The 51,769-nt window shown below is 58.7% G+C and carries 42 protein-coding genes; 26 read left to right on the top strand and 16 right to left on the bottom strand.

What is annotated here, in order from left to right:
- Positions 1-152 precede the first annotated feature (152 nt).
- Together ACURWW_RS16515 and ACURWW_RS16510 are read right to left on the bottom strand one after the other, a co-directional pair.
- Positions 153-662, bottom strand: a complete 510-nt coding sequence (locus tag ACURWW_RS16515; protein WP_445618150.1) for a hypothetical protein — start codon at positions 660-662, stop codon at positions 153-155.
- A 91-nt stretch (positions 663-753) separates the two neighbouring features.
- Entirely contained in the window at positions 754-3,771 is a 3,018-nt protein-coding gene (locus tag ACURWW_RS16510) for a YncE family protein (protein ID WP_445618149.1), read from the bottom strand.
- Positions 3,772-4,383: 612 nt separating this feature from the next.
- Between ACURWW_RS16510 and ACURWW_RS16505 the strand changes: the two genes are divergently transcribed.
- A complete protein-coding gene (locus tag ACURWW_RS16505) occupies positions 4,384-5,433 on the top strand; it encodes an AraC family transcriptional regulator ligand-binding domain-containing protein (RefSeq protein WP_445618148.1) in 1,050 nt (349 codons plus the stop codon).
- A 209-nt stretch (positions 5,434-5,642) separates the two neighbouring features.
- Positions 5,643-6,524 (top strand): class I SAM-dependent methyltransferase, encoded by an 882-nt coding sequence (locus ACURWW_RS16500; protein ID WP_445618147.1) that lies wholly within the window; start codon positions 5,643-5,645, stop codon positions 6,522-6,524.
- 81 nt (positions 6,525-6,605) lie between these two features.
- On the opposite strand, the gene ACURWW_RS16495 is transcribed toward ACURWW_RS16500, so the two are convergent.
- Positions 6,606-7,424 carry a class I SAM-dependent methyltransferase gene (locus ACURWW_RS16495; RefSeq protein ID WP_445618146.1) on the bottom strand — a complete coding sequence of 273 codons (819 nt, stop codon included), beginning with the start codon at positions 7,422-7,424 and terminating at the stop codon, positions 6,606-6,608.
- A gap of 306 nt (positions 7,425-7,730) precedes the next feature.
- Between ACURWW_RS16495 and ACURWW_RS16490 the strand changes: the two genes are divergently transcribed.
- The 6 genes from ACURWW_RS16490 (at position 7,731) to ACURWW_RS16465 (ending at position 15,271) form a co-directional block, all read left to right on the top strand.
- The gene (locus ACURWW_RS16490; RefSeq protein ID WP_445618145.1) at positions 7,731-8,522 is read left to right on the top strand and encodes an ABC transporter permease; all 792 of its coding nucleotides are present in this window, start codon (positions 7,731-7,733) and stop codon (positions 8,520-8,522) included.
- The gene (locus ACURWW_RS16485; protein ID WP_445618144.1) at positions 8,519-9,790 is read left to right on the top strand and encodes an ABC transporter ATP-binding protein; all 1,272 of its coding nucleotides are present in this window, start codon (positions 8,519-8,521) and stop codon (positions 9,788-9,790) included. Before ACURWW_RS16490 ends, ACURWW_RS16485 begins: the two co-directional genes overlap by 4 nt.
- The gene (locus ACURWW_RS16480; protein WP_445618143.1) at positions 9,783-12,002 is read left to right on the top strand and encodes a glycosyltransferase; all 2,220 of its coding nucleotides are present in this window, start codon (positions 9,783-9,785) and stop codon (positions 12,000-12,002) included. The genes ACURWW_RS16485 and ACURWW_RS16480 overlap by 8 nt, the downstream gene beginning before the upstream one ends.
- Positions 11,999-13,564, top strand: a complete 1,566-nt coding sequence (locus ACURWW_RS16475; protein ID WP_445618142.1) for a glycosyltransferase — start codon at positions 11,999-12,001, stop codon at positions 13,562-13,564. Before ACURWW_RS16480 ends, ACURWW_RS16475 begins: the two co-directional genes overlap by 4 nt.
- 117 nt (positions 13,565-13,681) lie before the next feature.
- Entirely contained in the window at positions 13,682-14,560 is an 879-nt protein-coding gene (locus ACURWW_RS16470) for a glycosyltransferase family 2 protein (RefSeq protein WP_445618141.1), read from the top strand.
- A gap of 57 nt (positions 14,561-14,617) precedes the next feature.
- Complete coding sequence (locus ACURWW_RS16465; protein ID WP_445618140.1) at positions 14,618-15,271, top strand: phosphoribosyltransferase; 654 nt, start codon at positions 14,618-14,620, stop codon at positions 15,269-15,271.
- A gap of 34 nt (positions 15,272-15,305) precedes the next feature.
- On the opposite strand, the gene ACURWW_RS16460 is transcribed toward ACURWW_RS16465, so the two are convergent.
- Positions 15,306-15,815, bottom strand: a complete 510-nt coding sequence (locus tag ACURWW_RS16460; protein WP_445618139.1) for a CC0125/CC1285 family lipoprotein — start codon at positions 15,813-15,815, stop codon at positions 15,306-15,308.
- A 57-nt stretch (positions 15,816-15,872) separates the two neighbouring features.
- Positions 15,873-16,439, bottom strand: a complete 567-nt coding sequence (gene thpR, locus ACURWW_RS16455; protein WP_445618138.1) for an RNA 2',3'-cyclic phosphodiesterase — start codon at positions 16,437-16,439, stop codon at positions 15,873-15,875.
- 93 nt (positions 16,440-16,532) lie between these two features.
- Here thpR and ACURWW_RS16450 point away from each other — a divergent pair, with 93 nt between their 5' ends.
- Positions 16,533-17,138 (top strand): Tll0287-like domain-containing protein, encoded by a 606-nt coding sequence (locus tag ACURWW_RS16450; protein WP_445618137.1) that lies wholly within the window; start codon positions 16,533-16,535, stop codon positions 17,136-17,138.
- Between the two features lie 72 nt (positions 17,139-17,210).
- Positions 17,211-18,356 carry a CapA family protein gene (locus ACURWW_RS16445; protein ID WP_445618136.1) on the top strand — a complete coding sequence of 382 codons (1,146 nt, stop codon included), beginning with the start codon at positions 17,211-17,213 and terminating at the stop codon, positions 18,354-18,356.
- 37 nt (positions 18,357-18,393) lie between these two features.
- Here the strand turns inward: ACURWW_RS16445 and ppsA are convergent, their stop codons facing one another.
- A complete protein-coding gene (ppsA, locus tag ACURWW_RS16440; RefSeq protein WP_445618135.1) occupies positions 18,394-20,811 on the bottom strand; it encodes a phosphoenolpyruvate synthase in 2,418 nt (805 codons plus the stop codon).
- Positions 20,812-20,975: 164 nt separating this feature from the next.
- On the opposite strand from ppsA, the gene ACURWW_RS16435 reads away from it, so the two are divergent.
- The gene (locus ACURWW_RS16435; RefSeq protein ID WP_445618134.1) at positions 20,976-21,650 is read left to right on the top strand and encodes a dienelactone hydrolase family protein; all 675 of its coding nucleotides are present in this window, start codon (positions 20,976-20,978) and stop codon (positions 21,648-21,650) included.
- Between the two features lie 9 nt (positions 21,651-21,659).
- Positions 21,660-22,637: a ribose-phosphate diphosphokinase gene (locus ACURWW_RS16430; RefSeq protein WP_445618133.1), complete on the top strand. Its 978-nt coding sequence runs from the start codon at positions 21,660-21,662 to the stop codon at positions 22,635-22,637.
- 20 nt (positions 22,638-22,657) lie between these two features.
- Here ACURWW_RS16430 and ACURWW_RS16425 read toward each other — a convergent pair whose 3' ends face one another.
- From ACURWW_RS16425 to ACURWW_RS16415, 3 genes are all read right to left on the bottom strand, one after another.
- Positions 22,658-23,767, bottom strand: a complete 1,110-nt coding sequence (locus ACURWW_RS16425) for a hypothetical protein (RefSeq protein WP_445618132.1) — start codon at positions 23,765-23,767, stop codon at positions 22,658-22,660.
- Between the two features lie 46 nt (positions 23,768-23,813).
- Positions 23,814-24,263 (bottom strand): CBS domain-containing protein, encoded by a 450-nt coding sequence (locus ACURWW_RS16420; RefSeq protein WP_445618131.1) that lies wholly within the window; start codon positions 24,261-24,263, stop codon positions 23,814-23,816.
- Between the two features lie 133 nt (positions 24,264-24,396).
- Complete coding sequence (locus ACURWW_RS16415; RefSeq protein WP_445618130.1) at positions 24,397-24,801, bottom strand: MerR family DNA-binding protein; 405 nt, start codon at positions 24,799-24,801, stop codon at positions 24,397-24,399.
- A gap of 518 nt (positions 24,802-25,319) precedes the next feature.
- Here ACURWW_RS16415 and ACURWW_RS16410 point away from each other — a divergent pair.
- The 6 genes from ACURWW_RS16410 to ACURWW_RS16385 all read left to right on the top strand — a co-directional run bounded on the left by ACURWW_RS16410 (position 25,320) and on the right by ACURWW_RS16385 (position 30,112).
- Positions 25,320-25,922 (top strand): Yip1 family protein, encoded by a 603-nt coding sequence (locus ACURWW_RS16410; protein WP_445618129.1) that lies wholly within the window; start codon positions 25,320-25,322, stop codon positions 25,920-25,922.
- Between the two features lie 19 nt (positions 25,923-25,941).
- Entirely contained in the window at positions 25,942-27,384 is a 1,443-nt protein-coding gene (gene ccoN / locus ACURWW_RS16405; protein WP_445618128.1) for a cytochrome-c oxidase, cbb3-type subunit I, read from the top strand.
- Positions 27,385-27,387: 3 nt separating this feature from the next.
- A complete protein-coding gene (gene ccoO / locus ACURWW_RS16400) occupies positions 27,388-28,041 on the top strand; it encodes a cytochrome-c oxidase, cbb3-type subunit II (RefSeq protein WP_445618127.1) in 654 nt (217 codons plus the stop codon).
- Positions 28,041-28,193, top strand: a complete 153-nt coding sequence (locus ACURWW_RS16395; protein WP_445618126.1) for a hypothetical protein — start codon at positions 28,041-28,043, stop codon at positions 28,191-28,193. The genes ccoO and ACURWW_RS16395 overlap by 1 nt, the downstream gene beginning before the upstream one ends.
- The gene (gene ccoP / locus ACURWW_RS16390; protein ID WP_445618125.1) at positions 28,186-29,109 is read left to right on the top strand and encodes a cytochrome-c oxidase, cbb3-type subunit III; all 924 of its coding nucleotides are present in this window, start codon (positions 28,186-28,188) and stop codon (positions 29,107-29,109) included. The genes ACURWW_RS16395 and ccoP overlap by 8 nt, the downstream gene beginning before the upstream one ends.
- 202 nt (positions 29,110-29,311) lie before the next feature.
- Positions 29,312-30,112 carry an IclR family transcriptional regulator gene (locus tag ACURWW_RS16385; protein ID WP_445618124.1) on the top strand — a complete coding sequence of 267 codons (801 nt, stop codon included), beginning with the start codon at positions 29,312-29,314 and terminating at the stop codon, positions 30,110-30,112.
- A gap of 101 nt (positions 30,113-30,213) precedes the next feature.
- On the opposite strand, the gene ACURWW_RS16380 is transcribed toward ACURWW_RS16385, so the two are convergent.
- The 3 genes from ACURWW_RS16380 to ACURWW_RS16370 are packed head-to-tail and all read right to left on the bottom strand — an operon-like array spanning position 30,214 to position 33,752.
- Entirely contained in the window at positions 30,214-31,341 is a 1,128-nt protein-coding gene (locus ACURWW_RS16380; RefSeq protein WP_445618123.1) for an acyl-CoA dehydrogenase family protein, read from the bottom strand.
- 41 nt (positions 31,342-31,382) lie between these two features.
- Positions 31,383-32,582 (bottom strand): acyl-CoA dehydrogenase family protein, encoded by a 1,200-nt coding sequence (locus tag ACURWW_RS16375; RefSeq protein WP_445618122.1) that lies wholly within the window; start codon positions 32,580-32,582, stop codon positions 31,383-31,385.
- An 18-nt stretch (positions 32,583-32,600) separates the two neighbouring features.
- On the bottom strand, positions 32,601-33,752 hold the full coding sequence (locus tag ACURWW_RS16370) for an acyl-CoA dehydrogenase family protein (protein ID WP_445618121.1): 1,152 nt from the start codon (positions 33,750-33,752) through the stop codon (positions 32,601-32,603).
- A 366-nt stretch (positions 33,753-34,118) separates the two neighbouring features.
- Between ACURWW_RS16370 and ACURWW_RS16365 the strand changes: the two genes are divergently transcribed.
- The 3 genes from ACURWW_RS16365 (at position 34,119) to ACURWW_RS16355 (ending at position 41,574) form a co-directional block, all read left to right on the top strand.
- Entirely contained in the window at positions 34,119-36,014 is a 1,896-nt protein-coding gene (locus ACURWW_RS16365) for an acyl-CoA synthetase (protein WP_445618120.1), read from the top strand.
- Between the two features lie 329 nt (positions 36,015-36,343).
- Positions 36,344-38,452, top strand: a complete 2,109-nt coding sequence (locus tag ACURWW_RS16360) for a 3-hydroxyacyl-CoA dehydrogenase NAD-binding domain-containing protein (RefSeq protein ID WP_445618119.1) — start codon at positions 36,344-36,346, stop codon at positions 38,450-38,452.
- Positions 38,453-38,658: 206 nt separating this feature from the next.
- Positions 38,659-41,574: a GAF domain-containing protein gene (locus ACURWW_RS16355; RefSeq protein ID WP_445618118.1), complete on the top strand. Its 2,916-nt coding sequence runs from the start codon at positions 38,659-38,661 to the stop codon at positions 41,572-41,574.
- Positions 41,575-41,676: 102 nt separating this feature from the next.
- Here ACURWW_RS16355 and thpD read toward each other — a convergent pair whose 3' ends face one another.
- On the bottom strand, positions 41,677-42,618 hold the full coding sequence (gene thpD, locus ACURWW_RS16350) for an ectoine hydroxylase (protein WP_445618117.1): 942 nt from the start codon (positions 42,616-42,618) through the stop codon (positions 41,677-41,679).
- Positions 42,619-43,029: 411 nt separating this feature from the next.
- Between thpD and ACURWW_RS16345 the strand changes: the two genes are divergently transcribed.
- On the top strand, positions 43,030-44,280 hold the full coding sequence (locus tag ACURWW_RS16345) for a valine--pyruvate transaminase (protein ID WP_445618116.1): 1,251 nt from the start codon (positions 43,030-43,032) through the stop codon (positions 44,278-44,280).
- Positions 44,281-44,294: 14 nt separating this feature from the next.
- Here ACURWW_RS16345 and ACURWW_RS16340 read toward each other — a convergent pair whose 3' ends face one another.
- Both ACURWW_RS16340 and ACURWW_RS16335 read right to left on the bottom strand, forming a co-directional pair.
- Positions 44,295-44,888, bottom strand: coding sequence for a lytic transglycosylase domain-containing protein (locus ACURWW_RS16340; RefSeq protein ID WP_445618115.1), 594 nt, complete (start codon positions 44,886-44,888; stop codon positions 44,295-44,297).
- 7 nt (positions 44,889-44,895) lie between these two features.
- Positions 44,896-46,617: a proline--tRNA ligase gene (locus tag ACURWW_RS16335; protein ID WP_445618114.1), complete on the bottom strand. Its 1,722-nt coding sequence runs from the start codon at positions 46,615-46,617 to the stop codon at positions 44,896-44,898.
- A 129-nt stretch (positions 46,618-46,746) separates the two neighbouring features.
- On the opposite strand from ACURWW_RS16335, the gene ACURWW_RS16330 reads away from it, so the two are divergent.
- The gene (locus ACURWW_RS16330) at positions 46,747-47,208 is read left to right on the top strand and encodes an HIT domain-containing protein (protein ID WP_445618113.1); all 462 of its coding nucleotides are present in this window, start codon (positions 46,747-46,749) and stop codon (positions 47,206-47,208) included.
- Positions 47,209-47,304: 96 nt separating this feature from the next.
- Here ACURWW_RS16330 and ACURWW_RS16325 read toward each other — a convergent pair whose 3' ends face one another.
- Positions 47,305-47,727, bottom strand: a complete 423-nt coding sequence (locus ACURWW_RS16325; protein WP_445618112.1) for an HU family DNA-binding protein — start codon at positions 47,725-47,727, stop codon at positions 47,305-47,307.
- A 650-nt stretch (positions 47,728-48,377) separates the two neighbouring features.
- Here ACURWW_RS16325 and ACURWW_RS16320 point away from each other — a divergent pair.
- The 3 genes from ACURWW_RS16320 to ACURWW_RS16310 all read left to right on the top strand — a co-directional run bounded on the left by ACURWW_RS16320 (position 48,378) and on the right by ACURWW_RS16310 (position 51,467).
- Positions 48,378-48,695 (top strand): FmdB family zinc ribbon protein, encoded by a 318-nt coding sequence (locus ACURWW_RS16320; protein ID WP_445618111.1) that lies wholly within the window; start codon positions 48,378-48,380, stop codon positions 48,693-48,695.
- A 199-nt stretch (positions 48,696-48,894) separates the two neighbouring features.
- Complete coding sequence (gene aspS / locus ACURWW_RS16315) at positions 48,895-50,679, top strand: aspartate--tRNA ligase (protein ID WP_445618110.1); 1,785 nt, start codon at positions 48,895-48,897, stop codon at positions 50,677-50,679.
- 47 nt (positions 50,680-50,726) lie between these two features.
- Positions 50,727-51,467, top strand: a complete 741-nt coding sequence (locus tag ACURWW_RS16310) for a YebC/PmpR family DNA-binding transcriptional regulator (RefSeq protein ID WP_445618109.1) — start codon at positions 50,727-50,729, stop codon at positions 51,465-51,467.
- The last annotated feature ends 302 nt before the right edge of the window (positions 51,468-51,769 follow it).

Below are 51,769 nucleotides of genomic sequence, written 5' to 3'. Positions count from 1 at the left end.
TCACATCCCTGTGATCCGGGCTGCGCCCGCCGGCGGAGCCGGCGCTCCAATCTGTTCCAGACAGATTGGTCAGGCTTCAATTGAAAAGGCCGTACAGCCATGCTGTACGGCCTTTCTCGTTCTACGCTCTGTTGAAGCTTGTGCCGCAGCGGTCAAAGGTTTTCTTCCTTCCACCATTGCGCAAGAGTGTCCTGATATTCCCGTCCCATGCAATCCTTGAGTGAATCCTCGGGATTATCTCGTTCGGCTGCTTCGTTCTGGCATTCCAGTGCTTGCTCATAAAGAGTTTTGTGATAGTTGGAATCCTTGAAGCCGTAGTAAGCCGCAATGCACGTTTGCACCCCAAGGTTCTTGACGGTCTCGGGCTCCAGTTGGTCGAAACCAAAAGCCAGCATTACGGCGAATCGTGGTGAATCAAATATGGGCTGACTGCGGGTGAGATATTCGCGGTAGTACTGATAGCGGGCCTTGTCCACGGGAACGTCGTTCTCGCGATCCAGCGCAACCTGCTTCGCCACCGCGCCCATGTGAGCACAACTGCGCATTACCCCCAGGCTGACCTCTGGCATTTCCGGCGCCGGTTCCATGCGGCCGACCGCATAGGCCGTGATAAGTGTTAGCGGGATGATGGCGATTCCGTACCAAAAGGCTTTCTTGTTCATGATCGTCCTCCTGTGAAAAAGCGGAAGTGCGCCCCGAAGGGACGCACTTCCGCGTACTTACTTTCACAAGTATGTGGTTACAGACGTTTGCTTACAGCTCGAGTCCGTCCGGAGTTCCGTCCAGGTCGCGGTCCACACCAATTCGTGTGCCGGAGCCGGGGGGTACAGCGGTGAACGTGGCCGGGCCATCGATTCTGCCCAGCAGGGTGCTGAGTCCCCAGATCACCTCGTTCTTGTCAGATACGAAGGTGCGAATACCGAGGAAACCGCGACCGGTATACACAAACCCTCGCTCTGCGCCGTTGATCAAGCCTTTAACGACGACGTCCGCTTCAGTGACCCGGCCGCCGAGCACCGCCGATTCAAAGCGCGAGCCAGCGCGGTCGAGCAGCAGTCGCGCCCGGCTGTAGCCCGGAGAGCTGGTGCTTTCCACCGTTACTTGCTGACCGACAATGGGCGCGAGGTCGCTATCGAACGCCAGCATGAACTCCTGCATATCTGCACGCTGCTGAGAATTGCGGAAACCCGCGCCAAGGCCATTGTCGTCAAACACCAAGGCACTGAGGAAGTTCTCGACCGTATCGATCGCTCCATCGTGCAACACACCAAAGGCTTTGATCTGGTCGCCCTGGAAGTCGAAACGGTCAGCGTTGTCCGGGTTATTGAAGGCGCTGTTCGCTTCGTTCGGGGCCACACCGAATGCACCGACCTTGGTGTACACGTTGCGCAGGTGGGGGATCTTGATGATCTGAGTCTCACCTTCGAAGCTCTGGAATCCATCCGTGCCAAAGAAGCCTTGGGACGGATCCGTCCGGTGGCATCCCTCGCAGGTAAAGCCGGCTTCGAACTGGCTGCCGCCCAACAGGTTCAACAGTGCTTCCAGCACCGGTCCTGTACCGTCGCTGCGGCGTTCCGCGTAGAATCTCAGCCCACCAATGTTCAGTATTTCCTCTCGTCCAAAGAAGAAGTCCTGCCCGCGTCTTTGCGCCGGGGTAAGGCTGTTGTCCAGGGCCCGAATCGGGTTGGGCGGCGGCAGTACCGAGAGCATGAAGTCGGAGAATGCCTGCATCTCTTCAGGAGTGATGTGGCCGTCCATACCGTTCAAGCCTTCGAAGGCAACAATGAAGTTCTTGAAAGAGAGCTCCTCATTGAAGGCGTCGTCCAGGGTTGGATTCTCCGGGTCGTCATTGAAGAAGCCGTTCGCCCGGTCCCCTCGCCAGTGCATTGCGCCGTGGGTGCTCAGGCCGCGCAAGGTCTGTGTCGTCATCGGCCCTTTCATGGGGTGGAACTGATTGAGGCCGGCGTCGCCGTTGATCTCTTCCAGCTCGACCAGGTTGAAGACATTCGGCTCGCCTTCCTCGCCGTTGTTGATCAGGTCAGCGAGGTTGATATCTTCCAGGCCCAGTTCGTCCAGAAAGGCCAGTTCCGCCAGTTCGCCGAGTCGGTCCGTACCCAGAATGCTTGCAAGGTCCAGCGACGCAGTGGTCTCAATGAGCTCCTGCAGCCGAACCGGGATCGGGCTTTCCGTGACCTCCACATCGGGGTCGCCAAGGTCCCAGGCCAGGCCGTCGTTATCGCCGAATATGTGACAGCTGGAACAGGATGCCTCACCGTTGCTTGAGGAGATGCGAGCGTCGTAGAGGAAGGGCCGGCCGTTGACGATGTGGGCCGGTTCCGGATTGAACAGCTGAATGTGCTGGACTTCCTGCTTGTTGGTCGTGTCGATGACCGAGAGCCCATTATCAAACCGGGTGTAGACGTACAGCTTGCTTCCGTCGTCGCTCATCACCAGACCGGCAGGACCGCCGCCCGAGACCGGGATCTGCGAGGCCGTGCTGGGTACGAAGGTATCGTTCTCCAGTTCCGCCGTGTCGTAGAACCCCACAGCCTGTGACCCGAAGGCTGCAACGTAAAGCGTTGAACCAGAGCTGTCGACGACCATTTCCAGCGGTGTTGCCAGGCTACGCTCGCGGACGCTCGCTGAAGCCTTCAGCTGGTTGTAGTCGATGTGCTTGTTCAGGTGACGGGGCTGAACATTGTCGCCGCTAACCACATGCGCATTAGGATTGGTGATCACCGTAATGCGCGATTCCGCGAGGTGCCCCTGAACGGTTTGTCCACCGAACATCCCCGGGCCTTCAAAGCGCTGATGGTTCTGGGAATCGGTGTTACTCACGTAAAGGGTGCCGGTTTGGGGGTTCGCCACCATGTTGAACAAGGTGGTGCCCACAGTGGCGTGGAAGGCGATTTCTTCCAGCGAGGCTGCATCCACTGCGAAAACGTCCTTGTCCGGCAGCCGCAGGCGGACCCCGTTGTTCCAGTTGCGGCCCAACTCGTCCACGAATGCCCCGGTGCTGGGATCATTGTCGGCTGCACCATAATCCGGGTCCCACTTAACGATCAACCCCACCTCGGGAGCAAGAACGCCTTCGAAGTTGGTACTGGGACCGGGATTACCGCCGGGCAGAAACCCGCCCGGAAGACCATCGGGCATCGAGGCGCCGTCAAATGTTTCGCACGGACCGGCGGTCTCGAAGCCCAGGCAGACCACGCCTTGGCCCACGGTGGCTGTCTGGTTCTGTGACATATGTCCGGCCACGTAAACCTTGGTGCCGTCGGGGCTGACCGCGAGGGCTCGCGGGGTGTCGGTGAAGAAGCTCATGATCTTCATGGGAACACCACCCACGGCACCGCCGAGGTTATCAGTGTCGAACACCCACACATCCGCGCGATTCACACCGGGAGTGCTCAACTGCGGGTCACCCGCCCCGGGTACGCCGTCCAGCGACGGATGGGTGCGGTGCTGGCCGCGATGAGCGGTTGTGACAAACAAGCGAGGCGAAAGCGGGCCGCTGCCATCCGGATCGGTGACTACAAGGTCCCGCGGCTCGTCGCCCACCAGGAGGGTCTTGATCACGCGGGGCGTGCCGGAGACGTCCACTACGCTCACGCTGTCCGACAGGTGGTTGGCCACGAATACGATATCGTCATTCAAAGCGGCTACGGAGACGGGTTCCAGACCGACCGTGACCGAAGCAGCGGGGACGGGGTTTCCGTTCTGAAGGTCGAGTATCTCCAGGCGGTTATCGGAAATGTTGGTAACAAACAACCGGCTTCCGTCCGGTGACTTGGCAACCGGGCGTACTGGCCCGCTTTCGAAAGCCACAAACGACGGTGCACTTGCCAGCGAGGGCGAAGCTTGAACACTCAAGCCAAGGGCAAGGATACCCAGTGCAGACCGGCCGGTGAGCCGCCGTACGTGTGTCAGTCGTTCTTTGACCGACCGTTTTCGAGAGTTCGTTCCTATCCAGTGAAATAAATTTCTTCTTTTCATAATAGCGTCCCTCTTACAGGTGACTCTGCTTTGATGGTGCCGGAAACAACATGTGCAGCGCGGTAGAAAAGGGTGCCAACATGGAGAGCTGCTTGGCACTTTCCCGTTCTGACGGTGCAAAACTTTATACTGTCGGGATAAAACTGAAGAGGTTAGAATCAGACAATGTGCATGGAATTGTCCGAGTGACAGGCACTATTGCGAATGACTGTGCATTCACTTTCTGCGCGCATTTTTATGGGTGCCACCAGTTATAACAAATGCATGTAGTGGCAGTAAGAAAGGGATTGAATCATTCAGGGAGAGAGAACAGCGCGTTCGCAAAACAAGCCGCAAGTAAGATCGGGTAGAACAATCGATAATAACCAATCTTCCGTGAGCGCAAATATGAACTGGACTGACAAAGTTATCCCGTTCCACTTTCACCCCCTTGGTTTCATCGACTCATTCAATCAGTACGGAGCCAGCACCCGGGATCTGTTGGCAGGCGCTGGGATTCATGGGGCGATCCTGGATGTTCCCGAAGGCAAAATCTCGTACCGCCAGTTTGTGGAACTTCTTCGCAGTGGCATTCGACTGTGTAACCAGCCCGGCCTCGGATTGCTGATCGGCCGACATTTCGACTGGTACTACTATGGGCTGCCCGGGATTGCCATGCAGGCGAGCGGCAGTTTCAAAGAAGCTACCAGCATCCTCCACCGATATACCTGCCTCGTCCAACCCTATTACGGGTATTTCAAAAGCCGCCCCGCGTTCTTTGTGGATAATCAACAGTCCGTGACCATTCCGATTCAGTACTTACTCAGCGAAGGTCTGGGGGATGAAAAGCTGCAGCAGTTCGAATTGGAATATAGAGTCGGCCTCCTTATGAGGCTTCTGGAATATTTCAAATGCAGCACCGAGCATTCCAACGTGGACGTCCATTTGGCCACTCCTCAACCTGTCCATGGCCACTTGTACAAGGAGCTGAACGGCTACCAGTTCCACTTCAACAGCAAAGCCTCCCGATTCATCCTTCCCGGCCAGGTGCTGGCGTCCTCAAGGAAGCATCCTCGTCGCGGGGTGTTCGATCACGTCCTGCGTTACTGCCGCATGGAGCTGAACCAAATGGACAAGTGGGCTCGCTACGGCGAGCGGGTGCGGGGCATCCTTTACGAGAACATACCGTTTTATCTCAACCAAAAGGAAGTGGCCGAACGTCTGGGCGTAACCACCCGGACACTTGCGCGCAAATTGCAGCAGGAAGGCACCAGCTTTACGGAAGTCCTCAATGATGTACGCAGGGAGATCGCCACGTACTTCCTGGATTCCACCCAACTCAGCGTGGCGGACATAGCCGAGAGTATGGGCTTTTCGGATACCACCAACTTCCGGCAGGCCTTCAAACGCTGGACCGGGCAATCGGCGTCGCGGACGAGGGAAACCTCACTAGCGTGAGCATGGAATCTGGCGGCGTCCAGGGCTATTGTGCGGTCCTGGAAGCTCACGACCCCACGCCGCCGCAACCGTGGGATCGGGGCGGCCCCACCTCTATGCTGAGCATTGGAAGCAGTTTCTAAGTTTGATCACTTGCTGCATAATTGCCTTAGGTCAGTGTTGCGGCTCGGGATTTGCCGCGAAAGAGGGAAGAGAGTACACATCCGATTATGTTAACGAGAGTAAAACAGAAAGTAGGGCGCGCGGCGGTCCGGGTTGCGCGGCAATGGGCTCCAGAAACCCTGGCTGCAGAAAACGCTCCTGCATCCGGAAACGGCTGCAACCATCAGATGCTGGGATTAACCGATGCGGTAAGAAGCGGGTGGTACCTCAGTGACTCCGCAGAAGTTTTCGAAGGGTTTAAAATCGTACCCGAAGACGTAGTGGTCGATGTGGGCTGCGGGGACGGACTGGCGACTCATTTCTGTGCCCGACATGGGGCCCATGTGGCCTTTTCGGATATCGATCCAGAAAAGGTTGAGGGGGTCAGAAAGCTCATCAAAAATCTGGGTGCCCGAAAGATTGAAGGGGTTGTTAGTGACTCCTCACCATTACCGTTCCCGGATGGCTATGCTACCAAAGTGTTGGCGATGGAAATGCTCGAGCACACGGAGGACCCTGCCAGTATTCTTTCGGAACTGGTTCGAGTTGGAAAACCCGGAGCCCTTTACTTGATTACGGTCCCCGATGAAAGATCCGAGCGTGTGCAAAAGCCGTTTGCGGCCGACAGCTACTTCGAAAAGCCGAACCATATACAAATCTTCTCGAAAGCCGATTTTGTTCGGCTCGTCGAAGGGGCGGGTTTGAAAGTCGAGAATTATCGAACGTGGGGATTCTATTGGACGCTTTGGTGGTGCCTCAGTTGGCTAGAAGGAAGGCCGCTGGCCGAGGGGCCTGTGCTCGATACAGTCACGCATTCCCGTGGAGAAATATTGAACTGCTGGTCCCACGTATGGAATGAATTGCTAAAACACGATGGAACCAAAGACTTGGTGGAAACGCTCAACGGCACACTCCCGAAGAGTCAACTGATCATCGCGCGAAAACGCTAGACTCACGCGTGGAGACACGCCTGGCATAGCAATGTCTGCGATGCTCATATTGGCTAGCACAGTAAGGGGGTTCCGGTCGCTCTAGGGTTTTCGGGCTACAATTATCTGACTTTTCGGCATCGCGTTGTCGAGTGCTCGCTTGATTCTGATCCCGTCACGAGAGTTAAGAATCATTCCCCACAGGGTGGTCCAGGATTGGAGCAAGGGGTGCCACGGTGGTGCAAGATCCTGATCACAGGTCCAGAACAGTGCCCACCATACGACGTCGTAGAACCCACAGGATCGTTTGCTCTCGATCACGAGCCCGGAGTCCTCTACAAGGCGTGTAAAGGAATCATCATTGAAGATTCGAACGTGATTGGGCTTTTCGAAATAAGGCGGCGGGGCCAGCTCTCTCTGAATATTTTCGCCGAGTTCCGCCGGCACGGTAATGAGATACAGCGCCCCGGGTTTTCCTACACGCGTGAGTTCCCGCATGAACACGGCCGGATCATCAACGTGCTCCAGGACCTCCATTGCAACCACTTTGTCCTGGCTCGAATCGTCAAGTTCAAGTGGATTCGCGTCTGTCTCAAGCGTTCTGTACCGGTCAATCCCTGCGCTTTCGAATCGCTCACGGATACCTTCGAGAGCGGTCGCCTCAATGTCTGCGCAGGTCACAAAAGCGCCCTGTTGAGCACAGAAAAGGCTGTACGCTCCCCCGCCGCAGCCAATGTCTAACACGTTATCGGTACGTCGTATTGGGAAGCCTTCGAGAAGTTCGCCGGTCTCGGGTCGACACCAGCCGGTCAAGTCGGCGTCTTTGAGCGCGGGGTCAAATGGCAGTTGCGCGACTATGGGGGTCTCCGAGTCGCTTACTTGAACGTCGTTCGGTGCGATCCTTCGAAACAGCTTGAACATTATTGCGTTGAGCTCCGTTATCTGCTTATAGTTCGCCGCTTGAGCAGCCGCGTCCGCGTGGCGTGTCTCCAAAGGATGCCATGGACGGATGCTGGTGCCAAGTCTTGCGCGGTCCGACCCTCGCGGAAACTCCGCGACACCCGGAGCTAACGAGACCGAATGGGTGATTGGTGCACCGGACGGAAACGAACCTTGGCCCACACGGTGGTGCAAGTGGTAAGCTGGTCACAAGTGGGAGCAGAACCCTCGTTTGCCCGCCGTGGAAGTATCGAATGGGTAATATGCATTACAGGATGGACACGTGGAATGAGTACTCTGGCCAATTTGTGGCAATATCGGTATTTCGTTGTCGGATCGATAGTTCGAGAGTTTCAATCCCGCTATCGCAATTCTCTTCTGGGGCTGGCTTTGGTGGTTTTACCGCCCGCAGCTCAGATCGCGGTTTATACCATCGTGTTCTCCCGGCTGATGGGTGCCCGTCTTCCCGGAATCGGAGATGGCCTGGCCTATAGCATTTATCTCTGCGCCGGCTTTGTGGCATGGGGTCTCTTCACCGACATAGTGACCCGAAATTTGTCCGTGTTCCTGGACAATGCAAACATGGTCAAGAAACTCGTCTTCCCCCGGATTTGTCTACCCGCGACCGTCCTCGGCAGTGCGGTAATAAACTTTCTGATCATTTCTGTTATTTTTTGGATCTTTCTGGCCGCTATCGGACGTTTGCCTAGAGCGAATATCATTGCCGTGCTTCCTCTGGTCGCCATTCAACTGCTTCTCTCTCTCGGTTTGGGACTAAGTCTGGGCATATTGAACGTGTTCGTAAGGGACGTGGGGCAGCTAACACATATCGTGCTCCAATTCTGGTTTTGGTTAACCCCGATTGTCTATCCCATCGCGATACTTCCCGACAGTGTCCGGGCTCTCGTGTCACTGAATCCGATGACTCCCGTCGTAACAGCGTACCAACAGATCTTCGTCTACCAAGCCTGGCCGGAATGGAATACTCTCGGTTTCCCGTTGGCTTTGGGGCTGGGCCTCACACTACTGGCATTCTGGGTTTATCGGCGCACTGCGAGCTACCTGGTGGATGAACTGTGAAAAGCCTTACCGTCGCCAATCTTGGGAAAGCGTTCAGAAACTACCACTCAGTGGCGCACAAGCTGCGTCACTGGCTTGTTCCTGGCCAATGGGGTGCCCCACCAGAGTTGACTTGGGTGCTCAAGGGCGTCAACTTTAGTGTCGATCCCGGCGAGGCCGTGGGTGTTGTCGGGATGAATGGAGCCGGCAAGAGCACCCTGCTTAAAATTATTGCAGGGACTATGGCGCAAACCGAGGGAGCGGTGCGTGTAAACGGAAAAGTAGCTGCCCTTCTAGAACTTGGAATGGGCTTCCATCCGGAATTCACGGGCCGGCAAAACGCCATTCTTGGCGCTCAGTTGCAGGGACATAGCGCGAGCGATATCGACGAGCTTCTCCCCTCCATCAAAGAGTTCGCTGAGATTGGTGAGTATTTCGACCGCCCCCTGCGTACCTACTCCAGCGGTATGCAGATGCGACTTGCGTTCAGCGTCGCGACGGCTCGCCGACCGGATATCTTGATTGTTGACGAAGCTCTATCGGTCGGGGACGCCTACTTTCAACACAAAAGTTTCGATCGCATACGGGAGCTTCGGCAACAGGGTACAACGCTCCTGATCGTCAGCCATAGTCCGTTCGCGATCCAAGCCATTTGCGATCGGGCCATTATGCTTGCCGACGGTCGCGTGGTCAGGGAGGGGCGCCCGGATGAGGTCATGGATTACTACAATGCGGCCTTGGCCGACCAGACGCGTAGCCTGATACAAATCGATAAGCAGCTCCATGGAGGTAGTCGAACCACATCTGGTACGAGAGAAGTCGTAGTGACGTCGGTCCGGTTGATCGACGAGAATGGAACTCCGGTGGAAATGCTGCATACCGGACAACGGGTTAAACTGGAAATCAGCGTTATTGCCAAAGCCGATGTGCCAAGTCTTGTTCTGGGATTCTTGATCAGAGACAGTCTGGGACAGCACATCTACGGCGTGAATACTTATCGTCTGGGTGAACAATTGGAGGGAGTGAAGCAGGGCAGCCGCTTTGTATTCGCTTTTGAGTTCCCTGCCAATCTCGGGAAAGGGCATTACTCCATTTCTCTTTCACTTTCAGGCGCCGACTCCCACCTGGGCGGAAATTATGAGTGGACCGACCGGGCTCTTCTGTTTCATGTGGTGAACACCTCTCACGAGGACTTCGTTGGTTGCAGTTGGCTGGGGGCGACGGTTGCAATTACCTCTAACGATGGAGCCGAGTCCGAAGAGGCGGTCGGAGAACATACCGATGCCTGATCAGTACTGGGATCCCGCAGTGATCGTTCCCGTGTATTCGGGGCTGGACCAGATTCGTGCCTGTTTAGAAAGCCTCCTCGGCTCCGATAGCACCGTTAGATTTCGACTCGTTGTAGTCTATGATTGTGGACCTGAACCTCAGGTGGAAGAATACTTGCGCGCCGGTGCGGCCGAACACAAATTCGAGTTGCTCGAGAACTCGGAGAACCTTGGCTTCGTAAAATCCGTCAATCGCGGTCTCCGACATACGGCTCCCCGGGACGCGGTTATTCTCAACAGTGACACCATCGTACCGAGCGGCTGGTTGCGCAAGATTCTGACGATTGCGCATTCCGCGCCCGATATCGGCACGGTGACCCCCATGTCCAACAACGCGGAGATATTCTCGTTCCCGCAAACCTGCCACAACAACACCCTGCCTGATGACTGGCCCGTTGAGTTGGTCGACAACGTGCTCGGTGCCGTCAATCCAGCCATAGCCATTGATGCGCCGACGGGAGTCGGATTCTGCATGTACATGAGCCGCGCGGCCATTGAGAGTGCAGGTGGCGGATTCGACGAAGATGCCTTCGGGAAAGGCTATGGTGAGGAGAATGATTTCTGTCAGCGCATCATTGCGCACGGTTTTCGTAACGTCGTGTGTCCGAATACCTTTGTTTTCCATGAGGGAGGGGTCAGTTTCGGTGAGGAAAAGAAGCGCCTGATCGAGCGCCACAGCCGGATTCTGGGGCGCCGACATCCGAAGTATTTCGCATCGGTGCGGCAGTTCATTCGCAATGACCCTCTGGGCGAGTTCCGGCTCGCGGGTCTTCTTGGTCTTCTGGCCCGATCAGAGCGGCCGACCATTCTGATGGTTGGTCACGGGCTGGGCGGCGGCACGGGTCGTCACATGCAGGAATTGACCGCCGCCTGCGCCGAGAAGGCGTTTGTATTGTGTCTGGAGCCCCTGGGTGATAAACGCTTGTCCTTGAGCTTCCCGCCGACCCTGAGGGAGCAGCCACTTCTCTTTGATCGTGCCGACGACATGACCGCATTGGAAGAAGTACTGAAAGCGGCTGGACTCAACCTGGTCCACGTGCATCATGTGATGGGGTTGGAACAAATCCTGGAGCGGATCCTGGGAGTAATGGACTGCAGACACATCGTTACCTTACATGACTATTATCTGATCGCGGCCAACCCCACCTTGTCGAATGCGGAGGGGAGATTTGACCCCGCTTTCTTCGGTGATCCAAAGCTCATGGCCGAAACGGTCCGTCGGAAGGTCGGCCTTAGTTGGGAGCAATGGCGAACTTTCACCGAGCGGCTTCTGTGTGATGCGCAGCGCGTTATTGCCCCCGACTGTTCGGTGGTTCCTGCCTATCGGTCACACTATCCAGAATTGACCATTGAGGTGGCCGAGCACCCGGATGCAGAGCGAATCAGCGCCTATCCGCCGGTCCGTTCCGGTAATCCGGAAAACACCCGAGTGCTCGTTCTCGGTGCATTGGGACGTGAGAAGGGAGCGGACCTGCTGGAGGGCGTGGCGCGTCTCGCAAGAGCGGGGGAATCACCGTTGGAGCTCCACTTGGTGGGTTATGCATATCGCCCGCTTCATCGAGCCGTGCATGTCCATGGTCCCTACCAGGATGCAGATCTCCAGGATTTGATACGCCGGGTGGATCCCCAGTTCGTCTGGTTTCCCTGTTTATGGCCGGAGACCTACAGCTATACACTGAGTGCAGTGCTGGAGGCCGGGCTGCCTGTTGTGGTCCCGCATCTGGGAGCGCTGGCCAATCGGACGCGAAATCGCCCCCTGAGCCTGTGCCTGGACCCAATGCCCGCTGATCAATGGCTCGCTGCACTCGTGCAGTTTTCACGAGAACTCCAGGCCCATCGGGGAGCGAGCTTTGAATGGGGCGGGCAAAAGCCACGGAGCGGCTTTTACACGCGTGAATACCTGAGCCTCCCCCGTGCCCGGTCCGACGCGGCGCTAGGTGTCGATCATTCGATTCTGCAAGCCTTGCTGGCTCGTCAACCCGGTGGCAGTATGGCCGTTGCGGAATGGATCGTTCATGTCCTCGTTCGACTGCGCGACCTGCCCGGGCTGCGAAGGGTCACTGGTCTGATACCACTGGATATGCAGCGCAGCGTCAAGCGTTTGCTCATCCGGCGACCGCTCCACGAAATTGAAGGTACCAGAAAAGCAATAATCCAGGAACGTCCGCAATGAATTTTGTCGTTTGCTCTCGATTCAATCGCGATACAATCGCTGGAGCTATCGGAGAGCCTGAGTACAGCTACTACTTTGTCCTCAAGGAATTCTTGCCTCTGCTTCGATCAATTGGCACCGTACATGTAGTCGATACACCAGAGGACGCCGACGTCCTGTGCGTTCGCCTGGGTGAGGAAGGCAAGGTCAATGTTTTTCTTCAATTTACTGCTCCCCACAATGTTGCCCGGGATGTGCGCTGCCCGGTGATTCCCGTATTTGCCTGGGAGTTTGACACGATTCCGACGGATACCTGGAACGGTGATGGCTACAACAATTGGCGACTGGCACTGGCCAAGAGCCGCGGGGCGATCACTCACTCTCACGGAACGGTGACTGCCGTCAAACAGGTGCTCGGGGAAGATTATCCCGTTGTCGCAATTCCCGCTCCCGTATGGGACCGCTGTGCTGATACCCGAAGGTTGGTTCTCGGGCTAACCACCGAACAGAGGTTGCAAGGAGGAGTGCTGGATTTTTTCGGCGTGGTTTGTGACAGCCGGGATGTGGACTTCGGCACCGTGCTAAAGGCTACCTTTGGAGATCCGACGCAGTCCCAGTTTGGCGAGCAGGTGGAGGAGGAGCCGGAGAATCAAACAATGCCCCGCCGTTCACTGCGCTTCCGCCTGGGGACGGCCAAAATGCTGCTGATTCAGATATACCATGAGTGTTTCGCCGACTTGGTTCCCGGTTTTATTGAACGGGCATTAGCGGTTCTCGTCAATGGCTTGCGCCCCCTGTACCGAAAGGTTCTACCGAAGGCGCCGATCCATGCAGAGACTGCCTCGGAGCCCAGCGACACCGACAGGAAGAACATGGTGGAGCTAACCGGCGTGGTGTATACCTCCCTTTTCAATCCCTATGACGGGCGCAAGAACTGGGAAACCATGCTGACGGCGTTCTGCTGGGCATTTCGTGATACCGAGGACGCGACGCTACTGATCAAGGTATCGACCAATAATGTCGTCTTTTTCACAGACCAGGTCGTTGATTACTTGCGACGCTTGCCACCCTTCAAGTGCCGGGTAGTAGTTATCAAGGCCTTCCTTGAGAACGAACATTATCAGCGAATGCTCGAGGCGAGTTCGTACTACGTGAACACCTCGTATGGTGAGGGGCAATGTCTCCCGCTGATGGAATTTTTGGCCTCCGGAGTCCCAGCCCTCGCTCCGGTCAACAGTGCAATGAAGGATTACATGTCCAAGGACGTCGGCTTCGTTATCGACAGCAGGCCTGAACTGGCTTCCTGGCAGCATGACGAGCGCCGCCTGCTGCGCACATTTCACCATCGGGTAGACTGGCAATCAACGGTAGATGCCTTCACACATAGCTACGAACTGATGAAGAATGACCCGCAGCGATACCGCGCGATGAGCCTCGCTGCGGCCGAGCGGATGCGCCAGCACTGTTCTATCGAGGTATTGTCTGAGCGCCTGAAGTCCTTCCTGGCGGGCGACACTGAGGAATGCCTCACCGAGAATATGCATCCCCTCGATATGAAAAGCACAGCTGGGCTCGCGGAGTAGCGCAGGGCAAGCCAAGTCTCTGCCTGGTGTAAACTTCTTACTTACCAATCGGTGCTCGGAGTCCAATAGTACAACCCCATAATAACAACGTCACTGGAATGACAGATGCGGCTAACAGTGTCCATCGTAACCTACAAGTCAGATGCTGAGCAGTTCGAGCAGACACTGAGTTCTCTGTGCAGAGCGATTATCCACGCTCGAACTGAAATGCCGGAACTCGTTTGCACGCTGTTTATCGTCGACAACGAAAGGCGCGCTCATCTGAATGTCAGTCAGGCCGAGGATTTTTTGCTTTCCCAGCCGGACACCTTTGATGAGGTTCAGTTAAGGGTGAGCACCTCAAACGTAGGGTACGGGACAGGGCACAACCTCGTTATTTTCGAGCGTCCTGCGGATTTCTACCTAGTGCTCAACCCTGACGTCGTTCTCGCCCAGTCTGCCCTTCTGGTGGCACTAGAGGAAATGCATCGGGATGGAGAGGCGGTCGTCGCCAGTCCTTGTGGGTTCAGTCCCGCGGGAGAACCGCTTTACCTGTGCAAGCGTTTTCCCCTGGTCTTTGATCTGTTTCTGCGCGGATTTGCGCCTATATGGCTGCGCCGGCGGTTTGTGGTGCGGATCGCAAACTATGAGATGCACGATTTGCTGAACTCGCGGCGTCCGGTGGCGGGAATCCCCATCGTGAGCGGATGTTGCATGTTGGTGAGGGGCCGTGCGCTTAGGCGCCTTGGTGGTTTCGACGAACGATACTTTCTCTATTTCGAGGATTTCGATCTGTCGTTGCGATTAGGTGGCCAAGGGAAGAATGTCTATCTCCCGGCTATGCAGATCGTTCACTTCGGAGGCCGCGCATCGAGGAAAGGACTTCGTCATATCTACCACTTTCTCCGCTCGGCTTTTCGCTTTTATCAGAGCTACGGCTGGCGGTGGTATCGGCGTCGTCCCCAGGATGGCGTCATTCAGGGCAAAAACGCCACCAAGGACCACGGTTACGGTTGATCCCGGGCTTAACGCGTGCAGTCTGCGTCGGTCACATGTAGCAGAGGAGCACCGGTTATGGATGATGTGTATGCAAACCGTGTCGACGCCGGCCGGCAACTGGCGAATCACTTGGTTGATTACACCGGTCGGAAAGAGGTTTTGGTCTTAGCCTTGCCGCGTGGTGGTGTGCCAGTAGCCGCTGAGGTCGCGCGAAAGCTGAAAGTGCCTCTTGACGTTCTCATTGTTCGCAAGGTCGGACTCCCGGAAAACCCTGAGCTTGCCATGGGCGCGGTTGCGTCAGGTGGCGTCGAGGTGGTGAATGAGAGTGTCACCAAAGGCTGGGGTATCGCACCGGAGGAATTTCGGCGCGTTGCCGCTCGTGAGTTGAGGGAAGTGGAGCGACGGGAGGCGATGTATCGCCGGGGGTTGCCGCCATTGCAAGTGGCTGGCCGAACGATTGTGCTTGTGGATGATGGAATTGCCACCGGGTCAACTGTGAAGGCGGGGATCCGTGCGTTGCGAAAACTGAACGCCGCGTCCGTCGTTGTTGCCGTTCCCGTCGCGGCAGACGACAGCGCCCAGGCGCCGGACGCCCTTGCAGATGAGGTGGTCTGTCTCCAACGGCCCCGTCACTTTATGGCGGTAGGTGCTTACTATCGCGATTTCTCCCAGACCTCGGATGAGGAAGTGACGGAGCTGCTATGGCGGGCGCAAAAGTCTGAGGACTGAAACCGAGCATTTCGTCTGCGTGAGCTGTTGCGCTTCAGTCCAGTTCCGGGGATCGTTGTAAGTGTCGGGCCAGTTCGCGAGCATCGTAGACGCGATTCGGATCACCCGGTTCACCCTTGCCCATCAGAATTTCCATGCTGCTGCGGTAGCGGTCCGCGTAGTGCCAGCTGTCCAGATGAACGCCGGTATACCAGCGCGAACCTACCACTCGGCAGCCGTAGGGATAGCACCCGGAACCGACGCCGATGCTCACGCGCGGATCATCCCGCCTAGTCTGCGCGCTGCTTTCTCTGTCCACAATCCTGAACCAGTCGTAGCCGGCGGCGATGGTCAGCTCGGCTGCCCGGAGCAGCGCAAGATTTTTCACCTCCTCGCTTGAGGTGGAACTGCGCCCTACGAAGGTGACCCGGTATCGCGTGTCGGTGAGGCGTGTTTCCCAATAACCCGGTTGGTCCGGGCGCGTGGCCGGCGAGTACAAGGGTTGGGTCGCGCAACCGGCGAACAGAACCAGAAGCAAAAAAGCAGCAGGTCGTGTGTAGTTCATGAGGTCCTTCGAATGCAGTGCGGTTACCTATAGCGACACCGAAGTGGGTGCCGTGGTTCACACCTGCCAGTTCCCGTTTCCATGGTCATCCGGCCGATCGAGCCAGAAAACCTCTTCTGCGGTGTAAACCGCACCATCCGGAGTCTGGTCGCTTGAGTACAGAACAAAGCGGTCAACATCCAGTGGCGCAAGATCCGGCAGGATCTGGGCGCGGAATGCTTCATAAACCGAATGGCTCGCCCGTGGACGACAGCGAGCGAGAGTAATGTGGGGGACATACGCACGTTCATCCACTTCCAGACCCAGTGCTTCGAGTTTGCGTCCCATCGCGCCGTGCAATGCGGTCAGGACGGGATGGCCAGAACTGCCGACCCAGAAAACGCCTCCACGACGCGGGCTCCCGAACGTGCCAACCACTTCGAAGTTGATCTGGAAGGCAGGGGAATTTATCTCCCGCAGAGCTGCCGCCAACGGAACGAGGTCTGCGTCGCCAATAAAGTGCAGGGTCATATGCATCTGGTCGGGTTTCACTGGTCGAACGTGGGAAGTGGGCCTGGGCAGCAAGGGAGTCAATTGATGACGCAGTGAAGCCGCCAGCGGAACAGCCACGAAAAGACGTTTCATGCATGCAAAGCCTGTGGATCATAGGAAAACGAACTGTTAGATTGCCCCGTGGACGCAAATTCTTGCAACACCGTTGAGGAGCAGGTCCCTACCATGATGCCATTGTTCTCCTTCCATTCGAGCGGTACATCCGCCAGTCTTCTCGCCACCTGTGCGGCTTTGACCCTGGCTCTGCCTGGCTGTGTGCAGACTCAGGAGCCCACCGATACCCAGGCGCTGGGAGCCGAAGCCCGGGAAATCGTCCAGCAATTTGCCGGGCAGCTCAAACCGCGACTGCAGCAGGCCATGCAGGAGGGCGGACCCACCAATGCGGTTTCCGTCTGCGCGGTGGAAGCGCCTGCCATCGCCCGGGAGCTCAGTACCGGGACCGGCTGGAGTGTGAAACGGGTCAGCCTCAGGCCCCGCAACAGAACGACGGCCCAGCCGGACGAATGGGAGCGGAACCAATTGGAACGCTTCGACGAACGGCAGGCTGCAGGAGAAACTCCTGCGCAGATCAATACCGCTGAGATGGTGAACGGCACCTTCCGCTACATGCAGGCACAGGGCGTGGAACCCTTATGCCTGACTTGCCATGGCCAGAATCTGTCTCCAGCGGTCAGCGAAGCCTTGCAGGAGCATTATCCCGGTGATCGGGCGACAGGTTATACACTGGGGCAGGTCCGCGGTGCGTTCAGCCTCGCGAAGAAGCTGGAGTAACAACTTTCTTGTTATGGCCTGCCAGGCCGAACATTCGGCGTTCGGCTCACGAACAGGCGCCTGGGGTCCGCTATGGATGGCGAGGGAAGGATAAAATTGTTCTTCGCGGGCGACCTGATGGCCGGTCGGGGGATCGATCAGTTATTGCCGCACCCCAACAACCCGCACCTCTTCGAATCCTGGGTTCGCGACGCCCGCCAGTACGTCGCCTTGGCCGAACGGCGCTCGGGGATTATTCCCCGGCCGGTTGGCCTTGATTACATCTGGGGGGATGCACTGCGGGTCCTGGATGAGGAAGATCCAGATATCCGCCTCGCTAACCTGGAGACCGCCATCACTGAGGCGGATGACCCCTGGCCCGGGAAGGGCATCCACTACCGCATGAGCCCCCGCAACGCGGCGAGCCTTTCTTTGCTGGCACTGGATTGCTGCGTGCTGGCCAACAATCATGTGCTGGACTGGGGCTACGCGGGCCTGTCGGAAACGCTCCAGGTACTGGATCGCCTGGGCATTTCCCATAGCGGTGCCGGCAAGGATGGGGAAGAGGCGGCCACTCCCGCGATTTTGAATTTGCCCGCCGGGCGGCGAGTGCTGGTGTTCAGCATTGCGTTCCCTTCCGCGGGCGTGCCGCGACAGTGGGCCGCAACGAGCACTCGTTCTGGGGTATTTCATCTTCCCGATCTGTCCGCCGGATCCCTGCATACTGTCGTCCGCGAAATCCGTCGGCACCAAGGCCTCGGGGATGTGATTGTCACCTCCCTTCACTGGGGCCCCAACTGGGGCTACGCGGTGGAACCGGCACAGCGCCATTTCGCTCGTGGACTGATCGAAGCGGGCATCGATCTCGTGTACGGCCACTCGTCACATCATCCGATCGGTATGGAGGTGTATAGGGGGCGTCTTATTTGCTATGGCTGCGGCGATTTTCTGAACGACTATGAAGGGATTCAGGGCCATGAGCTCTATCGTCCCCATCTTTCGCTGCTTTACTTTCTGACGCTGGAGGCGGATGGAGCCCTGGATCAGCTCAGGATAGTGCCCCTGCAGATGCGGCGTCTGTCGTTGCACCATGCCGATATCCGGGACGTGCTTTGGCTGACCGGGATTCTGAAGCGTGAGAGCGAACATCACGGGCTGGAACTGCGGCGAGTCAGCGAAGCCGATCGACGGTACCCTGTTATTCTTGGACGTCAACACGCCGGTGGACGCGAACCCTGAATCCGTTCGTCGCACCCCAGGCGGTAATGGCCGGTCCTCAGTGCTTTCTATTTCTCTTCAGCTTTTGCTCCGCCTCGTAGGCGATCTCGGTCATTCGCACAACCGAGTCGGGATTAAGGGCAACGGAGGTGATGCCCTGCTCGATCAGCCACTGGGTAATCTCGGGATAGTCCGAGGGTGCCTGACCGCAGATGCCAATGTATTTGTTGTGTCTGCGACAAGCCTCAATGGCCATGGCCATGATGGTTTTGAGCGCGTCGTTCCGTTCGTCAAACTGCGCCAGCAGACCGGAATCCCGGTCCACGCCCAGCGTGAGCTGGGTGAGGTCGTTGGAACCGATTGAAAATCCGTCGCAATGTTCCAGAAACTGGTCCGCCAGGAGGGCGTTAGCGGGTATTTCACACATCAGAATGAGCCGCAGCCCATTCTCCCCCCGTTTAAGACCATGTTGCGCCAGGATCTCGTTCACCCGGATTACTTCGTCCACGCTTCGCACGAAGGGCAGCATGATTTCCACATTGTGGAAGCCCATCTCATCGCGCACTTTCTTTAGAGCCCTACACTCGAGAGCGAAGCAGTCTATAAAACTGTCCGAGTAGTACCGTGAGGCACCTCGGAACCCCAGCATCGGGTTTTCTTCCTTGGGCTCGTAGCGTTCTCCGCCCAGCAGAGCGGCGTATTCGTTGGACTTGAAATCGCTGGTGCGAATAATGACCGGTTTTGGATAAAACGCAGCGGCAATGCTTCCAATCCCCTCGGACAGCCGGTCCACATAGAAGTGCGCCGGATCCTGATACCCCAGCATGCGTTGGCGAATCTTTTCCTTCACCTCAGGGCTTTGCTGATCGAACTCCAATAGCGCCTGGGGGTGAACGCCGATGAAGTTGTTGATGATGAACTCGATGCGGGCCAGTCCCACTCCGTCGTTGGGCAGTGCCGAAAATCCGAAGGCCTGACCGGGGTTGCCGACAATCAACATGATTTTGGTGTTCGGTTTCGGCAGCTTCTCCACGTCTACGTGTTTGCGTTCGAATTCTAGCTCGCCAGCGTAGACCTTACCCACTTCTCCCTCAGCGCAGGACACGGTGACCGGGTCACCATTGTGTAGCATCTGCGTGGCCTGCCCACTGCCAACCACGGCGGGAATGCCCAACTCGCGCGCGATGATCGCCGCGTGACAGACCCGCCCGCCCCGGTTGGTGACCACCGCACTGGCCACTTTCATTACGGGCTCCCAATCGGGGTCGGTCATGTCAGTTACCAGAACTTCGCCCGGTTGCAGCTCATGCATGTGAGAGGCGTCCATGATAATGCGAACCGCGCCCGCTCCGATCTTGCTGCCAATGCTCTTGCCCGTGATCAGAACCTTGCCTTTTTCCTTGAGTGCGAAGGTATCCTGAGCAAGCGCGTCCGGCCGTCCGTGGACTGTCTCCGGTCTGGCCTGGACCACGAACAGTTCACCGGTCTCGCCATCTTTGGCCCATTCGATGTCCATGGGCTGCAAACGACCAGCCTTCTGTGAATAGTGTTTTTCGATAGCGACAGCAAACTCGGCCAGCTTCAGCACATCGTCATCGCTGATGGCGAAGCGCTCCCGCTCCTGCTGGCGAACGGTTACCGTACGTGTACTCGGGCCGGTCACCGTTTCTTTGCTGTAGATCATCTTGATCGCTTTCTCCCCGAGCTGCCGGCGCAGTATGGGGCGCAAATCGTTCTTCAAGGCGCTTTTATAAACCAGGAACTCGTCGGGATTCACCGCACCCTGTACCACTGTCTCACCGAGCCCGTAGGCGGCGGTGATCAGGACCAGCTCGCGAAAGCCTGTTTCCGTATCGATGGTAAAGATTACTCCTGACGCTCCGAGGTCGGAACGAACCATTTTCTGAACGCCAATAGAGAGGGCCACCTTCATATGGCCGAAGCCCTTGTGTTCACGGTAGGAGATGGCGCGGTCCGTAAACAGAGAGGCGAATACCTGTTTGCAGGTGCGCAGCAGGTGGTCCACACCCTTCACATTAAGGTAGGTTTCCTGCTGACCCGCAAAAGAGGCATCGGGAAGATCTTCCGCCGTCGCGGAACTGCGGACCGCCACATCCGGCTCGGGACCATAATCCTTTTCCATGTCCCGGTATGCGTCGGATATCTGTCGCACCAGCTCTTCCGGCATCTGACCGTCGACGATCCAGCCGCGAATAGACGCTCCGGCCTTTGCCAACGCGCGGGTATCGCTCACGTCGAGGGAGTCGAGAGTGTCGGTGATGCGCGCGTCCAGGTTGTTATGTTTGAGGTAGAGCCAGTAGGCATCAGCAAGGGTTGCAAAGCCGCCGGGTACCCGGACGCCTTCCGCAGCGAGTTCACGGACCATTTCGCCGAGGGAGGCGTTTTTCCCCCCGACCAGAGCGACCTGGTCCGCAGAGATCTCAGTAAAAGGACGAACATAAATTTTTGCGTTCATGGAGTCTCCCGCCGCCGAACTGGAGCAACTTGTCACATTTTCAGCACTTCGGTTCAGTGTAGGTTTCGAGCGCGGGAAGGGGTGTTGACTTGGGTCAAGGTCGACGGAATGTTTTTGCCCCAAGGTAGTCAGCGAACCGGCTCTGGTTGCGAGGAGGGAGCGGCATGGAGAGCGACAGCCTGTCACGAGAGCTGAAGATACCCGTTGGCGAGGCCCAGCTTCATGGTCAGCTGGATCTTCCCCCAGCGGCTCAAGGGATTGTCGTGTTCGTGCACGGAAGCGGTAGCAGCCGTTTCAGTCCCCGCAACCAGCGTGTCGCCGCCCACTTGCAGCGCAATGGCTTCGCCACTTTGCTCTTTGACCTGCTGACGCCGGCGGAAGAACTTCTGGACCGGGAGTCCAGAGCCTATCGCTTTGATATCGATTTACTGTCTCGCCGCCTGGTCAGTGTTATCGACTGGCTCGCCAGCTTCCAGCCCACCAGTGAACTGAAAGTCGGCTGTTTCGGGGCCAGCACCGGAGCGGCCGCGGCGTTGATTGCCGCAGCACGGCGTCCGGATCAGGTGGCCGCGGTTGTTTCCCGGGGTGGCCGCCCGGATCTCGCCATGGAAGTGCTGACCGAGGTGCGGGCGCCCACCTTACTGATCATCGGTGAACTGGATAGCGAGGTCATTCGGTTGAACCGTAAAGCCGCAGCGGTGCTCGGGGAGCGCTGCGAAGAGGCGCTTGTCCCCGGCGCCACTCATCTCTTCGAGGAGGGCGATACCCTCGCCCAGGCGGCGGAGCTTGCCGCGCGCTGGTTTGCCCATCACCTTCATGATGGCGGACCGGAGGGGTGAGGCCTGGCTATGGCTCCGCTGTTGTTCGCGCTGCACCAAAGTACTGGCCTCGGCGAGCGCCTTGCCGCCAGGTTGGGCCTGACCCTGAGCGCCCATGAGGAGCGTGACTTCCCGGATGGTGAACACAAGATTCGTCCGCTGGTGGAGGTTTACGGGCAGCGGGTGTATGTGCTTCATTCTCTTTACAGCGATTCCCGGCAAAGCGCCAACGACAAACTATGTCGCTTGTTGTTCTTCCTTGGGGCGCTGCGGGATGCAGGCGCTGCTTCGGTGATGGCGTTGGTTCCCTACCTGCCTTACGCGCGCAAGGACCGGCGCACCAAACTGCATGACCCGCTGACCAGCCGTTATGTGGCAATGCTGTTCGAAGCGCTGGGGGTGGATGCTGTGGTCAGCCTTGGGGTGCATAACCCGGCGGCGGAGCAGAACGCCTTCCGGTGTGGTTATGAGGACCTGGACCCGGCGCCGCTGTTCGTGGAGCATCTGGTTCGGGAGCTGAAGGAGCCGCTCTCCATACTTGCTCCCGACACGGGCGCCATCAAGAATGCCCAGCACGTTCAGCAGCTGCTGAGCGAGCGGGGGCTTCGTGCCGAGCTGGCATTCATGACCAAAATCCGGAGTCAGGACATTGTCACCAGCTCGCCGCTTTTCGGGGAGATAGACGGACGGTCCGTGTTGATTTACGACGATCTGATCAGCTCCGGAACCACAATCGCCAATGCTCTCGGCCATTGCGAAGGGCGAGCCTCGGCAGTTTATGTGGCGGCATGCCATGGAATGTTCAGCCCGGCGGTGGCTCAGCTTCTGCCTTTCAAATGCCTGCGCAACGTATTTGTCAGTGATTCGGTCCACTCGGATGGTGTGGACCGTGCCGACTGGGGCCAGCGTCTCCAGGTGCTCGACTGCAGCTCGTTGTTTGCGAAGTTTATCCAGGAACGGGAGAGGGCGGTTGCACATCCCGGGTTGCCCGTTCAGCCTCCGACCTGAACGCTCATTTCCCCCGGCGCTCAACGGCCAAGGGCACTGTCTATGTGGATGGTCGCATGGTCCAGATAGCTCCGGGTTTTTCTGAGCCACTTCTCCCGGTCATTACTGGTGCCATACAAGAGGTGGAGCAACGCAAGCCGGGCGCGCACCACCGCACGGTAGCTCTGGTAGAAGCGGAGCAACTCGCCGGGCACCGTGTGGGATGTCACTCTCTGCACTTCCGTCACAATAATTTTCCCGAAATCCGCAGCGCCCAGGCGCTCACATTCAAGGGCGAGAAACGCCAGATCGTCATAAAAATCCATCAAACGGTGGTCGCGCTGAAACTGCAGGCAGTCGATGATCCTGACCTGGTCCTGTAAGCAGATATGTTCCGGTCGGAGATCGCCATGGCACTCCATAAAGCGCCCTTCCCGCAGGCAATCGTCCAGAAGGGTTCCATAGCTGTTCAGGAATCGTCGCTGGAGCTCGCTCACGTGAGTGGCGAGCTCACGCAAGACGCCCTCCCGCGTCAGAATGCTGAGGTTCAGCTCAATACCCCGACTGAAGCGCTCGCGGTGCTCCTGGAAGCTGATGGAAACCGGATGGCCGGCGGCATAAAAATGGCCGAGTCGGGTTCCGATTGTCACTGCATGGGCTTCGGTGGCTTTGCGGCGGGACAGTAGTTCGTCAAGCATGCGCTCTGCGGGCAGGCGCCGCATTCTCAACAGCCAATCGCAGGAGCAGCCCGGGCCGCCGATCTGCATCCGACCATTTTCGTCCACCTGTAAGGGTACCAGGTCCAGATATGTGTCCTCGGCGAGGCGCCGGTTGAGCAGCAACTCGATCCGGTGATCCCGGTAGCGGGAATCGATGCTCGCATAGTCCTGCCCAGGCCGAAACAGGGGCTTTTTGAATTTGAAGGCGTGATCCCGGGTAAGGTAGACCCAGGCCATGTGCGTCTCGATGGACTGAAACGGCTCGGGAGGTTCAGGGTAGTTGTCCGGATCGCGGAGAAATGCCAGTTTTTCCTCGTAGGAGGTTTCAAGGTGGCGGAAGTGCAGAGGGCCCCCGCCGGGGCGCAGAATGCGGCGCCCGCTGCCCTCGGAGGCCGAGCCGCTGTCCGTCAATCGAGGTTTCCGCACGGGCATCGAGCGTACCTCCTGCTCATGCACTTTGCAGCGATGCAGTCAGGCGTCACACGCGCACGGCAGCTTCGCGGCCCCGCTCGTGGTTGACAAGGCCGGCAATGCCGTGAAGTTCGCTGGCGAAAACCCGCAGCAGGTCGTCGAGACTGAAGATCCCCGCCAGTTGCTCCTGTGCGTTGACCACGGGGACCCGCCGCACGCTCTCGCTTTCCATGCGGTGGACAACCTCCCACAGGTCTTCGTCTTCCCGCGCGACCGTGAGATTGAAAGTCATGATGTCTTCGGCCAGCAGCTTGTCGGGGTCCAGGCGGGGAGCCAGGACCTCAATGACCAGGTCGCGGTCGGTTATGATACCGAGGGGCTTCCCGTCCCCCTCAACCTTGTTTGCCACGACCACACAGCCCACATGGTGGTGCCGCATCTGTTCAGCAACGCTGTACAGGCTCGCGCTGGGTTCCACATACACCACATCGCGAACACAGGAATCGCCGACTTTCATGAGCAGGCCCCTCGAAGCGGAATTCGGGGCCAGTGTAATGAGGGCCCGCCCCGGCGAGTTGACTCAGGTCAACATGTAGCGCTGCGCCAAAGGAGCGGGATCGGGAGCTGAGCGCTGAAGGGGGAAGGCCCCGTCAGTCCACGAAATTTTCGATGAGCTCGTTCAGCATCTCCCCGGTCGGGGCCGGATTGGAGCAGCTCTGCCATTGCTTGAGCGCATCGCTGAGCACGTCCTGCAGCGACAGAGTCTGGGCCAGGCGTTGCTGGATATCCTCCAGGCGCTGCTGAAGAAGCTCAGCCACCTGCGGGCAGGGCGTATCGCTCTTCTCGGCTTCCGTCAGGATCTGGCCGATTTCGTCCACCGAGAACCCCATCTGCCGGGCACAGAGAATGAAACGGAGACGCTTTCGTTCCTCGTCTCCGTAGCACTTGTACGCGTTGTTACTATCTTTGATGGGCCTTAGCAGCCCGATGCGCGTGTAGTATCGCACCGTGTCGGGCGTGGTTTTCAGAGATTTGGCCAGTTGATGAACGTGCATGTTGCTTCTCGTGTAGGGGCTCGGACTATGAGATAAACCTTGGTAGCAGCCTCAGCCTAGATGAGCCGCGCACCGCGCGTGTTGACTTGCGTCATCCAAACTGCAGTTGAGGGCGGCCGCAAAACCATTGAGTTCACAAGGATGTTAGAGGGCGGGTCAAAAAAAGTGAATTGACCTAAATCAACCGAGCTCGTGATTTAAACCCAGGACCTACGAATAAGTGCTATCTTGTACATGAGATCGAAGTGCGCAGCCCTTGTCCCCAGAACCCTCCGAGGCAATTCAAACAGCCCAGCTCGTTTACCCCGGCTCGGCACTTGAACCTCGAGACGAATGTTCTCGCGGCGGACGCGTTGCGCGCGAAATTGGAAGAAAGGCACAACAGCAAACAGTAGTTGATCTATGTCGCCTTCACGCGTGATTTGCCTACTCTGCCAAGCAGTGGAAAGTTAAGATCTACACAGTTGTTTCATTTTCCGTTAACCGACCCGCAAGGACGAGGTACCAAGACTGAAACCATGACCAGAACTCTGCCTTACCGATCCCTCTTCAAGCCGACTGCTACGTTCCATACGCTTTCCGAAATCGAAATATCACCGCGTCAGGTGCTCTTTTCCTATGCGCTGTGGTTACTGCTGCTGCCGCCGACTTTCCTGTGGCTGGGCGGACACTTTTTCGGCTGGCGAATCGGCGCCAATGATCCCATGTACCTGCCGGCCACAACGCGGGCCATTGCCAGCATCGGCTATTTCTGCCTTCTCCTGTTCGGTTATTTCAGTACGGCGATTATCAGCCGGTGGTTTGCGGGAACCTACGGAGCGAGAACTTCCCTTGGGCACCATTTTGCGATGGTGGCCATCGTGGGAACACCGCTTGCCGTGGCGAGCGTCGCACATCTTTTTCCGCACATCTTCTTCAATGTGCTGGTGCTGATACCCACCATGATCTGGAGCATGTACCTCCTCTACAAGGGCGTTCCCATCGTGCTGCAAACCCCGCCGGAGCGGGGCATGTTGATGTCTTCATCTCTGGTGGGCTGGCTGCTGGTGGCGGCGGTGAGCCTTCTGGGGATAACCGTCGCCTTGTGGGCCGCCGGCATCGGTCCCATTCTGGGTGTTTAAATCAAGTGACGAATGGCAAATGAGCGAATCAATGAACAAAGCGAACGCGCACTACCATGACGACATCGTCAAGACCTGTCTGCAGTTCTCAGTTTTCTGGGCGCTGGTGGCCATGGCAGTCGGTGTTTATATCTCGGCTCAGCTGGTCTGGCCGCAATTGAACCTGGACACACCCTGGCTTTCCTTTGGGCGCTTGCGCCCGGTCCATACCAATGGCGTGATCTTCGGCTTCGGGGTTTCCGCATTGATGGCCACCGGATTTTACACGGTACAGCGCACCTCCATGGTGCCCCTGTTTGCACCAAGGCTGGCCTGGTTCGTCGCCTACGGCTGGCAGCTCATGATGGCGCTGGGCGCGCTGTCGCTGCTGTCAGGCTGGACGTCCACCAAGGAGTACGCCGAACTGGAATGGCCCTTCGATATCGCCATCACCGTTCTGTGGGTGGCGTTCGGTGTCGTTTTCTTCGGAACCATCGCCCGCCGCAAGATAAAGCCGATCTATGTTTCCAACTGGTTCTACGGTGGCTTCATCATCGTGATCGGCATGCTCCATATCGTCAACAATCTGGCTATTCCGGTCACTCTGGACAAGTCCTATTCGATCTTCGCAGGCGCGCAGGACGCGATCGTGCAGTGGTGGTACGGCCACAACGCCGTGGGCTTCCTGTTGACCGGTGGCTTCCTGGGCATGAACTACTACTTCCTGCCGAAAATGTCCGGCCAGCCCCTGTGGAGCTATCGATTGTCGATCATCGCCTTCTGGGCCTTCACTTACAGCTATATCTGGGCCGGCCCCCATCACCTGCATTACAACTCCATCCCCGAGTGGGTCCAGGGGACTGCGATGGTGATGAGCGTGATCCTGTTGGCGCCATCCTGGGCGACCATGATCAACGGCATCATGACTGTAAGCGGCGCCTGGGAGAAACTGCGAACCGACCCGGCTTTGAAGTTTGTGGTTCTTTCTCTGGCCTTCTATGGTCTGGCGACTTTTGAAGGCTCCATGATGGCAATCCGCTCCGTGAACGTGGTCAGCCACTTCACTGACTGGACTGTGGGCCATGTGCATTCCGGTGCATTGGGTTGGAACGCGATGGTGACCTACGGGGCGTTCTACTATCTGGTGCCCAAGCTTTCGGGTCGGCCGCTGCATAGCGTGCGCCTGGCCAATGTTCACTTCTACCTCGCTCTGGCCGGAACCATGCTCTACATCATGGCGATGTGGGCGGCGGGTGTTTCGCAAGGCCTGCTCTGGCTCAGCGTGGATGAGATCGGCGAGTTGCGCTACGGCTTTGTGGACATCATGGCGAGCATGGCTTCCTACTACGGCCTGCGATTGATTGCCGGAATGATCTTCCTCAGCGGCACCGCGCTGATGGCCTACAACCTCTTCATGACTATGGGCGCGCGCAAGGTGGTGCGAGCGATGCCGCCCCAAGTTGATCCCGCATATCAGGTGTAAGTTATGAACGGCTTTTCATTACACAGAAAACTGGAGGAAAACACAGGCCTTCTTATTTTCGGCATCCTTCTGGTGTCGGCGATCGGAGGTCTGGTACAGGTGCTGCCCAGCATCATGCAGGACTCCCTGAAAACAGCGACGGAGTACTCCCGGGTCTACGACGCGGTGGAGCTGACCGGGCGGGACATCTACATTCGTGAGGGCTGCTCGGTGTGTCATTCACAGCAGGTGCGCCCTCTTATCGCGGAAGTGGAGCGCTACGGGCCTTACTCACGTGCGGACGAATTTGTTTACGACCGCCCGTTCCTGTGGGGCTCAAAGCGAACGGGTCCCGATCTGCACCGTTTGGGTGGGAAATACTCGGACGACTGGCACCGCCTGCACCTGATCAACCCTCGCAAGGTGGTAGCGGACTCGATCATGCCGGCCTATCCCTGGCTCGTAAACCGCAAGGCCCGGAACGTGGGGGATATCCAGGCAAAGATGGAGGTTCTTCAGGGGCTGGGACATCCCTACACGGATGAGGAAATTGCCGCGGCGCCCGCTGACCTGGAGGGACTCACCGAAATGGATGCCCTGATTCGCTACCTGCAAATGCTGGGCACCAATCGTCCTCACGGCGATGATCCCAACATGCACGCCCACGGAGAAAGCTGATGACAATGTTCATATTTATCGGCGACATGCTCGTCATGTTGTTTATGGTCTGCCTGGTGGTCTGGGTCGGATACAAGAGCTCCGACGAAAAGCAGAAGCAGGCTTCGGCCATTCCCCTTAACGATGAAGTGGAAGATTTGAGCAATGGCTAATATGCCCAACGATTTCTGGTCCGGCTGGATCATTGTCTTGACCGTCGTTTCTCTCGCAGCCCTGATCTGGCTCCTGTACTCGGTGTACTTCTCCTCGCGGGCAAAGGCGGAGGAGAAAAAGTTCGAAGACGCCCACCCCGTTTGGGATGGGGATATGGAAGAGGGCCACGCGGCGCCGCCCATGTGGTGGTTCTGGTTTCTGTTCTGTGCGCTGGTGTTTACAGCCGGCTACCTCATGCTCTATCCCGGGCTGGGGAGCTACAAGGGGGCCCTGGAGTGGTCCCAGGACAGCAGGATCAAATCCAGTTTCAGCGAATTCACCGTGCGATTTGCGGAGCACCGGGAGAAGGTAGCAGCCAGTTCACTGGCCGAACTGCAAACGGACCCGGCCTACATGAGCGCGGCGGAAGGTGTGTTCAAACGAAATTGCGCCATGTGTCACGGCCTGGACGCCAAGGGCCAGGCGGCGCTGTTTCCCGACCTGACCGACGACGAGTGGCAGTGGGGTGGCTCACCGGAAGCCATCGAGCACACCATTCGCATGGGTCGGAATGCGCAGATGGTCGCCTGGAAAGGCGTGCTGAATGGCGAAAGCGTTGCCCAGGTGGCGGACTACGTCATCAAGCTGGACACTGACGAGAGCCGTTCTCATCCGGGCAGTGCAATCTTTGGTCAGTACTGCGCCGCATGCCATGGTGCAGACGGCCGGGGCAACCCGCAGATGGGTGCGCCGAATCTGGCCAACGACAGTTGGCTCTATGGCGGTGATCCGGATTCCGTCAAGACCTCCATTGTCCGCGGACGCCAGGGCGTTATGCCGGCCTTTGGCGAGCGCCTGACGGATGCCCAGATCAAGCTGCTCGTGGCCTGGCTGGCCCGCGACCATTCGGAAGAAGCGGTAGCGCTCAGCCAATAGTAATGTCCGGCGCGGTCCCGCGGGTCGGGGCCGTGCCCGGCGCGCCTCGCGATCCCGCCCTGTACAAGTACCGACCTGGATTCGCCGTTCTTCAGGGAAGAGACGCAAAGAAGAGACAAGGAGGGCTAATCCTTGCCCACGAAGGTCGGTCTCAGCGGAAAACTCCTTTATAATTGCGGCTAAATCATTAGCTGCAATTCCTATGAATAGTCTCAGTGGCCTGCCTCGCGAAAAAGGCGAGGAACCGGATCGAAAGTTCATTGAAGCCCTTGCCCGCGGCTTGGACGTGTTGCGTGCGTTCAAACCCGGGGATGGGTTTCTCGGCAACCAGGAGCTGGCTCAGCGTACCGGTTTGCCGAAGTCCAGCATCTCGCGCTTTACCTATACCCTGACCAAACTGGGATACCTCAGTTACTCCGAGCGTCTGGAGAAGTACCAGTTGGGTAGCGGGGTCCTGGCCCTCGGCTACGCCTACGTCTCCAACCTCGCGGTGCGCCAGATTGCCCGGCCGCTGATGGAAGAGTTGGCGGAGAACACGGGCACTGCCGTGGGGCTTGCAGGCCGTGATCGTCTGGAGATGATCTACATCGAATATTCCGCGCCCAGCAAGGTCAAAACCTTCCGCCACGAAATCGGCGATCGCATCTCCATGGCCACCAGTGCGGCCGGCCGCGCCTACCTGGTTGCTCTGCCCGAGGACGAACGCGATTACTTCCTTCGCTACATCGAAAAGAAATCCGGCGGGGATTGGCCGGCGATTCGCGCAGGCCTGGAGCGGGAGTTGCAGATGTACGCCGATAAAGGCTATTGCACCTCATTTGGGGAATGGGACAAGGACGTGAACGGCGTTTCGGTCCCGCTGGTTCTTGGTGAGGGCCACATCTATACCTTTAACTGCGGCGGACCCCGTTATCGTCTGTCCGAAGACTATCTCTGCGGTGAGGTGGCTCCGCAGTTGAAGAATATGGTGCGCAATATCGAAGCGATGATTATCCGCTATTGAGAGCGTAAGAGCCGGAGTCGGGTGGGCAGGTATGTCCCCAACAAAAAAGGGCTTCCCTCGGGAAGCCCTTTTTTGTTGTCAGCGAAGCTCGGATTCACGAATCACAGCTCTGCAAATCGCTGGGTGTGGTAATCCGTGCTGCCGAAGATGAACTGAATCGCCGTGAGACGCTTGAAGTAGTGTCCTACGTCCAGTTCTTCGGTTACACCGATGCCGCCGTGGAGCTGAATGGCTTCCTGGCCGACCTGGCGAGCCGCTTTGCCGATACGGCTTTTGGCTGCCGAAACGGCTTTGCGGTCAACTCCACCTGCGGAATCGCACTTCATGGCCGCCATCAGCATGATGGATTTGGCCTGCTCGTGCTCCATGAACATTTCCGCCATGCGGTGCTGCAGCGCCTGGAATACCGCGATGGGTACACCGAACTGCTTGCGGGTCTTGGTGTATTCAACAGTTTTCTTGTAAGTCACTTCCATGGCACCAACCGCTTCGGCGGAAACCGCCAGGGCAGCCCGGTCAATGATTGTTTCGATCGCTGGCAGAGCCTTGCCTTCTTCGCCGAGCAGGTTCGCAGCGGGAACGGTCACGTCCTTGAAGCTGATCTCCGCGCCCTGTTGGCCGTCCACGGTTTCGTAGGGGCGCTTGTGCAGGCCCTGTGTGTCCGCATCGACAATCAACAGACTGATGCCGTCCTGGTCGCGCTGGTCGCCGCTGGTGCGCACTGCCACGATAATCTTGTCCGCGTTGTTGCCGTTCAGGACCGCGGCCTTGTGGCCATTGATCTTGTAGCCGTCGCCAACCTTCTCGGCCTTGGTCGCTACATCCGCCAGATTGTACCGGCTCTGGGGCTCGGCAAAGGCAAAGGCCAACTGCAGGTTACCCTCCATCAGAGAGCCCAGAAGCGCTTCCTTCTGTTCCGCATTGCCCGCTTCGGCGATCAGGCCGCCGCCCAGGATGACCGTGGGCAGGATGGGCTCAACCACAATGCCCTTGCCCAGTTCTTCCATCAGGCCCACAACGTCCACGGCTGTGCCGCCGAGGCCGCCGTCCTCTTCCTTGAAGGGAACCATCAGCCAGCCGAGTTCGGCGAAAAGCTTCCAGTTCTCCTTGCTGTAACCCGCTTCGCTTTCGACGATCTTGCGGCGCGTGTCAAAGTCGTAATCCTGATTGATAAACTTCGCGATACTGTCGCGAAGCATCTGTTGTTCTTCGCTGTAGGAAAAATCCATCACTGTTTCTCCACGTAATTAGGTGTCAGGCCGCGGCTCGTTTAGAGTCCCAGTACGGCTTTGCAGATAATGTTCTTCTGAATCTCGTTACTTCCGCCGTAGATGGAAATCTTGCGGTTGTTGAAGTAATGAGGAGCCGCGTTACAGGCGCTGCCGGGGCCGACGTGTTCGCCTTCAAAGCCGTACTCGAACTGCTCTTTGACAAACGGCAGGCAGTAGTAACCGGCGGTTTCGACGTAGAGTTCATCAATGGCCTGTGCCACCTCGGTACCCTTGATTTTGAGGATGGACGATTCTGGTCCCGGAGCCTGACCCGTGCTTACCGCCGCCAGGGTTCGCAGCTCGGTGTATTCCAGAGCCAGCAGGTCGATCTCCACATCCGCGACCTTCTGTTTGAACGCGGGGTCGTCGATCAGAGCCGGTCCGCCATTGCTGGTCTCGGCGGCCAGCGCTTTCAGACGCTCCAGACGAACCTTGGAATGGGCCACCCGGGCGATGTTGGTGCGCTCGTGGGTCAGCAGCAATTTGGCGTAAGTCCAGCCACGACCTTCCTGGCCGATCAGGTTCTCGGCGGGAACACGCACGTTCTCGAAATGCACTTCGTTCACTTCGCGGCGGCCGTCCAGGGTGATGATCGGCGACACGGTGATTCCCGGAGTGTTCATGTCGATCAGCAGGAAGCTGATGGCAGTCTGGTTTTTCTCATCCGGCGCGCCGGTACGAACCAGGCAGAAAATCCAGTCGGCATAGTGGCCGAGAGTGGTCCAGGTCTTGGTGCCGTTGACAATGTAGTCGTCGCCGTCCCGGACGGCAGTTGTGCGCAGGGACGCCAGATCGGAGCCGGCGTTAGGCTCGGAGTAGCCCTGACACCACCAGACATTGCTGGCGAGAATGTCGGGCAGGAAGCGCTGCTTTTGCTCCTCGCTGCCATAGGTATAGATTACCGGGGCCACCATCTTCATGCCGAAGGCCATGACTTCCAGCACGTGGTTCTTGGCGCACTCATTGGCCCAGATGTATTTCTGGGTGGGAGTCCAACCGGTGCCGCCGTACTCGACGGGCCAGTTCACGGCCGCCCAGCCTTTTTCATTCAGGATCTTCTGCCATTCGACCCAGTCTTCCTTCTCCACATGCAGGCCGTTACGGACCTTCTCCTGAATGTGCTTGGGGTACTTTTCTTTGATGAATTGCCGGACTTCCTCCTGGAAGGCCAATTCTTCTTCGGAAAAATCAACGTTCATGACGCTCTCCTGAGTGTGTTAACTGGCGTCGCGCACCATGTTTCGCGCGATAACAATTTGCTGAATCTGGGAAGTTCCTTCATACAAGCGGAACAGCCGGACGTCCCGGTAGAAACGCTCAACCGCATACTCGGAAATGTAGCCGGCACCCCCGTGGATTTGCACCGCGCGATCCGCCACTCGGCCAACCATTTCGGTGGCGAACAGCTTGCAGCAGGAGGCCTCGGTGCTGATCTGGTGGCCCTGGTCGCGCTTGCGCGCGGCCTCCAGCACCATGCAACGGGCTGCGTAGGCTTCCGCCTTGGAGTCCGCCAACATGGCCTGAATCAGTTGATGTTCGGCAATCGGCTTGCCGAACTGCTTTCGCTCCATGGCGAAGCGCAGTGCGTCTTCAATCAGGCGTTCGGCCGCGCCGACGCTGACTGCGGAAATATGCAGGCGTCCGCGATCGAGCACTTTCATGGCGGTGATAAAGCCTTCGCCTTCCTTGCCGCCGATCAGCGCATCAGCCGGAACCCGGCAATTTTCAAAAATGACGTCACTGGTGGTGGAGCCGGCCTGGCCCATCTTCTTGTCGACCGGACCCAGGGTGATGCCCGGGAGGCTGGAATCCACCAGAAATGCGGATACGCCGCGCGCACCCTTGATCTCGGGGTTGGTGCGGGCCATTACGGTAAATGTGCCGGCGCGGGGGGCGTTGGTAATGAAGCGCTTGGTCCCGTTGATGATGTAGTGATCGCCATCGCGCACGGCGGTGGTTTTCACCGAGGCGGAATCGGAGCCCACATCCGGCTCGGTCAGACAGAAGGAGCCGATGGTTTCCCCGCTTGCGTAGAGGGGCAGGTATTTCTGTTTCTGCTCCTCGGTACCGTCGAACACGATGGCCGCGGAGCCGATGCCGTTGTTGGTGCCGATCAGGGAGCGGAAGGCGGGCGAGGTGCGGCCCAGTTCGAAGGCGACCAGGACTTCTTCCTCCATGGTCAGACCCATGCCGCCGTATTCTTCGGGGATGGTCAGACCGAAAAAGCCCAGATCCTTCATTTCCTGCACCACGTCGTCGGGGATTTTGCCTTCCTCGGCGACCTGTGTTTCCAGGGGAACCAGGCGCTCGCGCACGAAACGCGAGACCGTGTCCAGGATCTGATTGAGAAATTCCTGGTCTCGAATCATCTAAAGCAACCTCTTACTACATGAATTGTTGGGCCGCGCGCCGTATCGCTGCTATGGCGGGCCTGCGGCGGTGACTACTCGAAATGCGGCGACTGGCCTGTGGCTGACCCGGGACGGGTAAAGTCGGGTGCCAACCATACCACAGGGTTCCGCATAGTGGAACACGTGCGCCGCAATGCGACCCGGCGGTCTTGCCAGCCCCGGCTGGATACTGGATCGGGACCGGAAGCTGTGATTTTACTCTGGTTGGGCCGGTCCCAATGCTATACCGTTGCCTTCAGTTGCTCCAATGATCCACCTCAATGCACTTCAAACACAACTCACCGATAGTTGAATAACAACAAAGATAGCTGAGAGAGGACCAATATGGAAAACGCCTATGTGCCCCACGCCCAAGCTCCGCTGATCAACACCCTGCACGATGTGGAGGTCTATGAGAGCGAGCAGTCGCTCGATGAACGTTATCCCCTGCAAACCAGCTATCAGGTGCTGGAGGCGGCGGCAGCGAATTATGGAGAAGACCTTGCGCTGCGCTTTCTGTTGACAGGCGAACGGGACGAAGCGCCTCTGGACCTCAGTTTTCGTCAGGTTTTTGAGCGGGTCACCCAGACTGCCAACGCACTTCACGAGCTGGGTGTCCGGGCCGGGGACGCGGTCGCAATCATGCTGCCCAGCACGCTGCACAGCCATTACGTGACCTGGGGCTGTCAGGTGGCGGGTATTTCCAGCCCCATCAACCCCTTGCTGGAGCCTGAACACATCATCCAGATCATGCGGACCACCGGGGCCAGGGTACTGATTACCACCGCACCCTTGCGTCATGATCCCCAGTTCTGGCCGAAGCTGCAGCGCATCACCGGGGCTCTTCCAGGCCTGGAGACCCTGATGCTGGTAAACGTCGAAGGGTATACCGAACCGGCAGAGCCTTTTGATGGTCCGCTGCAGGTACTGGACTTCGATACCAGCGTAGCGGCACAACCGCACGATCGTCTGCTCACCGCGCGCCGGATTCAGGGCGAAGAGGTGGCCTCCTACTTCCATACGGGCGGCACCACAGGACACCCCAAGATCGCTCAGGTGACGCACCGCAATATTGCGGTGGTCAGCCAGATGATTGAGCACCTGGTCCGGGCCAACGGGCGCCTGGTCAGCATGTCGGCCCTCCCCATGTTCCATATCTACGGGTTGATCGCCGCGGGGATTGCCACCCTTTATGCAGGCCGCACCATCGTCATCATGACGCCGGAGGGCTTTCGCAATCCCAATGTTTTGGAGAATTGGTGGCATCACGCTGGACGCTTCGGGGTGAAGGCCTTTGCATCCGTACCCACCATCCTTGCAGCGCTGATGCAGGTGCCCACCGGAGATGCGGACCTGAGCGCGCTGGAAGATGTGGGCTCGGGGGCCTCACCGCTACCCAAGCAACTCCGGCGGGATTTCGAGGCCAGGTACGGGGTGCGGGTCACCAATGGTTACGGGATGACAGAAACCACCTGCATCATGACCCGGCAGCGGGCCGAGTCACCCGGCCCGGAGGGCAGCGTCGGGACGCGCTTCCCCTATACCGAGGTGCGCACGGTGATGCTGGAGGGCACACACATCGTCCGCGATTGTGAACCGAATGAATCAGGGGTGCTGATCGTGCGCGGCCCGCACGTTTTCAAGGGCTATCTGAACCCGGAGGACAACGCCGAGGCCTGGGCGGATGGAGACTGGTTTATCACCGGTGATCTCGCGTTCATGGACGCGGACGGCTTTGTCACCCTCACGGGTCGGGCGAAGGACCTCATCATTCGCGGCGGGCATAACATTGACCCCGCGCTGATCGAGGAGCCCCTTGCCAAACATCCGGCGGTGGCGCAAGTGGTTGCCGTCGGCCAGCCGGACCTGTACGCAGGCGAGTTGCCGGTGGCGTATGTTCAGTTGAAGCCGCAATTTCGCGGCAAAGTGGACGAATCCGAACTCCTCGCGCACTGCGAGCAATCGATCCAGGAAGCGGCGGCGGTGCCCAAGCGTATCGAACTGATTGACGAGATGCCACTGACCGCCGTGGGCAAAATCTTCAAACCTGAATTGCGCAATCGGGCGATCAACAGCGTTCTGTCCGAGTGCCTGCAGCAGCAGGGAATCGAGGCCGTAGTGGAGAGTCGCTACGAAAAATCCCGCGGGCATATCGCTCGAGTCCGGCTTGCGGACCCGGCACGGGAGCCGCAGGCGCGGACCGAGTTGGAAAACTTCCCGCTGACAGTCGAGTTTGCATAGCGGCGGTCCTTGCCTCAATGCCTCCATCGGGGCCGGCGGCACCACCTCTGTACCGCCGGCTCAGATTTGATAGAATACCGCCCGCTTCGGGGCTGCTGAAAGAGTAGTCAGCCGAATTGGAGGCACGACCCCAGCCTTACGCATCGCAGTGATCCTGCGCATCTTTGTCCTGGAGAAAGCGGCTGCCAGGATCTGAAGGGTAACCGTTACTGATCGGGGCCAGCGCCCTGGATCGACGAGGCCCAACGTCGGGCGCTGATCCCGCTCTGCACTTCTTTCTGAATCTTCTATCAACCGGATTTATAGCCATCAATAACATAGGATGAAATATGTCTGCCGTAACTTATGAACTGCAAGGTGACATCGGCGTCATCAAAGTAAACAATCCACCCGTCAATGCTCTGTCGCAAGCTGTGCGTCAGGGTCTGACCGAATCCCTCGCCCAGGCGCAAGGGGACGCATCAAAAGCCGTGGTGGTTCTCTGTGAAGGGCGAACCTTCATCGCCGGTGCGGACATCACCGAATTTGGCAAGCCGCCTAAGGCGCCTTCCCTGCCCGACGTGCTGGCGGACCTGGAAAACTCCAGCAAGCCGGTTGTTGCGGCCATTCACGGCACCGCACTGGGTGGTGGCCTCGAAGTGGCCCTGGCCTGTCACTACCGCTGCGCAGTGCCCAGCGCAAAAGTGGGTCTGCCGGAAGTGAAGCTCGGCATTCTGCCCGGTGGTGGCGGTACCCAGCGTGCACCGCGCCTGATGGGTGTTGAAGCGGCTCTGGACCTGATGACCTCCGGCAACCCGATTCCCGCGAAAAAAGCCGCGGACTCGGGCCTGGTCGACCAGGTTCTGGCCGGAGACAACCTGGAAGCGGAAGCCATCGCCTATGCCCAGGAGCTGGTGGCCCAGAACGCCCCGCTCAAGCGCGTGCGTGACATCACTATTGACCCCGCTTCGATTCCCGAAGGGTTCTTCGAGAAAAAGCGTGCCCAACTGGCCAAGCGCGCCCGGGGACAAATCGCACCGGACCGCATCGTGACCTGTGTGGAAGCGGCGGTGAACCTGCCCATGGACGAGGGCCTGAAGAAGGAGCGCGAGCTGTTCATGGAGCTGGTCCAGTCGCCCGAATCCGCAGCCATGCGTCACGCCTTCTTTGCTGAGCGCGAAGCGGCCAAGGTCAAGGGCCTGCCCAAGGACACGCCGGTGCGGGATATCAAGAAAGTCGCCATCATCGGCGGCGGCACCATGGGTGGCGGCATCGCCATGAACTTCATGAATGTTGGCATTCCCGTGGTGATGGTGGAAATCAACGACGAAGCCCTGCAGCGCGGAATAGGCATCATCGAAAAGAACTACAAGATCACCGCCAGCAAAGGCAAGATGAGCGAAGAGCAGGTTCAGAAGTGCCTGAGCCTTCTGAGCGGAACCACCAGCTATGACGAGCTGAATGACGTGGACCTGGTGATCGAAGCGGTATTCGAGAACCTCGACATCAAGAAAGAGGTGTTCGCAAAGCTGGACGCCGCGTGCAAGCCCGGCTGCATTCTCGCGTCCAACACGTCCTACCAGAACCTTGACGAAATCGCGACCGCCACCAAGCGCCCCGAAGACGTGGTGGGCATGCATTTCTTCAGCCCGGCCAACGTTATGAAGCTGCTGGAAAACGTCCGTGGCGCGAAAACCGCTGACGATGTTGTGGCGACAGTGATGAAGCTGGCCAAGAAGATCAACAAGGTCCCGGTTCTGGCGGGGGTTTGCTACGGGTTTATCGGTAACCGCATGCTGCGCAACTATGGTCGTGAAGCCCAGCTGTGCCTGATCGAAGGTGCAACGCCGAAGCAGATCGATGACGCGCTGGAAGGCTTCGGCATGGCCATGGGTCCCATCGCCATGGGCGACCTGGCGGGTCTGGATATCGGCTACAAGGCGCGTCAGGGTCTGTCCGAGGAAGAAAAGGGCGATCCCAAATCCTACAAAATCGCCGATATCCTCGTGGAAGCGGGTCGCCTCGGCCAGAAAGCAGGCAAGGGCTACTACAAGTACGATCCCGAAACCCGGGCCCGACAGGAAGATCCCGAAGTGCTCGAAATCATTGGGAAAACCGCAAAGGAACTCGGTGTGGAGCGTCGCGAGATCAGCAGCGAGGAAATCGTCGAGCGCTGCATCTATGGTCTGGTCAACGAAGGCGCGAAAGTGCTGGAGGAGGGCATTGCCCAGCGACCCAGTGATATCGACATCGTCTACCTCTACGGCTACGCCTTCCCGGTCGCCAAAGGAGGCCCCATGTTCTATGCGGACCAGGTGGGTCTGAAGAAAGTCTATGACCGGATCTGCGAATTCCGGGACCAGCTCGGAAGTGACACCTGGAAGGAGCCTGCGCCGCTGCTGGAGAAACTGGCGAAAGAGGGCAAGAGCTTCGCTGACTGGGCGAAGGAAAACGCATAAGCCTTCAAGGTCCAGCACAACAAGAACCCCGGCACAAGCCGGGGTTTTTTTTGTCTCTCATATTGTTGTGCCGACGGAACCGTTGGGGTTATTTCCGGAACTCCCAGGGATCGCCGGCGTCTTTAGTTCCCATCCGGCGCGCAGCACAACAGTTCAGCCGTCGTGTGCGGCGACAATTTCAACTCAACTCCAATATAAGCGTGAACGTGCAGGCAACCTCCCGATCTGGTCCGACCGCCCCGGCGGCCGACTCTCAACAGGCATCACGGGCATGCGGCGAGCGTTTTCGTCGTTTATTCGAGTCCATTGATGAAGGTTTCTGTGTCGTCGAGCTCTACTTCGACGAACAGGGGCGTCCCTTTGATTATGCCTTCCTGGAAGTCAATCCCGCCTTCGAGCGTCAAACTGGTCTGACCGGCGTTACCGGCAAGACCATGCGATCTGTAGGGCTGGGAACCGATCAGCATCGGCTGGACAAAGTGGGCGAGGTGGCCAGAACGGGCCGGGAAATGCGTTTCGAAAATCACGTCCCCGCTCTGGAAGGCCGCTGGTTCGACGTGCGGGCATTCCCGATCGATGCGCCGGAGCTCAACCGGGTGGCTATTCTGTTTACCGACATCACCGACCGCAAGCTGGAGGAGCAGAGGCGCCGGGACATGGCGGCGGCGGCTTCGTTCCGTCTGGAGATGGCCCAGCGTCTGCGCCCCCTGGCCGATCCCGAGCAGATCCAGTTGGAAGCTGTCCGGGTGCTGGGGCGGCACTTGCAAGCGAATCGCGTGTTCTATCTGAAGCTCGATGAGGACGGCCACAGCGGCGTGGTCAGCGCGGACTATTGCGCCGACGCTCCCTCCATGGCGGGGCGATATGCGCTCGACGATTATGGGCCCCTGGTGGTGGAAGAGCTTCGCCGCGGAAAAACGCTGGTTGTATCCGATGTAAAGCAGGAGCCGCGCCTGACCGAACTGGAGCAGGAGCGAACCGCCGCTTTGATGATTGAGGCCTACGTTTCCATTCCCTTGAAGAAGGACGACCGGCTCGTTGCTTTGCTCGTCGTTCAGCAAAGCCACACCCGCGACTGGACTCCTGCCGAGGTGTCCCTGATTGAGGAAACGGCGGAGCAGACCTGGGCGGCAGTGGAGCGCGCATCGGTGGAGGAGGAGCTTCGCCGGGTATATCGCCACGCCAGTTCCATTCTGGAGAGCATTGCCGATTGTGTTTACGTCCTGGACCCGCAGCGGCGCTTCACCTACGTGAACAAGCAGGCTGAGGCTTATTTCAAGCGCTCCAAATCCGCAATGCTCGGCCGCCGCTATGATGAAGTGTTTCCCCAGACCCGGGGCCATGAGGTTCTTCAGTACCAGGATGCCGCAGCGAACGGCAGGGAAGCGGTGCGGTCCGAAACCCTGTCACCGGTGACCGGCCAATGGGTTGAGCTTTCCGTCTACCCCATGGACGACGGCGGCCTCACCGTTTATTTCCGCGACATCAGTGACCGAATTGCCACCCGAGCCCGGCAGGACGCGCTGGTGGAGTTGGGCGACCGCCTGCGAGTCCTCACCGACCCGGCGGCGATTGCCCGCACCGCGGCGGAAATCGTGGGGCGCACACTCGGGGCGATTCGCGCCGGCTACGGGGCGGTGCACGATGAGCAGCAACGCATGGATGCGGGGCAGGAGTGGGTGGCCGAGGGAGTGAACACTGTAGTGGAGCCGGTTCGTCTGGAGGATTACTGGACCGGCTTCGCCGACTCCCTGCGCGACGGTCGTGTGGTGATTGTGAACGACGTGGAGACGGACCCGCGGGTGCCGCCGGCTGCAGCCGACAATTTCCTTGCCTGGGAGGTTCGGGCTTTCGTCAATGTGCCAGTAATTTCCAGCGGACGGCTGGTGGCCATATTTTACGTCCAGTTCCGGCACTCGCGCATGCTGACTGCCAGCGACTCGGGCTTCGTCCGTGACGTTACCGACCGCACCTGGGCCGCCGTGGAGCGAGCGCGGGCCGATGCCGCGTTGCGGGAAAGTGACCAACGCAAAGACGAGTTTCTCGCCATGCTCGCCCATGAGCTGCGCAACCCGCTCGCGGCAATTGGGAACGCGGTGCATCTGCTGGAGCACCAGCGGGCCGACGAGCAATCCTGCCGTTATATCCGCATGCTCAATCGCCAGACGAGTTTGTTGCGGGGCCTGGTCGCGGACTTGCTGGACGTGTCACGGATAACCCGGGGGCTCGTGGAACTGGCGCGGGAGCCAGTAAACCTGAGCCTCATTGTGGAGCACGCTTTGGAGAGCGTGCGTGGCGTCATGGCGGAAAAGAACCACTCCGTCAGCCTCGAACTCCCTGATGAGGTTCTGATTGTCTTCGGCGATCCGGTCCGGCTGGAACAGATCATTATCAACTTGCTTACCAACGCAGCAAAATACACGGATCCCGGCGGCCGCATCCTGTTGCAGCTGTTCCGCCAGGGCGAACGCGCCGAACTCCTGCTGAAAGATAACGGGATAGGCCTGAGTGCCGATGTGCTTGACCGAATTTTCGACCTCTTCGGCCAGGCGGAACGGGGGTTGGCCCGCTCCGAGGGCGGGTTGGGGATCGGGTTGACCATCGTGAAGAACCTGGTTGAGTTGCACGGCGGGCAAATTGAAGCGCGCAGCGCGGGGCTTGGCCGCGGCGCGGAGTTTCAGGTGAGTTTGCCGCTGAGCCGGAGAGAACCCGCCCCGGCCGCCAGGATTTCCCCCGCCGGTTCGCACAGTGACGAGGCGCGGCGTGTAATGCTGGTGGAAGACAGCGAAGACGTGGCCGAGACCATGGTGCTGCTGCTGGAATTGGCCGGCCACCAGGTGGCGAGCGTTCAGGACGGGCCAAGCGCACTGGAGCTTGCCGGTGAGTTCCAGCCGGAAGTCATCCTCCTCGACATCGGTTTGCCGGGAATGGACGGCTACGAACTCGCGCGCCGCCTGCGTGCAAACCCCGACACCCGCGGGGCGGTAATGGCGGCGTTGACGGGCTACGGCCAACCCGCGGACCGGGAGAGGACTCGAGCCGCCGGTTTCGACGAACATTTTGTCAAACCGGTGGATTTGAACGCCTTGCAGGAGTTTGTGAGTTCTTCGTCCAATGCCTGACATCCCGGACGCGGACCCGGGTTTGCGGCGCATGGCCGCAAACCCTCCACGATCAAACAGGCAGTTCGTGCCCGATCAGCGAGCCGGATCTCCCCGGCCCGTCTAGCCGTTCGCCGCCTTCCGTTGATTCCCTTGTCCTTCAGCGAGTCCTTCCCAGCCCTGCTGTGCCCGGGTAGCGATGAATTCGGGGCGAGGCTTCGTCCCGCAGTAGGGCGCGTGCAAACGGTTTTCCACACTGTTGTACACAAAAAACAGATTGCTGCGTGGCCAGGGCGACAGGTTGTTGGCGGAGGCATGCAATGTATTGCACTCGAACAGGATCATGGTTCCCGGGGGCCCTTGGGGAGCAACGATTCCGTTGTTGGTAACAATCTCCCGCAGATCCTTTTGAGAGGGAACACCGATGGTCTGCACCTTGAGTGATTCTTTCCAGTTGTCGGGCGGCGTGGTTCCCTGGGCGGGGATAAACCATTTGTGCGAGCCCGGTACCAGCATCAGCGGACCGTTGTAGGGATTGTTCTCCGTCAGCAGGATGGACACGCTGAAACAGCGCATCCGGGGCATGCCGTCTTCGCTGTGCCAGGTCTCGAAGTCCGAATGCCAGTTGAAACCGTTGCCGGTAAATCCGGGCTTTTTGTTGATTCGCGATTGGTGAATGTAGACATCGCTGCCGAGCAGTTGGTCCGCCAGTTCCAGGAGGCGGTCACTGCGAACCAGGCGATCGAAACGTTCGGAGATGTTGTGGACTCCGAAGATGGAGCGAATGTCCTGGGAGGTGGGTTCGGTAATGACCTGTTCCTTGCGCTTGAACTCCGGGTCCTCACCGTATTCGCGCAGGTCCTTGAGAAAGGCCTGTGCTTCCTGCTCGGAAAAAAATGAGTCGAAAACGAGAAACCCGTTCTGCTCATAATCGGCGAGTTGCTCTGCACTGAGCGGGCCCGTGCGGCGTCGGCCGCCTTGCGACCACACTACTGGATCAAGCCTTGGAAAGCGTTCGCCTGCATTCTGCAGTCGGGTCGGGTACTGGTCGTCTACAAGCTTCATAGATCTCCTAACCTCGTCTGATAAGCCGGCCGCCCAGCCGATCAAAGGATCAGCTGAGATGCGCGCGCCGTCCACGCTCAAGCCGCAGAAGCCAGCTGCCGCATTTCGTGGGTGACGAGAGTTGGCCCGTTGCGGAGCCTGGCGTGTAGACGCTCAAATCAAATTGTTAGTCGATGTGCTCGGCCGACAGTGTTTCGGATAACCGGTAGCAACATGATAGAATTTTGCGGACGCCGGGTCGTGAAATTCCCCGGTGGCGCGCATTTTAGATTCCCAGCCGCGAAAAGCAAATTCCGTGCTGGGCGGGCTTTAGTCCGGGCCGGTAAACCGGTTTGAGTCCATCGGCTGCAAGGAAAGGACAGCCCCGCACTGCGAACTTCAACAGCCCGACAAACCCATATGGGGGCGAAGATGCATTTATCAAAGTTTGGTCAGAAGTTCTGCGCAGAGTCAGCCACAGTGTCCCTCATGGATGATCTCGGAGAAGCGCTGACGGTCAACCCTGACTTGTTGTTCATGGGCGGCGGCAATCCCGCACGGATTCCCGCGGCCGAGGCAATTTTTCAAAATGCCTTGCACCATGTGCTAAGAGACGAGGAAAAGGTTCACCGGATGCTTGGGGTATACCAGTCACCCCAGGGCGACCCCGAATTTCTCGAAGGCATCGCGTTGTTGCTGTCCAATCAATTCGGTTGGAAACTAAGCGCCCGCAACATTGCCGTTGCCAACGGCAGCCAATCAGCATTTTCCGTCCTGTTCAATCTTTTCGCTGGCGAATACAGCAACAACGGCTTCAAGCGGGTACAGCTTCCCCTGGTCCCCGAGTACGTCGGCTATGAAGATGTGGGATTTTCGGAGGATTTTTTCCGGGCGAGTCGCCCCTCGATCGAATATCTTGACGAACACAGCTTCAAGTACCGCGTGGACTTCGATCAGTTCTCCGTTGCTGCAGACGCGGGGCTCATTTGCATTTCCCGCCCCACCAATCCTACGGGCAACGTGCTGACGGACAGGGAGGTGGAACAACTGGCCTCTCTTGCGGAGCAGAAGGACATTCCCTTCATTGTGGATGGAGCCTACGGTACACCCTTCCCAAACATCATCTTCACGGAGGCAAAGCCCTATTGGTCTCCCAACACCATTTTAGTGCTTAGCCTTTCAAAACTGGGCCTGCCGGGAGCGCGCACCGGCATCGTAGTGGCGGACGAAGACGTGATCCAGGCTTTTACTCGGGCCAACACCATTCTGGCGTTGGCCTGCGGCAACCTGGGGCCGGCGATCGCCAAGGAAATGCTGCGGGACAACGAAGTGCTGCGGCTCGGCAGTGAGATCATCCGCCCCTTCTACAGGGAAGCGGTGCAACGGGCGATGGAATGGATCCACCAGGATCTGGCGGGCCTGCCTTACCGGATTCACAAGGCCGAGGGGGCCATCTTCCTCTGGCTCTGGTTTGAAGGCCTGCCCATCACCAGTCGCGAACTCTACGAGCGCCTCAAGCAGCGAGGTGTGCTGATCCTGCCGGGCGAAAGCTTCTTCGTCGGCCTGCAGGAGGACTGGCCCCACCGGCGCGAATGCATCCGCCTGACCTACAGCCAGGACCCGGGAGTGGTCCGTCAGGGAATTGCGATATTGGCTGAGGAAGTGCGCAAGGCTTATGGGTGAGAGACGGGTGGTCCTCACCGCCAATTCTTCTGCCAGGCCACCATCACCCGTTCCGGGTACCAGTACTGTCCGTAGCTGCCGTTGTAGCGGGCCAAAGCCTCGGCGATGCGGCCTTCGGCTTTGTCCAGATAGTATTTGAGGATGGTGCAGCCGTAGCGCAGATTGGTTTCCAGGTCGATCAGGTTGTCGTCGGGGCGGCCGATCTCGTTTTTCCAGAAGGGCATCACCTGCATGATGCCGAGGGCGCCCGCCCGGGACACGGCAAAGCGATCGAACGCGCTTTCCACCTCAATAACCGCCAGCACCACCTCCGGCTGCAGGCCCGCCTGGGTGGCAGCCCGGTGAACGTTGCGCAGCAGGTGCAGGCGATTCTCGGGGTCCTTGATGAACCGGGCCAGGCGGTCCGATTTGCTCATTAACCACACTTCCGCGTCAAAGCGATCTTCGAAACTGTCGCTGTCGGCGATCGCTTTTTTAAGCAGCGATCGCAGTTCCGGGTCTACTGTGGGCGCCGGTGGTTCCGCGCTGACGGCGCCTGCGGCGCACAGCAGTACCCCGCATAGCACAATACGGCAGAGGAGGGTTTTCAGAGTGGCGGGTGTAGCCATGGAGCGCCTAGTTACTGGACGTTTCCAGCAAGTGTAGCAAGTCTGCCACTGGTACATCCTTTTTCTCGCCTTCGCGGCGGTGCTGGTACTCCACGCAGCCCTTTTCCAGGCCGCGATCGCCCACAACCACCCGGTGCGGAATCCCCATCAACTCGATGTCCGCCAGGGTCGCGCCCAGCCGGGCCTTGGGGTCATCCATGAACAGGACTTCGTATCCGGCTGATTGCAGTTGCTCGTAGAGTCGTTCGCATTCCTCGGCGACGGCGGGAGACTTCTGCATATTGATGGGAACCAGCGCCACCTGGAAGGGTGCGATGGAGGCGGGCCAGATAATGCCCCGCTCGTCGTGGTTCTGCTCGATGGCTGCTGCCACGATGCGCGATACACCGATCCCGTAGCAGCCCATGGTCATGGCCTGCTCCTTGCCGTTCTCATCCAGCACCTTGGCGTTCATGGCTTCGCTGTATTTTGTACCCAGCTGGAAAATGTGACCTACTTCAATTCCGCGCTTGATCTCCAATACACCCTTGCCGTCGGGACTCGGGTCGCCGGCCACCACATTGCGCAGATCTTCCACTCGCTTCGTTTCCACGTCCCGGCCCCAGTTCACGCCCTGGAGGTGGTAGCCGTCCTTGTTTGCGCCGCAGACAAAGTCGCTGAGCGCGGCCGCGCTGCGGTCCACGATGGCGGGAATGCCCAGGTTTACCGGGCCGATGGAGCCAATGCCACAGCCCAGAGCATCTTTCACCTGCTGCTCCGATGCGAAGGTGAGCGGGGCGGCCACGCCTTCAAGCTTCTCGGCTTTAACAGCGTTGAGCTCGTGGTCTCCGCGCAGGACCAGGGCGATCAGTCCCTGCTGGCCGCTTTCGTCTTCTTCGCCCAATACGATCAAGGTCTTTGCCACTGCAGTGGGCTCCACCTTGAGGAACGTGCTTACCTCCTCGATGGTGTGTTGCGCCGGTGTGGCGACCTCCGACATCGGCCGGGTGGCCTGCGGTGCGGCTTGCGGTGCGAGGGCTTCAGCCTTTTCCACATTGGCCGCGTAATCACTTTCGGTGCTGAAGGCGATGGCATCTTCACCGCTCTCGGCCAGAACGTGGAACTCATGGGAGCCGGAACCGCCGATGGCACCGGTATCCGCCAGTACCGGGCGATATTCCAGGCCGATGCGATCGAAGATCCTGCAATAGGTCTGGTGCATCAGTTCGTAGGTCTCCTTCAGGCTCTCCTCAGTGAGGTGGAAGGAGTAGGCGTCCTTCATCAGAAATTCCCGGGCGCGCATGATGCCGAAGCGGGGGCGCCGCTCGTCCCGGAACTTGGTCTGGATCTGGTAGAAATTCACCGGCAGTTGCTTGTAGCTGTTCAGTTCGTTGCGGGCCAGCTCGGTGATCACTTCCTCGTGGGTGGGGCCAAGACAGAACGGCCGCTCGTGACGATCCTGCATGCGCAACAGCTCGGGACCAAACTGCCCCCAGCGGCCCGATTCCTCCCAGAGCTCCGCCGGCTGCACGACCGGCATGAGTACCTCCAGTGCACCGGATCGGTTCATCTCCTCGCGCACGATGTTTTCCACTTTCTGCAGCACACGCAAGCCAAGCGGCAGCCAGTTGTAGAGGCCGGCGGCAAGCTTGCGGATCATGCCGGCGCGTAGAAGCAACTGATGGCTGATCACTTCCGCGTCCGCGGGAGTTTCCTTGAGGGTGGCGATTAAATAGCGGCTGGCTCGCATAAGATCCGGTCTCAGATTGTCTATGGAAGAATTAGAGGGCTATTCTACGGTGATCGACCGCTTTTTTTTAGCCCCGCATGTGGGGAGTCGACCCACAATTCTGACAATAAACGAATGACAGGAGGCGACATGTTCGCGCTGGACCCCCAACTGGAGAAGGATACGGTGATTCTTGGCCAGTTCCCTCTGAGCCTGGTGCTGCTGAGCCGCGACGCCAACTACCCCTGGTGCATCCTGGTGCCCCGCCGGGAGGCGGTTCGGGATACCGATCAACCGGTGCCCCACGGCGAGGCGGTTCGGGAAATCCATCATCTCGCCGATGAGGATCAGATCCAGCTGATCAAGGAGTCCTCACATCTTGCCGAGGTGATGGTGGATCTTTTTGTGCCCGACAAAATGAATGTAGCCGTACTGGGCAACGTTGTGCCTCAATTACACGTGCATCATGTGGCGCGGTTTCGGAGTGATCCGGCATGGCCGGGGCCGGTGTGGGGGGCAGTGGAGGCCAAGCCCTATCGGCCCGAAGAGTTGGAGGCACTGGTTCACCGGCTGCGCAGTGCCCTGGCGGGGGAGGATTTTCAGCAGGCCTGAGGGGGCGGTGCTCCATCCGCAGGCGGACCAGATGCAAAAAGCCCCTGACGCTTGGCGGCGCCAGGGGCTTTTGCTGAGTGGAGCCGGAACGGCGTTTTAGCCGGCCATTTCCTTCATCTTCTTCAGGGGGCGAATCTTGACCTGGGTGCTGGCAGGCTTGGCCTTGAACACGGTCTCTTCGCCAGTGAAGGGGTTGATGCCCTTGCGCGCCTTGCGAGCCGGCTTCTTCACGGTCTGGATCTTGAACAGGCCGGGCAGAACGAACTCACCGGCGCCACGCTTGGAGATATGGCCTTCGATCACGCTGGTCAACTCGTCCAGCACCGAAGAAACCTGCTTGCGTGACAGCTCAGTGCTTTCCGCCAGGTGAGTGAGAAGCTGGGTCTTGCTGTACCGTTCCTTGATTGCTTTTACCTTGCCCGGAGCGGCTTTCTTCACCGCCTTCTTGGCCGGAGCTTTCTTGGCGGCAGCCTTTTTGGCGGGAGCCTTCTTTTTAGCAGCAGTCTTGCGAGCAGCCATGCGCGTATCCTTTTGTTGGGTTGAAGATTCAAGTTTGGATTGGTGTCCTGGACCCAGGTGGGTCCGTCTCCAGATGTTTTGGATCCGTTGTGATCGCCAAAAAACCCTTTATTTACAGCTTTAAACCAACCGGGTTGCGGCTGGGGCCTATATATATAGGATAAAAACCCCTCCGGCAACCAAAAACTGCGTAAGTTCAGGTTTTTTTTCGCCCTGGGGCTCGGGGCGGTACAGGCTTCTCCTCCTGCCTGTTCAAGTACCACTTGATTCGCTTTCGGACCCTGCCGGAGAAGCAGGGTCATTCGAACCGGATGGCCCCGGGTCCGCGGCGAGGGTTAGCAGTCTGCAGACTGGAAGCATCTCCAGGGTGTGAGCAGCGCTGGCCCGCTTGATTTCGCCCGGCCCGACCCTATATCAGCTCTGCATTTGGCTCCGGGCTAAGATGCGCGGGGGTAGTCGAAGGCTCCCCAGCGCCTCCTGGCCTGGGGTATAATGCGCGGCTTTCCGGGTTGAGGACGCCTCGGGGTAAAGATGGGCTTGGCGCGCCTCCGACGGTCCCCCGGAATCGGTATAGATCGGCCTGAGTTGCTGTTCCTCCCGGTCTGTTCAGAACCAGGTGGCGGGCGAGGGCTTTGAATTGAGGTGCGTTCATGCCAATTTACGAATATCAGTGTCAGTCCTGCAATCACGAGTTTGAAGCCCTGCAAAAAATCAGCGATCCACTGCTGACCGATTGCCCGGCCTGCGAAAAACCCGAGCTTCGCAAAAAGGTCTCAGCAGCGGCATTTCGCCTCAAGGGCGGCGGCTGGTATGAAACCGACTTCAAAACCGGTAAAAAGAAGAATGTGGCTGGAGAAGGCGGCGCCGAGAGCAAATCCGGTTCCGACTCCGGTGCGGGCAAGAGTGAAACCAAAAGCAGCAGCTCAGGCACGGGCTCCGCTCCGGCAGCGGCGACCTCCGCCAGCTGAGAGTCATTCACAAGCCCCTTCCGGCCGGAACGGGAGGGGCTTCACCGGCGAGCCGAACGCTCCCGTTCTCTCGCGCAGGCGTAATCGCCGTGACTCGCAACTCCTGAAGTCCGGCAGCCTGTCATAAACCAAGGGTCGGCCATTCCGTCCCCTCATCCAGGCCCCAGGCGGCTTGTCATTGTTTTGTTTAGGGATCCTTATGCGTAGCAGCTACTGTGGTGTTCTCGACTCCACCTCCATTGATAAAGAAGTCACCCTCTGCGGCTGGGTCGATCGACGCCGGGACCATGGCGGTGTGATCTTCATCGACCTTCGTGATCGGGAAGGGGTGGTGCAGGTCGTCTTCGATCCGGACGCGAAGGAGAACTTCGAACTGGCGGACAAGGTTCGCACCGAATACGTGCTGCAGGTGACCGGCAAGGTCCGGGCCCGGACCCCGGAGACCGTCAACCCCAATATGGCGACCGGTGAGATCGAGGTCTACGGCTCTGCACTGAAGATCCTCAATATGTCGGAAACGCCTCCCTTCCCCCTCGACGAACACCAAAGCGTGGGCGAGGACGTGCGCCTCAAGTACCGTTATCTGGATCTGCGCCGCCCGGAGATGCAGCGCATCCTGCGATTGCGCTCCAAGGTCACCACCGCGGTGCGCAACTTTCTGGATGAGAAGGGCTTCGTGGATGTGGAAACCCCCATCCTGACCCGCGCGACTCCGGAAGGGGCGCGGGACTACCTGGTGCCGTCCCGCACTCACGAGGGCAAGTTTTTCGCGCTGCCCCAGTCTCCACAGCTTTTCAAACAGTTGCTTATGGTGTCCGGTTTCGACCGTTATTATCAGATTGCGAAATGCTTCCGGGACGAAGACCTGCGGGCGGACCGCCAGCCGGAATTCACCCAGATCGATATCGAGGCCTCGTTTCTGGACGAGAACGAAATCATGGCCATCAATGAAGAGATGCTGCGGCACCTTTTCGCCGAGCTCAAGGGTGTGACCTTCGGCGAATTCCCGCGCATCCCCTACGCGGAGGCCATGCAGAAGTACGGTTCCGACAAGCCGGATCTGCGCATTCCTCTGGAATTGGTGGACGTGAAGGACCTGATGACGGAAGTGGAGTTCAAGGTGTTCTCCGGTCCTGCCAACGATCCGAAAGGGCGCGTCACCGTGATGAAAGTCCCGGGCGGGAACGACAAGCTCAGCCGCAAGCAGATCGACGACTACACCAAGTTCGTGAGCATCTACGGGGCGCGGGGCCTCGCCTATATCAAGGTGAACGATCTCAGTGATCTGGAAAACGGCCTGCAGTCGCCCATCGTCAAATTCCTGCCCACCGATGTCCGCAAGGCGATTCTGGAGCGGGTCGGAGCCGAGAACGGCGACCTGCTGTTCTTCGGCGCCGACAAGGCCAAAGTCGTGTCCGAGGCTCTCGGAGCGCTGCGCTGTAAACTGGGCGAGGACCTGGATCTTTACACCTGCGAGTGGGCGCCCCTTTGGGTCGTGGACTTCCCCATGTTCGATGTAGAGGACGACGGCAGTCTTTCGGCCCTGCACCATCCGTTTACCGCACCGTCCTGCACCCCCGATGAACTGCGAGCGAACCCGGAGCAGGCCCTGTCCCGCGCCTACGACCTCGTGCTCAATGGCACCGAGCTAGGGGGCGGCTCCATTCGTATTCACGACCGGGCCATGCAACAGGCGGTGTTCGACGTACTTGAGATCACCCCGGAAGAGCAGCAGGAAAAGTTCGGCTTCCTGCTCGATGCGCTCAAGTACGGCGCGCCGCCCCACGGCGGCCTCGCGTTCGGCCTCGATCGCTTGATCATGTGGATGACCGGGGCCAAATCCATCCGCGACGTGATCGCCTTCCCGAAAACTCAGACTGCGGCCGACCTCATGACCGACGCGCCCGGAGAGGTTGACGCGGATCAACTGCGGGAGTTGAACATCCGCCTGCGCAAGCGGGAAGAGGCGAAAAAGGCACAGTAGTCGGGCAAACGGCTACAAACCGAATAACACGAGGACTGGAAGGTACTATGGCTGGCCACAGCAAATGGGCAAACATCAAACACCGAAAGGCTGCCCAGGATGCCAAACGCGGCAAGGTTTTCACCAAACTGATCCGCGAGCTGACTGTGGCCGCCAAGCAGGGAGCTGCACCCGAAGACAATCCGCGCCTGCGGGCCGCCATCGACAAGGCCCTGGGCGCGAACATGAAGCGGGACACCATCGACAAGGCCATTTCCCGGGGTGCGGGAGGTGGAGAAGGTGACAACTACGAGGAGGTCACCTACGAAGGCTATGGAGTCAACGGCGTTGCCATTCTCGTGGAAGCCATGACCGACAACCGCAACCGCACTGTCGCTGAAGTCCGTCACGCCTTCTCCAAGCGAGGCGGCAACCTCGGTACCGACGGCTCGGTGGCCTACCTGTTCTCCCGCCAGGGCCAACTCAGCTTCCCGCCCGGTACCGACGAAGAGAAGGTGATGGACATCGCCCTGGAAGCCGGCGCGGAGGACGTGGAAGCCAACGACGACGGCTCCATCGACGTCACCACCCCATTTGAGGACTTCCTCAACGTCAAGGACGCCATGATTGCCGCAGACCTGCACCCCGAGCACGCGGAAACCACCATGGTCCCCTCGACCAGGGTGGAGCTGGATCGCGAGGGAGCGGAGAAGGTCATGGCCCTGGTGGACATGCTGGAAGATCTGGACGACGTGCAGAACGTCTACACCAACGCGGACATCCCGGACGAAATATTGGATCAGCTCTAGGGCAGCAGTGTGCCTCGTCACCGTAGGTTGGGTTAGGCCGAAGGCCGTAACCCAACAGCGAACCACCACCCCCGTGCCGGGTTATAGACAAATGTTGGGTTACGCTCCGCTAACCCAACCTACGAACTGCCGCAGCCCTGTAGGTTGGGTTAGGCCGAAGGGCGTAACCCAACAGAAGTCACCACGCTCGTGCCGGGTTATAGACAAACGCTGGGTTACGCTACGCTAACCCAACCTTGTATCTGTCCTGCGACTCTGGCTAGCTACCGGGGCGCGAATGAGGGGCAGGTAAGTTCGACCCA

The organism is Gilvimarinus sp. F26214L, assembly GCF_054401055.1.
The sequence above is the reverse complement of the archived record's forward strand: the minus strand, read 5'-3'. Positions and strand labels throughout refer to the sequence as shown.

Excerpts from the sequence above, each read along its gene's own strand:
- ACURWW_RS16515 (WP_445618150.1), bottom strand. The coding sequence starts at position 662 with ATGAACAAGAAAGCCTTTTGGTACGGAATCGCCATCATCCCGCTAACA.
- ACURWW_RS16505 (WP_445618148.1), top strand. The coding sequence starts at position 4,384 with ATGAACTGGACTGACAAAGTTATCCCGTTCCACTTTCACCCCCTTGGT.
- ACURWW_RS16500 (WP_445618147.1), top strand. The coding sequence starts at position 5,643 with ATGTTAACGAGAGTAAAACAGAAAGTAGGGCGCGCGGCGGTCCGGGTT.
- ACURWW_RS16495 (WP_445618146.1), bottom strand. The coding sequence starts at position 7,424 with ATGTTCAAGCTGTTTCGAAGGATCGCACCGAACGACGTTCAAGTAAGC.
- ACURWW_RS16490 (WP_445618145.1), top strand. The coding sequence starts at position 7,731 with ATGAGTACTCTGGCCAATTTGTGGCAATATCGGTATTTCGTTGTCGGA.
- ACURWW_RS16480 (WP_445618143.1), top strand. The coding sequence starts at position 9,783 with ATGCCTGATCAGTACTGGGATCCCGCAGTGATCGTTCCCGTGTATTCG.
- ACURWW_RS16475 (WP_445618142.1), top strand. The coding sequence starts at position 11,999 with ATGAATTTTGTCGTTTGCTCTCGATTCAATCGCGATACAATCGCTGGA.
- ACURWW_RS16465 (WP_445618140.1), top strand. The coding sequence starts at position 14,618 with ATGGATGATGTGTATGCAAACCGTGTCGACGCCGGCCGGCAACTGGCG.
- ACURWW_RS16460 (WP_445618139.1), bottom strand. The coding sequence starts at position 15,815 with ATGAACTACACACGACCTGCTGCTTTTTTGCTTCTGGTTCTGTTCGCC.
- thpR (WP_445618138.1), bottom strand. The coding sequence starts at position 16,439 with ATGAAACGTCTTTTCGTGGCTGTTCCGCTGGCGGCTTCACTGCGTCAT.
- ACURWW_RS16450 (WP_445618137.1), top strand. The coding sequence starts at position 16,533 with ATGATGCCATTGTTCTCCTTCCATTCGAGCGGTACATCCGCCAGTCTT.
- ACURWW_RS16445 (WP_445618136.1), top strand. The coding sequence starts at position 17,211 with ATGGATGGCGAGGGAAGGATAAAATTGTTCTTCGCGGGCGACCTGATG.
- ppsA (WP_445618135.1), bottom strand. The coding sequence starts at position 20,811 with ATGAACGCAAAAATTTATGTTCGTCCTTTTACTGAGATCTCTGCGGAC.
- ACURWW_RS16435 (WP_445618134.1), top strand. The coding sequence starts at position 20,976 with ATGGAGAGCGACAGCCTGTCACGAGAGCTGAAGATACCCGTTGGCGAG.
- ACURWW_RS16430 (WP_445618133.1), top strand. The coding sequence starts at position 21,660 with ATGGCTCCGCTGTTGTTCGCGCTGCACCAAAGTACTGGCCTCGGCGAG.
- ACURWW_RS16425 (WP_445618132.1), bottom strand. The coding sequence starts at position 23,767 with ATGCCCGTGCGGAAACCTCGATTGACGGACAGCGGCTCGGCCTCCGAG.
- ACURWW_RS16420 (WP_445618131.1), bottom strand. The coding sequence starts at position 24,263 with ATGAAAGTCGGCGATTCCTGTGTTCGCGATGTGGTGTATGTGGAACCC.
- ACURWW_RS16415 (WP_445618130.1), bottom strand. The coding sequence starts at position 24,801 with ATGCACGTTCATCAACTGGCCAAATCTCTGAAAACCACGCCCGACACG.
- ACURWW_RS16410 (WP_445618129.1), top strand. The coding sequence starts at position 25,320 with ATGACCAGAACTCTGCCTTACCGATCCCTCTTCAAGCCGACTGCTACG.
- ccoN (WP_445618128.1), top strand. The coding sequence starts at position 25,942 with ATGAGCGAATCAATGAACAAAGCGAACGCGCACTACCATGACGACATC.
- ccoO (WP_445618127.1), top strand. The coding sequence starts at position 27,388 with ATGAACGGCTTTTCATTACACAGAAAACTGGAGGAAAACACAGGCCTT.
- ACURWW_RS16395 (WP_445618126.1), top strand. The coding sequence starts at position 28,041 with ATGACAATGTTCATATTTATCGGCGACATGCTCGTCATGTTGTTTATG.
- ccoP (WP_445618125.1), top strand. The coding sequence starts at position 28,186 with ATGGCTAATATGCCCAACGATTTCTGGTCCGGCTGGATCATTGTCTTG.
- ACURWW_RS16385 (WP_445618124.1), top strand. The coding sequence starts at position 29,312 with ATGAATAGTCTCAGTGGCCTGCCTCGCGAAAAAGGCGAGGAACCGGAT.
- ACURWW_RS16380 (WP_445618123.1), bottom strand. The coding sequence starts at position 31,341 with ATGGATTTTTCCTACAGCGAAGAACAACAGATGCTTCGCGACAGTATC.
- ACURWW_RS16375 (WP_445618122.1), bottom strand. The coding sequence starts at position 32,582 with ATGAACGTTGATTTTTCCGAAGAAGAATTGGCCTTCCAGGAGGAAGTC.
- ACURWW_RS16370 (WP_445618121.1), bottom strand. The coding sequence starts at position 33,752 with ATGATTCGAGACCAGGAATTTCTCAATCAGATCCTGGACACGGTCTCG.
- ACURWW_RS16365 (WP_445618120.1), top strand. The coding sequence starts at position 34,119 with ATGGAAAACGCCTATGTGCCCCACGCCCAAGCTCCGCTGATCAACACC.
- ACURWW_RS16360 (WP_445618119.1), top strand. The coding sequence starts at position 36,344 with ATGTCTGCCGTAACTTATGAACTGCAAGGTGACATCGGCGTCATCAAA.
- thpD (WP_445618117.1), bottom strand. The coding sequence starts at position 42,618 with ATGAAGCTTGTAGACGACCAGTACCCGACCCGACTGCAGAATGCAGGC.
- ACURWW_RS16345 (WP_445618116.1), top strand. The coding sequence starts at position 43,030 with ATGCATTTATCAAAGTTTGGTCAGAAGTTCTGCGCAGAGTCAGCCACA.
- ACURWW_RS16340 (WP_445618115.1), bottom strand. The coding sequence starts at position 44,888 with ATGGCTACACCCGCCACTCTGAAAACCCTCCTCTGCCGTATTGTGCTA.
- ACURWW_RS16335 (WP_445618114.1), bottom strand. The coding sequence starts at position 46,617 with ATGCGAGCCAGCCGCTATTTAATCGCCACCCTCAAGGAAACTCCCGCG.
- ACURWW_RS16330 (WP_445618113.1), top strand. The coding sequence starts at position 46,747 with ATGTTCGCGCTGGACCCCCAACTGGAGAAGGATACGGTGATTCTTGGC.
- ACURWW_RS16325 (WP_445618112.1), bottom strand. The coding sequence starts at position 47,727 with ATGGCTGCTCGCAAGACTGCTGCTAAAAAGAAGGCTCCCGCCAAAAAG.
- ACURWW_RS16320 (WP_445618111.1), top strand. The coding sequence starts at position 48,378 with ATGCCAATTTACGAATATCAGTGTCAGTCCTGCAATCACGAGTTTGAA.
- aspS (WP_445618110.1), top strand. The coding sequence starts at position 48,895 with ATGCGTAGCAGCTACTGTGGTGTTCTCGACTCCACCTCCATTGATAAA.
- ACURWW_RS16310 (WP_445618109.1), top strand. The coding sequence starts at position 50,727 with ATGGCTGGCCACAGCAAATGGGCAAACATCAAACACCGAAAGGCTGCC.